This window comes from Corynebacterium sp. KPL4072 (genome assembly GCF_037908395.1).
Classification (GTDB): domain Bacteria; phylum Actinomycetota; class Actinomycetes; order Mycobacteriales; family Mycobacteriaceae; genus Corynebacterium; species Corynebacterium kefirresidentii.
Genome location: NZ_JBBMGE010000004.1, coordinates 113,510 through 170,866, shown reverse-complemented (window position 1 = coordinate 170,866; position 57,357 = coordinate 113,510). Strand labels below are relative to the sequence as shown.

Genomic DNA, 57,357 nt, shown 5'->3' with positions numbered 1-57,357 from the left:
TGCCAAATCGCCAGCGCATAACGCTTTTTCAGCCCATAAAGGCGGCATTAAAAATGCGGTGAATGACAGTGCTGTAGTTCAGCCGTCATCCACCGCGCTAACGCGAGAGGAGTTCTTAATCCCAGCGTTGACTGCAGCGCTTGCCGCAGCGTTACCTACTGCGCCGCCGGGACGTAGGGAGTCACCTCGCGTGCGGCACGCAGGCGGGCCAAGGTAGATTCCTTACCCAGCAGCTCCATGGACTCAAAGAGCGGTGGGGAAACCTGGGCACCAGAAATAGCTACGCGCAGCGCACCATAAGCCTTACGAGGCTTCAGCTCTAGGTCTTCAATAAGCGCCTGGGAAAGGGCCGCCTCGATATTCTCGGTCTTCCACTCGGCAACGCCTTCGAGGGTTTCAATACCTACCTCCAGAGGCTGCACGGCCTCTTCCTTGAGGTTCTTCTTCGCTGCCTTCTCATCGAGTTGAAGTTCCGCATCTGGGGTAACCAAGAAGCTCATGAGGCCATAAGCATCGGAAAGCGTCTTGATACGGGTCTGTACCAGATCTGCCGCGAAGGCAAATTTCTCGCCGTCATAGTCGGCCGGGAAGTCGGTGTATTCCGTCAGGTAGTTGCGCAGACGGAAGGCAAACTCTTCTGGTTCCAGCTGGCGGATATGGTCGGCATTGATAGCCTCGAGCTTCTTCTGATCAAAGCGGGCCGGATTCCCCAGCACATCGTGGACATCAAAGTTCTTCACCAAATCTTCCATGCTGAAAATATCCTGGTCTGCAGACAGCGACCACCCTAGCAGGGAGAGATAGTTAAGCATGCCCTCCGGGATAATGCCATTATCACGGTGGTTGAACAGGTTGGACTGCGGATCACGCTTAGAGAGCTTCTTATTACCCTCGCCCATCACGAACGGTAGGTGACCAAACTCTGGAGTGAACTCGGCAATGCCGATCTTCTGCAGGGCGTCGTAAAGCGCGAGCTGCCGCGGAGTAGAAGACAGCAGATCTTCACCGCGCAGCACATGGGTGATGCGCATTAGGGCATCATCCACCGGGTTAACCAGGGTGTAGAGCGGCGCACCGTTGGAACGAGCAACCACGTAATCCGGCTGGGTTTCAGACTTGAAGGTCATTTCCCCGCGGACCAAGTCAGTCCAGGTCCAGTCCTGATCCGGCATGCGTAGGCGCCACACCGGCTTGCGGCCTTCGGCCTCAAAAGCGTCGATCTGCTCCTGGGTGAGATCACGGTCAAAGTTGTCATAGCCCAACTTCGGGTCACGGCCAGCCGCCTTGTGGCGCTCCTCTACCTCTTGGGCGGTGGAATATGCCGGGTAGACAAAGCCACCTTCGATGAGCTTGTCTAGGACTTCCTTGTAGATGTCCATGCGCTGGGACTGACGGTAAGGCTCGTGCGGGCCACCAACATTGATGCCCTCATCCCAGCCCAGCCCGAGCCAGGTCAGGGAATCAATGATGGCCTGGTAGGACTCTTCAGAGTCACGGGCGGCATCGGTGTCCTCGATGCGAAATACCAGCTTTCCGCCGGTATGACGGGCGTAGGCCCAGTTGAATAGTGCGGTGCGCACCATGCCTACGTGCGGTGTGCCGGTTGGGGATGGACAGAATCTAACGCGTACTTCAGTCATGCCCACCATCGTAGTGGAGCCGCCGATTCCAGTCCGCACCAGCCCAGGCGCCCCTGAAACCTGCCCGGCGCGTAGCGGTTTGCAGTTTATTCCTACACGCAAATTGGGGTAATTGGAAACAGGTTTCACTACAAAACCACAGGTCAATGAAACTGACTTCCATTAGGGCTAACAGGTTATGGGAATCATTTTCTATAGTTTCTGGTGAACTTGTGAGAACTGTAGAAAGGCCTTCCCAACTGTGGCTTCCCCACGCACCCGTTTCCTTGCCACGCTGAGCACGTTGGCGCTAATCACTCCCGCCACGGCTGTCGCGGGCCCGGATGATGGCAAGCACATCGCTACCAATACCCACGTTGACTCCCCCAAGTCTTTCTGGGAGAACAACGATTTCGTCCTGAAATCCGAGTTTGGCGGTCAAGAGCCCCCGATAGCCGACACCGTTGCCTGGGTGGGCAAGGGCTACAGCGCCACGGATAACAGCAACCAGTATCTCTATACGCTTCCGGCAAACGGGACCCAAGACTACATTGGGGCACCTGGTACAACCTACTACACAGCGCCGCACCAAGTATCCGGCAATACTTCACCCATTTGGCTGGGCTTTGGCGCCGATACCTCCTTGCCCACGGACAAATTCCGTGACGGGGTCGCGTTCCTTGATTTGCTCAGCGTCGATGGCCCCGGCGAGGTAGAGCTTTTTACCAATAAAGATGATGAGGCCGGCACCCAGCTGCACCGCATGCTCGGTTCCTTCCCGGATTCGCCGCACTCTGCTTACCTTGTTGCCGGCACGCATACGCACAACTCCACGCTGTTTACCAAGCCCGGACGATACCGCCTGACCTACCGCACTAGTGCGCGCGGAAGGGACGGCCAGCTCATAGCCAATGAGCCACAGACCACCACCATCCAAGTGGGCGGGCAGAAACCCAAAGAAGAAAAGACGCCGAGCCTCAAGGAACGCTTCGCACAATCCGCAGCCGGTAACGCCGCTGCTGCAGGCTACAGCCTGCGCATGGCGCCGAAGTCCAATCCCGAAAAAGACGGTGATGACAAGCTCACCACCATCTCTTTCGATGCCAAGAACAAGGCGCAAGGCACCCTTACGCTGCTTATCGACGGCTACTTCCTCACCGACCTTCCCGTTAAGGATGGGCATGCTCAGTGGGACGAATACATGGGCCCCGACCCTTCCCAGGTGCAGGCTGTATTTACCTCAGAGGGTGATGCCCCACGCTGGATATCCCAACCTCTTGACTTCCAACCCGGTAAATCCAGCCACACCGATTCTTCTGCCGCCGCTGATACGTGGCAGGAAACCTCCCAGCCGCGCCAGCTTGCCCCCACCCAGGAAACCGAGCTAAAGGAACTGGGCTACACCATCCGCATGCGCAAGCAGGGCGATGGCGGCACCAAGATCGTGGTGGATACCGAAGATAAAAACTTCAACGGCCTACTCACCGGCGGGCTCTATGACACCAAAGGGGCGAAATACCCCACCGTGGATCTGGAAACCCCTATTACTAATGGCCACGGCGAGGTCTCCTTTGATGAGGGCGAGTACTTCAAGGGCTATTTTGCCAAGGTTGACCTCTTCCCCCATTCCACTCTGAAGGCCGGACATGCCAGCAGCGTAATCACCGAGTCCTTTGCTTTCGGCGAAAATTATGAAGTCAATGGGAAGTTTTCTACTTCCACTGACGAACCGGAGACTACTCCCGGCGAGCAAGGTACTCCGTCTTCAGCGCCGCAGCCAGGCACCGGAAAACCGCAAACCGGCAATGCACAATGCAGCGACAAGTACCTATTAGACCGTGGGCATGTAGATATCAAGGCCCAGCCTGCCGAGGGAGGCTTTGCAACCGTTCTGCGCGATGACACGGCGCAGGTAGACAAGAAATCTGTTGACCGCAAACTCGATGACGTTGTACTCGGTGTACACGATAATGCTCTTACCCCACGCAATAAGAAGCTCGAGGGCAAGGAGTTTGATTTTCTAGGAAAGCCCGGTGAGCGCTTCTATCACCTGCCGCAAACCCAGGACCAAAACATCATTTGGCCAGGCTATAACACCCAGGATCTGGACTATTCCTTAACCAAGGACAATGCCGTCAACCTCAACTTGAAGCCCACCTCCACGCCGGACGGCGCCGAGTGGGGCGCATTCATCGATGGCACCCATGGTAAGGGCTTTTCGGTCCTCGCCAATTCAGCGGCTAAAGACTACACCATCGAAACCAACTTTCCGGCCCATACCCATACGCACTGGGCCTTTTCCAAGCCTGGCTTGTACACCTTTGAGGCCACCTATACAGCCACGGGCACAGACGGCAAGGAGCTAAAGTCCGCGCCCCAAACCCTCACCTTTGCCGTGGGCGATAAGACGTTGGATTCCTGTTCCTTCCGCGCGCCGGGCACCACTGGGAGCGGAGAGCCCAGCGAAAGTCCAACGGATAGGCCTTCCGCGGAGCCTTCCCAGAAGCCTTCCACCCAACCATCCACCCCAGATACGCCGGACAAGCCAGCTCACCCCGGTAGGCCAGAAGAGCCGACAGGTTCCTCATTTAGCCCGTGGAGCCTGGTCCTCCCAGCGGTTCTCGTGGTGGTTTTCAAGGCCTTTTATAACTTCTTCCGCGATAACGAGGACCTCATCCGCAAACGCTTCGGCCTCAACTTCTAAGCCTCTTCTACCCCACCAACTAGACGGGAAACCACAATGCATCATTCACCCTCCTTTGCCCCTCGGCGCGTCCCGCTGCGGCGCCGATTCATTCACGTATTCGCCGCCGTCTTTGCCACAGCACTGGCCTTCTTCTCCCCCGCCGCGGCACTTGCCTTTGATGAGGTCTTCGACTCTGGCCACGTAGACGCCTTTTATGTCACGGCCCCAGATGGTCAGCTACACCTATCGATGAAGGAAGACATCACTGGATCGAGCGTTCCACGCTCTGGCGATGATGTGGTGCTCAAGGTTGTGGAGGACGCTTGGTCCGATGCCACCGAGGCCGTGCCGGAGATCGGCCAGCCCACCTATTTCCTGCCGCAGACCCAGGATCAACGCATCATTTGGCCGGGCTGGGATACCCAGCCTGCACGCGATGGCGGCTTTGACAACGTTGACCTAGAATTCGCCGAAGTTTCCGGCCCGGGTTCTGTTTATGTCTTTGAGACCAGCGGCTTTGGCGATGTGAAGACGGTGACCGATTCCGGCTCAATGGAGCTCACCAGCGGCGAGGTCATCAACCAGCCCAATCCTGCTCACCGGCACGTCAACTGGGCCTTTAGCGAGGCCGGCACGTACACCATGACGGTGCAAGCCCATTCCAACGGCGAATCCAGCAATGCTGTGACCTACACCTGGGAGGTGGGCGACGGCGGCGATGCATCCGCAGCCGATCGATCAGCTGATACCGGCGAGGTTAGCAATGACCAAGAAGCTACGAGCACCCCGCGTTCAGCAGACAAGGGCGGCGCTGCAGCCGCAGATAAATCCGGTGCAGCTACGGATAAAGAGTGCACCCCGGGTATGACGCCGCAAATCAAGGACGATACTGTCTCTCCTTCCCAGTGGCGCGATGCTGATGGCGCTACCTTTTATCTCTCCGATAAATCCAGCGTCGATCTGCCCCAAGAGGTAGGCCCAGTGCCAGCTGGTCAGGCGTGGATGATTGGTTCTACCCAGGTCGATGGCGTGCCGTGGCTCGGTGCTAATACCCAAAGTCCGACCATGCGCGAGAATATCCCTGGCGATGTCACCTGGGAGTTAGCAGGCTTCAAGGGCCCTGGCCCGATGATGGTCTACTCCCAGGGCGGACTGGGAAAGATTGTGGGCGATGAGTGGTTCCGAGGCAATGCCGATGCGGCGGAGGGCACCTATTCGATTGCCCCCAATACGCACGTGCACCCCAACTGGGTCTTTGGTGCGCAGGGCACCTATGACGTCACCATCCGCCAGGTGGCCAAGACCGATGAGGGCAAGCAAGTCGCCGGCGAAGCGACACTTCACTTCGTGGTCGGCGGCGACAAGCCGGCGGAAGCCTTTGACAACGGGCACTTCGACTTAGGCGCTGCGGTAAATCCGGAGGGCGGAGACTGCGGGGATGGTGCTGCGGCAGGTGGGGCGTCGGCAAGCGCTGGTGGCTCTACCACAAGCACCGGAACAAGCACTGGCCAGGCCGCGCAGGCCCCTAGCAAGGGCGGTTCTTTAACCAATACGGGGACTCCCATTGTTCCCTTTGGCATCGGAGCACTGGGCTTGGGCATGCTTTTCCTCGGCCTGGGCATTGCCCGCCTAGCTGTAGCTAAGGCAGCGGACTAATGGCGCGTGCGCTTTCCCATAGACGCAGGCTTCGGACCATAGGCGCGCTGCTGGGCTCCTGCCTGCTGGCCACTGGTTGTGCCCCCTCGGCCGCGTTGGATGCTGGAGACGGAGAGAAATTCACCGTGGTGGCCACCACCCCGATCCTCGCGGATCTCGCGCGCAACATTGCGGGAGAAGATGCCCGCGTACAAAGCCTTATCCCCAGTGGAAAAGATCCGCATACCTTTGAGCCAACGCTGCGCACGGTCCGCGATGTTGCCAATGCCGATTTGGCGCTGAGCAATGGCTACTTGCTGGAGCCGCAGTCTCTCATCGATACGCTGCACGAATCCACCGATGCCCCCGTGGTGGAAGTGGCCGATGCTGCCTCCACCCGCGGTGCCACTCTCGTGCCGCTGGTAGAAGATGTCTCGCTCGAGGCAATTTGGCTGGGCCTGCGTATCAGCGGCGCACAACAGCGCTCTTCTGGAGTGGATTTCCGCATGGTCTCTGCCGACGGACCAGGTAACGTCGCGGCCTATGTGGTCTCTACCTTCGGCACCCCGGAGGTCCTTTTTAACTCGGCCGATGGCATCGATGAAAAAGAAGACTCAGTGACCCTGCCGGCCAACGCCCACACGCACGTCTCTTGGGGGTTTTCCCAGCCAGGCATCTATCACCTCGGGTTCCAAGCAGAGGGCACCGACGTCCAACACCTCACTGTGGCCGTGGGAGTAAACCCACCTAAAGGCATGCAAGTGATAGATTCCGGACACCTGGATATTGCAGGTGACCTAGCCAAGCACAGCATTGACTTGCGCGATCAGGACAAGCGTTTCGACCCTGCCACCACCGTGGTGTCCATCCCCTCTTCAGTGCTGCAGCCCATTCCGCCTGATCCTGCCTACCGCTTCCTGGGCAGGCCGGGCGCGGATGCCTACCTATTGCCGCAGGCGGTCCTAGGTAAGCACATCCACGGCGAGGTGGACCCGCACCTATGGCACAACGTGGACAACGCCATCGCCTACGTCGATGTCATTGCCGAGGAAATGGCGCAAGCAGATCCTTCCCACGGGGCGTCCTACCGCCAACGGGCGGAGGCCTACACCCAGCGCTTGCGGAATACGGATACCTATGTTGACCGCGCCATTTCTTCTATCCCTAAAGAAAACCGGCACCTCGTGACGACCCACCACGGCTACGCCTATCTGGAGCAAGGATATGACATGTCGGTGGCCGGCTTCGTCACTCCCAATCCGGCCATCGAGCCTTCCCCACGCGAAGTCATTTCCTTGCGCCGCACGCTGGAGAACCTACATCTGCCAGCGGTGTTTGTAGAACCCGTGCAGCAGGCAGGCGCCGAGACATTGAAGCAGGCTGCCGCGGAGCAAGGCGTGGAGCTGTGCCCCATCTACGGCGACACGTTCGATGACACCGTCAGCTCCTACATCGAACTTATGAAATTTAACGCTGATTCCCTTCAGCGCTGCCTCACCCCCACCCCCACCGATGGAGATAAAAATGCTTAAATTCGCTACTCGTACCGCCACCCGCACCGCCGCCTGCGTCCTTACTGCAGGCCTGGCATTTTCTACCAGTCCTGCTTGGGCGGGCGACCTCGCCCAGGTAGTCGGTGCCGATGAACACGTTGCCCCACAAGGCCAGGAAAAGGTCATCGATACCGGTCACGTAGACGTTGGTGCCCTGCTTGATGGCACGGATTCTGAGCTTATGGCCCGCGATGATGCCGGCGATAAGCCAGTCTGGCGTCACCTGGATGACCTCGTGTTTTCCGTGGGCGATAAGGCACAACAAACCCTTCCCGATACAGATGACTTTGGCTTCGTTGGCGCTGAATCCGGCGATAAGGTCTGGGTAGTTCCCCAAACCGAACAAGTCGGTGTTCCCTGGCTGGGGTGGAATACCCAGGCGCCCTCACTTGTCGACGCCGCCGATCGTGGAGTCACCATGGAATTTCTCGGCCATTCCGGGCCAGGCGATTTCTCCCTCTTCCTGCAAAACGGCGGCTTCGAAGCGCCACAGCTCTTGTGGTCCACCGCGCAGAAGAGCGACGAGGACTTCTGGGTAGACCTCAATACCCACACCCACGCCAACTGGACGTTTACGGAGCCAGGCACCCATCAGGTAGGCATCAGGGTAAAGGGCAAGACCAAGGACGGTGCCGATTTCAGCACCGATGGCGTACTCACCTTCGCCGTGGGCGATGATGCCGACGTCCAAGCGGCCCAGGACACCACCTGGAATCCAGACGATGCCCAAGCCGCAGGCTCCTCTATTCCCACCTGGGTCTTTGTCCTCGCCGGTGTCGGCGCCGTAGTACTGCTACTGGCCCTGGGACTCGCCCTGCGTTCAGCCAAGCGGGGCGATAACCGTGGCTAAACCGCTTATTTCCGTTGCTGATCTCAACGTCTCGCTCTCGCACCGCAGCGTCATCACCGATGCCAACCTCACTGTCTGCCCGGGCGAATTCATCGGGCTCCTCGGGCCCAATGGTGCTGGTAAGACCACCCTCATGCGCGCGATTTTAGGGCTCATTCCTTCCTCCGGAACTCGCAGCATCTCCGGCACTGTGGGGTATGTTCCCCAGCGCCACGAGGTGGAATGGGGCTTTCCCATCAATGTCTATCGCACCGTTCTCAGCGGCCGCACCGGCCTAATCGGCTGGCTCAAGCGACCGCGCGCCACGGACCACGCCGCGGCGGCAGAGGCGCTTCGTTTGGTTCACATGGAAGAATTTTCCACCCGCCCCATCGAAGAACTCTCCGGTGGTCAACGCCAGCGCGTGCTCATCGCCCGGGCACTCGCCACACAACCACACGTGCTGCTGCTCGATGAGCCCTTTACCGGGCTAGATGCGCCCAATACCGAATCACTCCTCGAGCTTTTTGAAGAGCTTTCCCACCGCGGCACCTCCATCATTATGTCCACTCATAACCTTTCTGAAGCCGCACATTCCTGCCACCGCCTCATTCTTTTTAACGGCACCGTGGTAGCCGATGATTCCGCTTCGCGCCTTCTTCGCCAGACGGATCCGTGGACGCACACCTTTGGCGTGCGTGCCGGTTCGCCTTTGCTTTCTTCCATTGGAGTCTCCGCATGATAGAAATTTCCTTCCTCGATTTCCTGCGCGACCTGGTTAATCCCCACCTTGACTTCCTCGCTCGCGCGGTAGGCATCTCCTTGCTGGCGGCCATCGTGTGCGGCGTCATCGGCTGCTATGTCGTGCTGCGCGGCATGGCCTTTATTGGCGATGCCGTCTCCCACGCGGTATTTCCTGGCCTAGCCATTGCCTTCGCCCTGCAAGCCTCGGTGCTCGTGGGTGGTGCAGTCGCCGGTGCGGTTGTGGCCTTGCTCATCGCCGCCTTTTCGCAGCGTCGCCACGTACGAGCGGATTCCATCATCGGTATCTTCTTCGCCGCGGCCTTCGCCTTGGGCATGGTGATCATCTCGCGCACCGATGGCTATAGTGCCTCGTTGACAAGCTTCCTCTTCGGCTCACTCACCGGCGTATCCCGCACCGATATCATCATCGCGGCCTGCGTATGTGCCGTGGTTATCGCCATCGTTATAGCCTTTGGCCCCCAGCTCAACGCCACGTGCTTGGACCGGGAAACCGCTCGCGCGATGGGCTTGCCCGTCTTTGTGCTGGATATCATTTTGTACCTGTGCGTCACGGCCGCAGTGGTCATTTCCGTAAGCACGATCGGCAATATCTTGGTCCTCGCACTGCTTATCACTCCGGCCACGACGGCACGCCTACTTAGCGCAAACCTCACGACCATGATGTGGCTATCCGCCCTCATTGGCGCGCTATCTAGCTTCCTCGGTATCTACCTAGCATGGGCCATTGACCTGCCAGCCGGCGCCACCATCGTGCTCACCCTTACCGTAATTTTCTTGGGCGTTTGGGCCATCCACCCACTGCTCGGCGCCCGCAAGCACGCAGGTGCCTCGCTTTCCGACGCCCCACACCCCACCCCACGAAAGGAATCCGTCTCCTCATGAAACCTGTCTGCCGCACCGCGGTGGCCCTTGGCGCCGCCGGACTTATTAGCCTCGGCGCCCTTCCGGGAGCGGGAGTAGAACCCTTCGAGCCCGCCACCGCATATGCCGAAGAATCCACCGAGGAATGCTCTTCCAGCGACTTCGACCTCATCACCAAGGGCCACCAGGACATGGCGCTCAGTGGCGATTCCGGTGATCTCAGCTTCACGGTGAAAGATGATGACAAGGGCATCAAGCATGACTCTGAGTCCTTTGCCATTGAGGTATCTGATGACCTTAAACAACCGCTATCGGAGCTCGGTGATTCTTCCCTGCCCGATGAAGGTTGGATTCTGCCGCAAACGCAAGACCCCGATGCTCCTTGGCTAGGTTTTAATACCCAAGAGCTGTCTCAGGATCTCCTCGCCACTGGAGATACCGCTAACTTGAGCATGGCTATCGCACAGGGCCCCGAAGATGGCCGCATCCTGGCCTACCAGGTGAATCTTGGTGACCCCAAGGTGCTTATGGACACTGCCGATGGCTCTGCCTGGGACTACCCCGGCAACTCCCATTCCCACCCGGCCTTTGCCTTTACCGAGCCGGGTACTTACGCGGTGAGCTTTACCTTCGAGCTTCCCGACGGCTCCCGCCATCACCTCCATGCTGGCTTCCTCGTCGGCGAGCAGGCAGATGCGAAAGATCTATGCGGCGTGGACTATACCGATGCGGACGCTGCTACCGGCAACGGTGGCGACTCAAATAGCCGCCCCAAGCAACTGGAAAAAGACGTCAAAGACGTAGACAAAGCCATCGCCGGGCTAGACAAAGAACTCGACAATACCCTGCAGGAGGGCCAGAAATTCCTAGAAGGTGGCAAGCCACAAGAAGACAAGAAGGGTTCTGACGAGGACAGCGCGGGCAAGCGCCAGCAGCCCTCCCGCACCAAGGAAAAAGACGCTGGGAAGGATGGAGCGCCACATAAGACGCCGTCCACGGGTTCGGCTCACGCCTCTGGTACTACGCGAAAGTCTGGTGCTGGTTCTGGGGCTACGACCCACCATTCGGCTAGCCGTGTCAATGATTCTGCCTCCACTGCGAAATCCGGAAAAAGCGGAGGCGCTGGCACGGGCTCACACCGTTCTGCTTCCACCAGCGGTTCTTCCCACTCGACGGCCAAAAAGTCCACCGGCTCTCGGGACGCAAAGTCCGCAAAGCGTACCAAGGGCAAGGCCGCAGGCACCGCTGGTGCAGAGAGGGTGCCGGATGCCGGCGCTGCGGAAGGCAAAAACACTGGAAATGTACTGACTAATGCCGCTGCGTATACCGCCACCCTGGCTAAAAGCAGCTTCTGGGCGGGCCTTTTAGCCGGACTAGGCGCATTCGCTCTGGTGCTCGGAATCGGCCTGCTGGTCTATGTCCGGTTCTTCCGCAAGAAGAAGGCCCCAGCGCAGCAGCCGGCCGATGATGCCACGGCCCACTTGCCGCGCGTCGACTAGCGCAGTGCTAGTTATCGGCCAACCATAGAACGAGGCCCAGAGGATCTCTCCTCTGGGCCTCATCCGTGGCTAAGAGCCGCTGTTTTATACCCTGGTCTTGGACGAGAGGAAGTCCCAGACCACCTTTGGAGTATCTGGCTGCCAGAACCAGGTGTGGTCCTGCGGAACCTTGACCAGCTGTACGTCCTTCTGGCAACCATTGAAGTTCAGGCGTTCGGAACCGCCAGCCTCTGGAGTCGCCTGGAAGGTCATGTCGCATCGATTGCGTTTCAGGTAGCCGCCAAGCACCGTGCGCACCGGTAAGTAGCCAGCCTCGTGCCGGTCACCGCCTTCATAGGTCATCATCTTGTCATTGACGCCATGCATGATGAGGGTATTCATCGGCGCATCGGCACAGTTAACCTCGACCGGGTTATAAAAAGCACCCGAGACCATGGCTACAGCGGCGAAGGTATCTTGGGCGTGGCAGCCCAGCACTGAGGTAAAGCCGCCGCCATTGGACATACCCATGGCGTACACGCGGTTGCGGTCAACGTGGTAGTCTTTGTCCACAGAGTCAAGAATGCGTTTGATGAAGCGGATGTCCTCACCATCGCGCGTCTTGGCATAAGGTGCTGCCTCCCAAGCACGCTCAAAACCCTCCGGGTAGACGATGATTGCCTCGTTATTGGCTTCAGTGGTCTGCATGCGTGCGTAGCTGGAATAGTTTTCCGGGGAATCTCCCCATCCACCGAAGCCGAAAAGTACAGGCGCAGCCTTTTCCGGCGAATAGTTATTGGGAATGCGCAATAGATACCTGCGGGTCTTTCCCTCGTGCTCCATAGTGAGCGACTGTATGGAGCCCGGCTTAAATGGCGGGTTGGGGTTGATGCTGGTATCTACCATCGCTGGCCGCGGTGCCGGCTCCGGAAGTGATGATCCCTCAGGAGCAGGTGCCGGGTTGTTTTGGTCAGCACCTTTATCTGCTGGTGCCGGGGTGGATTCTTTCACGCCTTCTGGAACGAGGTGGGATCCATCTGGCTGCGGAATAACTGGCTTCGCGTTTTCGGGTGCCGGGCCCGGTGCTGGTGCCGGTGCTGGCTGTGGTGCGTTTGCTGGGGCCGGCGCAGGTGCAGGCGCTTCTTGCGCGTGGGCAGGAGACACGCTCAGCAGCGCCCCGCTAGCCAGCACACCAACAACAATCAGGTAAAGGAAATAGCGAAGAAAATTAGTAACATTAGCCACAAGGTTAAAACTAACCACATTTTTCACTAGAGACACTGTTTACACGCCCAGTGCACACTCAATTCTGTAAGAAAAGCCCAAGGCATTAAGCTATATTTTCATGCACGAAGACAGACCAAGCACCGCCCCCGATTTTTTGCTCTCACGGGCAACGGGGTCTGTCCGTACCCAAGGGGCGCGCCACACTTTTAATGACGCCGATGCGGCAATTTCCGCTCTCCGCAGCAAGGATGTAGAGATGGTCGTCGGTGCGATCCCCTTCGATTCGGACACCCCCGCGGCACTAACCGTACCGGAGGCCATCATCCGCGAAGAGGGCCCGCTGGAACCGCACGCTTATTATCGCAACCAGAGTTTAAGCTCCCGCGTAGTTGGCTTCGATCCAGAGCCTGAGGAACACCTTCGCCGCGTGGAGGCAGCCATCGGCACGATTGAAACCTCCAAACTAGAAAAGGTAGTTCTAGCCCGCGCGGTAGACATCGAATTCCCTGAAGCCATCGATCCGCGCCTCGTGGCGGCGCGCCTTATCGATCTCTCCGCCAACCGTGACGGGTTCATTGCTGATCTCTCTCCCGCTGGAAGGCCGGGCGCGATGCTTGTCGGCTCCTCCCCGGAGGTTCTAGTCAAGCGTCAAGGCTCGACTGTGTCAGCCTTTCCCTTGGCGGGTTCGTCTCCGCGCCGCGCCTTGGCGGCCGAGGATCACCTCGCAGGACAGGACCTCTTGCATTCTTCCAAGGATCTCCACGAACACGCTTTTGTGGTCGACCACCTGCGCCGGGCGCTCACCCCATTGTGCGAGCGACTAGATATTCCGGACGTCCCACAACTGATAAGCACAAATGAAATGTGGCACCTTGGCACGCCGATTTCCGGAACGCTCAAGGATAAAGACTTGACTGCGCTCGAGCTTGCCCTAGCGGTCCATCCCACACCGGCTATCTGTGGCACCCCGGCCGAAGCCGCCCAAGCCCTTATTGAGACTGCGGAGACTGACCGTGGTTTCTATGCCGGCGCGGTCGGCTGGTGCGATAGTTCAGGTGACGGCGAATATATGGTAGCCATTCGCTGCGCAGAGGTTGCCGGCGATGGACTCTCCGCACGCGCTTGGGCTGGTGGAGGCATCGTCGGCGATTCTGATGCCCAAGCGGAGTTGGAAGAAACCACCGCTAAGCTGCGCACCATTTTGAAGGCGCTAAGCCTCTAGCCCACGCGCTTGGCGACGAGCACGACGTCGGTGCGGTGGTGCGCACCTGCACTTTCAGCCAAGTGGCGCTCCCGGCGGGCTAGGGTGACAGTTTCCAATTCGCGCAGGTTGTGCGCCAACCATTCCGGCATCGCCAGTTCTGTGGACTCCATATCGTGGTGAACAAAAAGCAGTGTTCCCCCTGGAGCTACCAAGTGCTCAAGCTTTTCGACCTCTTCCGACGTTGCGCGTATCCCACCGTAGTGGACGCTTACCAAGTCAAAGGGCTCATGGCTAAAGCCACTAAACATAGCAACCTGTGCGGCAACGCCGAGGGCGCGAGTGCGGGCTACGGCCGTCGGGGCGAAGTCAATGCCCAACACATCCCAGCCGTGGTTTTTAAGCCAGAGCGCGTCCGCACCTTCTCCACACCCAACATCGAGGGCCGTGCCAGGCGCGAGCTCCGCAGCATAATCGACAAGGGTGGAGTTCGGTTTTCCCGACCATACTTGATCAGTGCTGCGGTACCGCTCCTCCATTTCCGCGGGAGTGGGAACGTAGGGGCGATGCTCGCTCTGGTGGGAGTTATGCACGGTCGATGGAATTGCGTAGGGTTCCCAGGCCTGGGATCTCGATTTCGATGGTATCCCCCGGGACCATCGGAGCGGTGCCGGCCGGTGAACCAGTAGTAATGACATCGCCGGGAAGCAAGGTATAGGCGGCGGAAATCTCTTCCAAGATGCCGCCCATCTTCACAATCATCTGGTCCGTATTGGAATCCTGCTTTTGTTCACGAGAGCCCTCGTGCGTCAGGTAGGCATTAATCTTCTGGTCATCCAGATTCAAGCTATCCAGATCCGTCTCAATCCATGGGCCGAGCGGGCAGAAAGTGTCGATCCCCTTGGCACGAGCCCATTGTCCGTCCTTGAACTGCAGGTCACGGGAGGAAACATCATTGCAAATGGTGTAGCCCAGTACGTGGTCTTGCCAGTTCTTGGCCTTGATATTCTTCGACGGTTTGGAAATGACTACGGCAAGCTCGCCCTCAAACTCTACATTGGTGGCATAGTCTGGGATCTTGATCGCGGCATCCGGGCCGATGACCGCGGTGGACGGCTTAATGAAGATGGTGGGCGGCAAGCTATCGGCAGACTTCTTGAAGACTTCCGCAACGTGGTCCGCATAGTTGCGGCCCAGCGCCACAACCTTGGTAGGCAGGGTCGGTGCCAAGAGGCGAACCTCGTTAAGCTTCCACTCGCGCCCGGTTGGCTCCGGCGGAGTGAAAGGCGTGCCAGCAATTTCTTTTGCTACTAGCTCTTGCATCGGGGCGTCTTTCGGCCCATCGATAATGGCGAAACAGATTCCTTCTGGGTGTGCAATTCGTCCTAAACGCATAGCGGTAATCCTACTCAATCGCTCCCTTTACATGTGTGCAAAGGTTACGGTGTTAATTAGTTAATTTGAGTAAATTGCGGTGTTCTTTCAAACGCCATTGCAAGCCCCTGGAAGAGGGGATGAAAGCAACCGTTCAGATCCGGGGGGGCGTCGGCAAGCGCATCGTGCAGGGCAGGTTTGCTCCTATGTAGCTAGGGCGCGCGAAATTCGGTCGCCGACGTCAGTGGTATTCACCGGCCCATCGCCGCGTTGGGCAACGTCTTGCGCCACCGCATCCTCTATCCGTTGCGCATTGGCTTCATCGCCTACGTGTCTAAGGAGCATGGCCGCCGACAAAATAGCAGCCGTCGGATCCGCAATCCCCTTCCCAGCGATATCCGGCGCAGAACCATGGACCGGCTCGAACATCGAGGGATTCGCTCCTGAAGCATCAATATTTCCGGAGGCAGCAAGGCCAATGCCACCCACTACGGCACCGGCAAGATCGGTAAGAATGTCTCCAAAAAGGTTATCGGTGACTATTACGTCATATCGCGCCGGATCCGTAACCATATAAATGGTCGCAGCATCAATATGTTGGTAATCCACCTGAACCTCTGGAAACTCAGCGGCGATGTCATCGACAGTGCGCTGCCACAGCCCACCCGCATTGACCAATACATTGTTTTTGTGCACCAAGGTCAGGTGCTTGCGGCGCTGCTCAGCCCGCGCAAAGGCATCGCGCACTACGCGCTCCACGCCAAAGCGGGTGTTTTGTGATACCTCACTGGCCACCTCATGCTCAGTGCCCTCGCGCAAGGTACCACCGTTTCCGCAGTACAGCCCCTCGGTGCCCTCGCGCACCACCACAAAATCAATGTCTCCAGGATCGGCCAACGGCGAAGAAGCAGTGGGATACAGCTTGGAAGGACGGAGGTTTACGTAGTGATCCAGCGCAAATCGCATCTTGAGCAATAGCCCTCGCTCCAATACGCCTGGAGGCACTTTACCCGGGGCACCAATAGCCCCTAATAAGATGGCATCGTGTTCGCGGAGACTAGCTAAATCCGCATCCGTGAGAAGCTCCCCGTTGCGTAGGTAGCGCCGGGCACCAAGGTCATACTCGGTGGTGTCAATATCGGAGCGAACGGCATGCAGCACCTTGAGAGCCTCAGCCGTTACCTCGGGCCCAATACCATCCCCACCAATTACCGCAAGTTTCATTATGTAGGATTCCTTTCTCATAGAGTGGATTTAACCAACTCTATCAAAAAGGACCCGCGCAGCGCAGGAAGTTACCTGTCACTACGCGGGATATGCTCCACGGATTCTGCACCAGCAGCTTTATGCGTCCATATCCAGCTGTTCACACTGCGCACCTAATGCCGCATTGACCTCAGCAATGAGAGACTCCGGAACCTCGGCTTCCACACGCAGAATAAGAACCGCATCAGATTCCTGCTTGCCATACGTAAGCGCCGCCGCCACGATATTGATTCCAGCAGCACCTAGCTTGGTACCCACCGTTCCCAACGCGCCCGGAGCATCTGCATAGCGGAAGAAAAGATTGCGACCAGTAGCGCGCATATCGACGCCGCGGCCGTTAATACGAATAAACTTCTCAGTTCCATCGATGCCAATAAGCGCACCGGTCAGCGAGGAAGTTTCTCCATCAGCACCGATAACTTTCACCTGCAAGGAGGAGCGGTGCCCCTTGGATTCCGCGTTGGTAGATACCTCCACCTCTACCCCACGGCTCTGCGCAATCTGCATGGCATTAACAAATGTCACCGGCTCCGATGTCACGCCACTAAACAGACCCCGGACAGCAGAAAGACCTAAAACTTCTACATCCTCGGTAGACAGCTCACCGCAAGCTTCTACTTCAACGGCAACGGGTGCCTGCCCCAGCAGACGTCCAGCCGTAAGTCCTAGCTTGCGCGCGAGATCCAGCCAGCCAGCAACTTCTTCTCCTACAGCACCACCGGAGACATTTACCGCATCCGGGACAAACTCACCAGCGAGAGCCTTGAGCACCGAAGCCGCCACATCGGTTCCTGCTCGGTCCTGGGCCTCTACAGTGGAGGCTCCCAAGTGTGGGGAAACGGTGACCTGCGGCAGCTTAAAGAGCGGAGAATCAGTACATGGTTCCGTAGCAAAGACATCGAAACCCGCGCCCCGGTGATGGCCCTGTTCGATAGACTCAGCCAAGGCCTCCTCATCCACCAATCCGCCGCGAGCCGCATTAATGAGAATCTGCCCCTTCTTCGCCTTATCCAAAAGCTCCTTATCAAACATTCCGGCAGTCTCTGGGGTCTTCGGAAGGTGAATGGTCACAAAATCGGAACGAGACATGAGCTCTTCCAATTCGACCAGTTCCACGCCCAGTGCCGCCGCACGAGCCGGGTTGGCATAGGGGTCGTGGGCAATGATGGTCGTTTCAAAAGACTTCAGACGCTGTGCGAAGAGCTGACCAATGTGTCCAAAACCAACAATACCGATGGTCTTTCCATATACCTCCACGCCCTTGAAAGAAGAACGCTTCCATTCCCCCTCGCGCAGCGACTGGTCGGCTGCTGGTACCTGACGCGCCGTCGCCAAGAGCAATGCAATGGCCTGTTCGCACGCCGAGTGAATATTAGACGTAGGTGCATTTACCACCATGACGCCCTTTTCCGTGGCCGCCGGAATATCAACGTTATCTAGGCCCACTCCTGCGCGGCCCACAATTTTTAGCTTTGGAGCTGCTTCTAAAACCTCTGCATCAACAGTAGTTGCAGAACGCACCAGCAAAGCCTCTGCATCCGGAACTGCGGCGAGCAACTCCGCACGGTTTGGACCGTCCACCCAACGAACCTCAACTGAATCCCCCAAGGCCGTAACTGTGGATTGAGCTAATTTATCGGCAATAAGGACTACCGGCTTCGACATATCTTCCTTCGCTTAAGTGTGATGCGGTGCACGCGGAATTCCCGCGTGTCAAGGAAGTGTAGTTCAGGAAGGAGCGCCCTGCTTGATTTTTGCCTTAAATTCTTTCACTCGACCGAATTCCGGTCCAAGGGCTACTAAGGCACCATCTTCAAGGCCTGCAACAGCGGCCATGCTGTGCTTATCCTCCAATGGATCAACAGTCGGCACTACCAACACCTTGCCGCCATAGGCTGCCGCCGTAATGACGTTCGCGATGGGACTATCTTTTGTCGCGATGATATTCGGCGCCATCTGGGCATCCCTGCGGGACTGTGCTGGGACAGGTTTCTTCTTTTTCCCATCAGCCTCAGGTTCGCCTTCATACGGCACCCATGCGGGCCGCAGCTCCACTTGGGGAGTCTTGTCCAATCGCGCAATATCTTTGACCATTTGCTCTGGGGAAGCTACCACCTTGGAGCCGTATTGGAATGCCGTAAACTCTCCCAGCGCTTTGTGCGTACCTGGATCCTTAATCACCTCGAAGTCCCCAGATGTTTGTGTCCACGGCACATCGCCGACAATCACCAAGCGTCGTACTCCCAGGTCCGTGAGTAGCTTATGGATTTCCAATCGCCTAGCGTCGTCATACTGCACCGCAGGCAAATGCTGGTTTACCGCCAACGTTGCTGCACGCAGAATAGATTTATCATCCGCGGTAAAAAGGACGAGCGAATCGGAATCTTCAAAAAATAGGCGGCTAGCCTCGATGCCTATGGGGTCATTGACAATGACGAATCTGCCGTCAAATTTCGGGTCAATCAGCCGGTTTTGGTTCTCCGCTTTGGCCTTATTGAGGTCAATTTCAGACTCATCCAAATCAGACAATCCCCGCCTGACCAGTTTGGTTTCAGTAACTGGCGTGCCACAGGCAGCTAATGCGAGCGATGCGACAAGCACTGTGGCAGTCAGGCGCACAGAATTAGCGATCAAAAGCTTGCGGGCCTTCCTCTCCACCAAACAGGTTTGCTTCATCCACATCACGGATGACAGGTTTACCTAAAGCATATTCCACGATGTCAAGGAACCGTTGACGACGGTCTGCTAGGAATTCTCGCGGCTGTGACGCCCGCAGGTAATTCAAATTCATATCGTGGGACGCTAGTACCTCATCAAATTGCCTGTCTTCCATGATGGACTTGGACTGAACGCGCGGCAGGTAGCGATCGGGAGCGAAGCCATCGAGTACTACCTCAGTTCGCTTGCCCATTGGGGTGTAGTTCATCACGGACTCCGCCAAAACGGGGTCCACTCCGTGGCGCTTGCACCAATTCAGCGGGAACACCGGGAAAAAGCCCGGCTTAAGCTCTTCAAATGTGCGCCTATTAAACGCCTTTCCTGTGCGCCAATCCTTTGCGCCGCGCGCCATAAGGAGGGCATAGAGACCATGCCATACACCGTCATTATCATCCACAGAGAGCAAACGGGATTCCCGGAAGGTGGCATCGGTGACAGTCTTCGGGGCCTCATCCGTTGCGCCCGCTACCCACTCGGTGACCTCATCCACGTCGCGAGCGGCGCGCAGCTGCACTGCAGACGAGCCATAAAGCTCGCCGAAGACGCCGCACCAGAACCATTGGTTCATGCGGTCCCACGATTGCTGGGTAGACAGCGCTCCCCCGCGTTTAGCCAGGCGGGCAATGATGACGGCTAGAGGAACAATCTGTTCATTAAACGGAACCTGATCCGTATTAAGGATGCATCGTTCCGCCAAAAACTCAGATACCTCACGGAAAGTAATGCGTAAATCATTGGCCGCCGCCTTATACTCCGTTAGGGACAGCTTTAAGATGTCCTCGCGCTGCCCACCAGCACGGCCCTTTTCTCCGGAGACTAAAAGCGATACTGCAGAAAGAAATTCTGTGCGCCCAATTCCGTCCAAAGCTGGGGACTTACGCAGATCCTTTTCCACTTCTTGCCAATCAGTGGCCAGGTGGAAAGTGGGATCCTCGGAAGCAAATACTGCGGTAAGTAGATCGAATACGTCCATTTGCAGGCCTGCCGAATTTGCCTGCGCGAAAATCGACCCGATGCCGGCTCGCTCTGTTTCTCGGGAAAGCCGAATCATCGGCAGGTCATAGCCGGACAATGGTCTAACGATGCGGTTATTAAACGCTGCTAGTTCCGCGCTGTATTCCTGTTTGGTCGCTGCAAGCTCAAAGAGCATGCCAACGCCATCTTCACTCAATAGTGAAGCAACAGGAATGCACATATTCTCTAGGGCGTCTTCCCGCGAAAGAATGTCCCCCTCAATCGTCGGTGCGAAGTGCGATCGAATTTTTCCTTTGTGATCGACTGCAAAGATGGCGTCATCCGGCATAATCTCGCCCCGCACGGCAGCTCGAATATCAATGAAGAAACGGCGATGAATTTTCTTCTTGCGGAAGTCAGTTGTGTCTACAAAGCCCTCGCCGTTGAAGCAGTGATACAGCGTGGTCAAACGCTGCTGTCCATCTAAAAGGAGCAAGCCGGGGTCGACGCCGGTATCCGGCGCGCCGGCGAGGGCGCGGGGGCGAAAGCGCATCTTTTCGTTTCGAGTATCAAGTGCCATAAGCGCCCCGATGGGATAGCCGCGCAGCACAGAAACAATGAGTGAACGGATGCGATCTTCGTCCCAGGCATAGCTGCGTTGGAAATCAGGTAGCTGGATGTCCCCGCGATTAATCCGTGCAAAGAGGTCTTTGAGATCATAACTTGGCGTCGTAAAGCCCATGCCCGACATCCTACCCCCAAGGATTAATTCTTTCCTGCCGATAATTCAGAAAAACCCACGGTGAACACCCCTAATTCACCGTGGGTTTGGCGCTATTCGCGCGGCCTTATGTGCTAGGCCGTAGCATCCAGTGGGTTCTTGACCCAGCTCATCAAATCGCGCAGCTTAGCGCCGGTCTTTTCAATCTCGTGCTTTGCAAATTCCTCGCGCAGGTCCTCCAATTCCTTGTTGCCGCCTTCAATATTGGCCAGCAGGCGCTTGGTGAAGGTGCCGTCCTGGATATCGGACAAGATGTCTTTCATGCGCTGCTTGGTATCGGCATTGATAACGCGAGGACCGGAAATGTAGCCGCCAAACTCTGCGGTATCAGATACCGAGTAGTTCATGTTGGCGACGCCGCCTTCAAACATCAGGTCCACAATCAGCTTCATCTCATGCAGAACCTCAAAGTAGGCCGTTTCTGGCTCGTATCCAGCCTCAGTCAGAACTTCAAAGCCGGTACGAATCAGGTATTCGACACCGCCGCACAAGACAGCCTGCTCTCCGAAGAGGTCAGTAACCGTCTCTGCTTCAAAGGTAGTTGGGATAACGCCGGCACGCGCACCACCGATGGCTGCGGCATAGGACAAGGTCAAATCATGGCCTTCACCCTTCGGATCCTGCTCAGTAGCAATGAGGCACGGAACTCCCTTGCCATCTACAAACTGTCGGCGAACCAAGTGACCAGGCCCCTTAGGAGCAACCATTCCAACGGTGACATTGGCCTGCGGCTCAATCAGCTTGAAGTGAATATTCAAACCGTGACCAAACAGCAGTGCATTGCCATCTTCCAGGTTAGGGGCGATTTCCTCTTCAAAGATCTGCTTCTGAGAGGTATCTGGCGCCAGCAGCATAATGACGTCCGCCCACTTAGCAGCCTCTGCCACGGTCTTAACCTCAAAGCCTGCTTCCTCCGCCTTGTCCGCCGACTTGGAACCCTCGCGCAGGCCGATAACAACCTCAACGCCGGAGTCACGCAGGTTTTGCGAGTGTGCATGACCTTGGGAACCGTAGCCGATGACGGCTACCTTGCGGTTTTGAATGATGGACAGATCCGCATCATCGTCATAAAAGGTCTCAATTGCCATGTCCTAATCCTCAATTCTGTAGTGATTGATAGTTCAATGAATCAACGTCCCACCCACCATTGTATCAGAGTGTGGGATTTAATGCCCACCTAGTGAGACATTAATTTCGGGGTGGAGCCAATGCTTTGGGCCCACGCCCTAAGGCCACGTCACCCGACTGCACCAGCTCGAGTACACCAAAAGGTTCTAATACATCCAGTAGCGCCGCCAGCTTTCCCGGGGCACCAGTCGCTTCTACTACCACGGATTCTTGCGCCACATCTACCACGCGAGCGCGGAAGATATTGACGGCATCGACAACCTGGGGCCGGTTGGTATTATTTGCAGCCACCTTGACCATCATCAGAGCTCGCGCCACGGTTGCGTCAGCCTCAAGCTCAACTATCTTGATGACCGGAACAATTTTATTGAGCTGCTTAGTTACCTGCTCCATAATTGTCTCGGATGCATCAACCACGATAGTCAGCCGGTTGATACCCGGATTTTCCGTTTGGGCGGAAACCAAGGAAATGATGCTATAACCGCGCCGCGAAAACATTCCGGTCACCCGCGACAGGATTCCCTCTACGTCTTCCACCAGGACCGACAAAGTATGCCGGGAAACGTCAGTGGGTGCCATGCCTACACCTCCTGGATGGTCTCGTCGATATCGGCAGGACTTTCTGCTGCCGATTCAGTTTCATCGAATAGCGGGCGCAAACCGCGGGCGTATTGAATCTCTTCGTTGGACGCCCCACCGCCAATCATCGGCCACACCTGGGCATCTTCTCCAACGATGAAGTCAATAACCACAGGGCGGTCGTTGATTGCGCGGGCCCGTTCAATCGCTGGCACCACTTCTTCCTCGCAGGTGACCCGGATGGCTTCACACCCCAGCGCTTCTGCCAAGCGGACAAAGTCCGGGGTATAGACATCACGCTCTCGCAGCTTTGTATGGGAGTAGTTCTCATTAAAGAACAAGTTTTGCCACTGGCGGACCATGCCTAGGTTGCCATTGTTAATAACGGCAACCTTGAATGGAAAGCCCTCCAAAGCTGCGGTGGTTAGCTCCTGATTGGTCATCTGGAAGCAGCCATCACCGTCAATCGCCCATACCTCTTTATCTGGGCATGCTGCTTTAGCGCCAAGGGCTGCCGGTACCGCGTAGCCCATGGTTCCAGCCCCGCCGGAGTTAATCCAGGAACGCGGCTGTTCAAAGTCAATAAACTGTGCCGACCACATCTGGTGCTGCCCCACTCCGGCACAATAAATTGCCTCGGGGCCTACGGTTTCACTGAGCTTCTCCAAGACAAATTGAGGATTTAGCTGCCCATCCGGAGTGGGATCATAACCACGGGGAAACCGCTCTTTGAGTCCGTCAAGGTAGTCCCGCCATGGACCTGTCTGCGGCAGATCCAGAGAGGAGTTTTTACGGTATTCCTTTAAAAGTCCCGCTAGTACTTTTTGCGCATCACCCACGATAGGCACGTCCACCTCGCGGATTTTGCCGATTTCAGCAGGATCGATATCCGCATGAATCACCTGAGCCTCAGGGGCAAAGGTTGAGGTATCCCCAGTTACTCGATCATCGAAGCGCGCGCCGATGGCAATGAGCAGATCCGCACGCTGCATCGCCGCGACCGCCGGAACGGTGCCGTGCATGCCCGGCATGCCCATATGCAGCGGATGAGACTCCGGAAAGGACCCCAAGGCCGTAAGTGTGGTCACGACTGGAATTCCGGTAAACTCCGCAAACGCACGCAGCTCCCGTGCCGCCTCCGCCTTGATGACACCACCTCCGGCATAAATAACCGGCTTTTCTGCTTGCGCGATGAGTTCAACCGCTTGCGCGATTTGACGGTGGTGTGGCTTGGTCGTTGGCTTATATCCGGGCAAATCGAATTCGGTTGGGAAAGAGTAGTCCAAGTGGCCATTTTGAACGTCTTTCGGAATATCCACTAGGACCGGTCCTGGGCGCCCTGTAGAAGCCAAATGGAATGCTGCAGCAATAGCAGCGGGAATCTGGCTAGGCTCCGTCACGATGTAGTTGTGCTTGGTGATCGGCATTGTCACACCACGGATATCGGCCTCCTGGAAGGCATCGGTTCCCAAAAGATTGCTTCCCACTTGGCCGGTGATAGCGACGATGGGGACGGAGTCCAGGTTGGCGTCGGCAAGCGCTGTCACCAAGTTAGTCGCACCCGGCCCCGAGGTGGCAATGCACACCCCCACCTTGCCAGAAGCCTGCGCATAGCCTTCCGCAGCATGTCCAGCTCCCTGTTCATGACGGGTGAGCACATGCCGCAGCTTGGTCGAGGTATGCAAAGCATCGTAGAGCGGAAGCACGGCACCGCCTGGAATGCCGAAGACAAGATCGGTTCCCAAATCTTCAAGAGTGCGGACAATGGCGTGGGCACCACTCATCCGCTCCGGAGCGTGGGCGCGTGAGGCTGCAGCCACCGAAGCGGGCGTGGGCGAAGTTGTCGTAACCACGGTTAATGTGCTCCTTGGATTGCTCTAATACTGGTCGTGATCATCATCGTTAACGCCTTTAGATATGAACAAAGCCCCCGCGGGCTGGTGTGTCTGCGGGGGCGAAAAGCGTCGACGTCATGAGCGCCGCGGTCACCGCCGCATTGGTACTACCTGAAGTCGAATAATGATCATGAGCATGACTATACACCGATAGGTATTACACTTCTGCCTATTACCCCCATTTGGGATCGGTTTCCCACATGGTGAGACATACCTGAAAATAGGTTAGCCCTCACCCACCTCTGTGAATTAGGCTTGCACACTATGACTCCACCACCTAAGGACAATAAACCTCATCAGTCCACCACCCAGGCAGAGGTTTTCAAGCCATCCCGTGACCACATCTTGGGCATCCTTATCCTGTCCACCATTGCGCTATTGAGCATTGGGTGGGCCCCCAAATACCTCGCATGGCTGTTTATCATCCCCGCCCTTGGGCTGTGGTGGGTCATAAAATCCCGCACCAAGGTCTCCGAATCCGGGATCGACATTTCCTATGCTTTCCGGAAAAAGGTCCAGATCCCTTGGGGCGATTTTTCCGGTATCGGGTTCCAACGCTCCCGCGCCTTTGCTCGTACGAGAAGCGGCGCGGAGCACAACCTGCCCGGTATCACCTTTAACTCGCTCCCACGCCTTTCGGAGGCCTCCCGCGGCCGCATCCCGGACGCCCTTACCCAGGGCCGTGAAGCGGCAGATGAAAAGGTGGTTATCGTCCACCGCGACGGCCAGCAAGTCCTGCTCAGCAAAGAAGAGTATGCGGACTACCTTGAGCGCCACCCCGAGCTCAAGCCCTCGGCCGAAAACTAAATACGCCACCGACGCTCCCCCCACATCCCTTGAAGGAATGGTGACTTTAAACCATGTTCCCGCTGCGCTCAAAAGTAACTACCGTCGGCCGCCAGGCCTCTGGCGCCCGGGCCCTGTGGCGCGCAACCGGCACCAAGGAAAATGACTTTGGTAAACCGATCGTGGCCATCGCCAACTCCTATACCCAATTCGTCCCCGGCCACGTGCACCTCAAAAACGTCGGCGATATTGTCGCCGATGCCGTACGTGAGGCCGGCGGAGTGCCCAAGGAATTCAACACCATCGCAGTCGATGATGGCATTGCCATGGGCCATAGCGGCATGCTGTACTCGCTTCCCTCCCGCGAAATCATCTCCGATTCCATCGAGTACATGGCCAATGCCCACACTGCCGACGCCCTGGTATGCATCTCCAACTGCGATAAAATCACCCCCGGCATGCTCAATGCTGCCCTGCGCTTGAATATCCCCACCATCTTTGTCTCTGGTGGGCCAATGGAGGCAGGAAAGGCGGTCGTTGTAGATGGCGTAGCCCACGCCCCAACCGACCTCATTACGGCCATTACGGCCTCCGCCAATGATGAGGTCTCGGATGAAGGACTAACCCAGGTCGAAGCATCTGCCTGCCCCACCTGTGGTTCCTGCTCCGGCATGTTTACCGCCAACTCTATGAACTGCCTGACCGAGGCCCTCGGCCTTGCACTGCCCGGCAACGGTACCACCTTGGCCACCCACACGGCCCGCCGCGGCCTATTCAAAAAGGCCGGCACCACCATCGTCGATATGTGCCGTCGCTATTACGGCGAAGAAGACGAATCCGTACTGCCGCGCAATATCGCTACCAAGGAAGCTTTCACTAACGCCATGGCCCTAGACATGGCCATGGGTGGCTCCACCAATACCATCCTGCACACCTTGGCGGCCGCGCAGGAAGGCGAGGTGGACTTCACCCTGGATGACATCAACGACATCTCCTACCGCGTACCCTGCCTGTCCAAGGTAGCGCCCAACGGGACCTACCACATTGAAGATGTTCACCGCGCCGGCGGCATTCCCGCCATCTTGGGCGAGCTTCGCCGCGCCGGGCACCTCAACCTCAAGGTACATACAGCGCTATATGACAACGCCGAACAGTGGCTCGATGACTGGGATATCCGCAACCCTCACGCCACCGATGAGGCCCGCGAACTCTACTACGCCGCCCCCGGCGGCGTGCGCACCACGGAGCCCTTCTCCCAATCCAACCGCTGGGACGAGCTCGATACCGACGCCGCCAATGGCTGCATCCACGACGCCGAGCATGCCTTTTCTTCCGATGGTGGCCTCGTTGTCCTGCGCGGCAACCTCGCTCCCGACGGGGCCATCGTCAAGGCAGCGGGCGTCGAAGAGGAGCTGTGGACCTTCTCCGGCCCTGCACGAGTCGTAGAGTCCCAGGAGGAAGCGGTATCTATCATCCTCAATAAGGAGGTTCAGCCGGGCGATGTCGTGGTCATCCGCTATGAAGGCCCGGCCGGTGGCCCTGGCATGCAAGAGATGCTCCACCCGACTTCCTTCCTCAAGGGCGCCGGTTTGGGCAAGGCATGTGCCTTGATTACCGACGGCCGCTTCTCCGGCGGTACTTCCGGCCTATCCATTGGCCACATCTCCCCCGAGGCTGCTCACCAAGGACTTATCGGGCTCATCGAAAACGGCGACACCATCTCTATTAATATCCACGAGCGCGAGCTCACCCTAGACGTGGATGAGGAAGTACTGAAGCGCCGCCGCGCCGCCCAAGAACAGCGCGAATCCCCTTGGACCCCAGTAAGCCGCAACCGCCCGATCACTAAGGCACTGCGTGCATATGCGGCAATGGCAACCTCAGCTGACCGCGGCGCGGTTCGCGTGGTTGACGGTTATGTGAATTAGCAGGAGATAGCTGCTAAATTGCTGTGCTTCGGTGGGGTGCGCGCCTTTTGCCTGCAAATCACATAAGATATCCTGCGATGAAATTCGCGCGTACCCCGTTATTCCGCTATGCCTTGGCCTTACTGGGGCTCATTCTTGGCGCTCGGAAGATCGTCCAAGATATCCACATTACGGACTTCCCCATCGATATGGTGGTCTACCGCGAAGGCGTCAAGGCCTTCCTTGAACACCGCTCTGTCTACAGCGAACCCATGCTGGCCGGCGATATTCAATTGCCCTTCATTTATCCACCCTTTGGCGCGCTGGTCATGGTTCCGCTAACGGCCTTCGACGGTATTGACCACGACATGGCAGGCGACATCATGGTCATTCTCTCTGACCTGCTCGTTCTCGTTTGCCTTTACTTTGTCTTCAAGGCCGTGCTGAAAAATCCGGAGTTCCTCCTGCCCGTCGCCGCCATTACTTGGGCAATTGTATTGCGCTTTGAGCCGGTTGACCTCAATAACGGCTTTGCCCAAATCAATATCGTGGTCATGACGCTCGTTGTCCTCGACCTCGTTCCGCGCCGGCGCTTCCTACCGCAAGGAATCCTGATCGGTCTGGCGGCCGCCATCAAAATAACCCCTCTGGCCATGCTGCTTTACTTCCTCGTGCGCAAGGAGTGGAAGCAGATTGCCACAGCGCTCCTTTCCGCTGTTGCGGCCACCCTCCTTGCCGCAGCCTTCCGCTGGGACGCGTTCGTGGAGTTCTTCAGTTCCAAATTGCTCGATATGGGCTCTGGCGGCGACTTCGGCGTGGGGACTGATTACCAGTCCAATAGCTCTATCAAGGGCGCCATTCAGCGCATGTATTCTTCTTCGGAGGCCATGGACGCTAATGGTCTGGCTATCAACATCGCGTGGATCGCCGCCTCCCTCGTGGTCATTGCATTCGCAGCGTGGCTTATTAAGCGCCTGTGCGAGGAGCATTTGCTTGTCGACGCCCAAATGGTCACCGCCCTCACTCTCCTCCTCATCTCCCCCGTTTCCTGGTCACACCACTGGGTCTGGCTCACGCTCATCATCCCAGTCTTTCTTTACCGCGCCTGGAGCTGGCTTTCTACGGGATGGGCCGCGGGCAGCCTTCTTACCGTTCTCGTTGCCTGGGCAGGCATGCTTCTGACTGTTCCACCCAAATGGTGGTGGGGCGACCAAGTCGATGTCCACGCCATGGAGCGCTACCAGAAGTTCTGGGTGGATGACTTCGTGTGGCTAACCATACTGACCGTCGCACTTTTCGTAGCCGCTTTCTATGCATCCCAGCGCAATAACCGGAACGCGAATACCGCTACTCCTGTCCCGCTAGCGTCTTAAGCGCTGCAAGGTGCGAATCGAATGCGGCCTTACCTTTAGTTGTGAGCATTACCCATACCGTGTCCTTGCCACGTGAGGATCCATACTCACGAAAGCGACTGACATACCCCTCTTTTTCCAGTGCGCTTAGCTGCTTAGACAGCGTGGCATCGGATTGATTCACCTTGTCCCGGATCGCCGCAAAGCGCATCTCCTTATTAATGGCACCTTCCACTGCCCCGGCAGCATTAAGTACCGCACAAATCTTAAATCGGTTAAGCGGGTGAATTACTGGATCAAGCTCACTCATCACCGCTCGCCTGCTTGTCGTCTCTATGGCCACGCGTGGACATATCCATTGCTCCCGAATTGAGAGCCCAAAACACACCCACGCCCCACAGCGTGAATACGGTGGCCGCAATCACCATGTGCCCTTCGAGAAAGGTCTGGAAAAACGTAGGGGCAAACATTAGAAAAAATCCGAGATAGTATTTCCAGTCCGGCTGCGGCTGGTCAAAAGGATTTTGTCTATAGCCTGCACGTACGTCACGCTTTTTAGCGCCTACCCAAAGGCCTACACCCACGCAGGCAACTATGACTCCGAGAGATAACCATAGCGGCATACCTTCCCCAAATTGGCTCAGGCCAAACCACAGTCCTGCTAACGCCGCAGCAAACAATACATTAAGCGCGGTCTTCCGCCCTGCGCTCTGGTCTTGCTCCATTTCTTCATTAAATGCCAGTGCCTCGTGCACGCTGTCTTCCATAGTTGTCGATTCCTTTCACTCTTGACTCTCCGTTGTTTTCCACTTTAGAAAGTATCATACTTTCCACTCGAGAAAGCAAGGGGCAAAGAAAATCCGCCGCGTGCGCGACGGATAATCTATTGGCGATTAGTTCAGCGGATTAACTCCCGCACCGAAGAACCAGAGTGCAACGAGAATCGCTACGCCGATAAGCACAAAGACCCAGGAGGTGCCCAGCGGGCGGCGTGCCCAGGAGCGCTTGAAGTCTAGGGAAATAAAGCCCGGGCCAGTAAACTGCAGGCCCACAGCGATAACGAAGAGGACCAAAGAAAGCCAGACGGAATCTGGCCAGCTAAAGACGTCCAAGCCGGCGCCGGCCTGCGCTAGTTCATGCACAGCGCTAAAGCCGGTCACTACCAATCCGAGCATGGCAGCCAGAGGCGTAATGAGACCCAGCAACAGGAATACACCAGCGATAAGCTGCATGGTCGGAACCGCAATGGATAGTGCGGTATCCCAGGCATAGTTAGCAAAGTCGCCCTCTAGACCGGACAAGCCCTGACTATCACCGAGCTCGAAAAAGGTCTTTGCACCGGCAATGATTAGGTAGGCGCTCAGTGCGATGCGAATGAAAAGCAGACCAAAGTCGATAGTGCCGCGGCGACCGTAGCGGTGATATCCTTCTTTTTCTTCTTGTTCCGCCTGCAGGCGGGCCTCGCGCTCCTCTGCGGTTTCAGTGCTGAGGGTGCTTTCCGCGGGGGTGTCGGCAGTAGCAAGTGCCGATTCCTCCTCGGCACTGCCCGGCGTGGCTTCCTCCGGTTGCGCGAATGCTACGGTCTCCTCGCTGGCGCCACTTTGCTGACGCGCGGCTTCATTCGCGCTGGAGTAGGACATAACCTCGGTTTCAGGGTGGTCCTGCTGCCTTTGGGAAGGCTTGATCTCCTGCGGCTCGGCGCGGCCGGCGCGCTCAAAAAGGCCCGGCTTCGAGTTCTTCTCGCTGGAAACGGAATCTTTGCTCGCGGGCTTGGCGTTGTAGGTAGGCACGTCCATATCCTCATCTAACGGTGTGGCTTTATCCGGCTGTTTATCGCTCATAGCTCCAATTTAAGGCACGGGCCTGCGCTTTTGTGGTACCCGCCACGGCGCGCCGTTGCAGCAAACTGACTAGAGTGCTTCCAAGCCGCTTGCGGCCTCAATCACCGAACGCGTAAGTTCACCCAAAACCTCCGATTCCAAACGCCAACGCTGCCAATAAAGGTCGATATCGAGCGGGGAGTCATCGAGAAGCACCAGCTCCTTAGTCTCCAAAAGCGGCAGTGCCTGGGCCTGGGGCAGCAATCCCCATCCTAGGCCGACGCGAACGGCCTCTAGGTAGCCCTCAGAGGAAGGAATCTGCGACACCCGGGCACGCACCACGGCCGAGTCAATAAAGCGCTCGCGCATCGCATCATCCAATACCTGATCGTTAGGCCCGTACCCCACCAAGGGCACAGTTTCCCAGGTCAGCCTACCGCTATGAAAGCTATCTGCAATATGCGGCGCCGCCACTGGGTAATAGCGCATAGTGCCCAAAAAGCTCGACTCGCAGCCCGAAACCGGCGTAGCTTCCCTCGTTACTGCACCCAGCACATCGCCACGCCGCAACATGGCTAAGGTGCGTGCTTCATCCTCAATCCGGATGCGCAAAGCTACGTCGCCCCGCCGTGCGGTATCGCTCAGGACCTTTGTAAACCATGTCGCCAGGGAATCCGAGTTCACGGCCACAGACAGCGGGACCCGGGCCAGGCGATGGCCTAGGCGGGCATCCGTTTCTGCCTGCACTAACGCCATGCGGCGGGCGGACTGGACAAGGATCTCGCCCGCTTCCGTGGCGGTTACCGGGGTGGCACGGCGAAGGAGTACTCGTCCGGTGCTCGACTCCAAGGCCTTGATACGCTGGCTCACCGCAGACGGCGATATACCGAGCACGGCCGCGGCAACGTCAAAGCTGCCTTCGTCCACGATCGCAAGCAAGGTTTCTAGGTGCACCGGGTTCATGAAGCTATTCTAAACCAACTGAAGAAGCATTAACTGGACTAATCCAACCTAAGAATTCACACTAGAAGGCATGTCCATCGTGCTTGCTGGTTTCTTTCTGGGATTATCGCTCATCGTGGCCGTCGGCCCGCAAAATGCCATGCTGCTTAAATTCGGCATCCGCCGCGACCATATTGGCCTCATCATTGCAGTCTGCGCGCTTTCCGACGTCATCCTGATTACCTCCGGCACAGCCGGCGTGGGCTACCTGGTAGAAAAGTTTCCCAACGCCCTGCAAGTCCTGAAATACGTTGGCGCGGCTTACCTGGCCTATTTTACTTTTACCTGCTTCCGCGATGCGTTAAAGACCAAGGGCGAGGCCATTGAGGTCGAATCCACACAGCCTAAGGTCCCGCAGGAAGTAGCCACCTTCGATGGTTCCACCTCACACAGCACGACGAAGACTAAAACTCGGGTGGAGATAAAGCGCTCCCCCTCCTGGGTTAAGCCACTATTGACCGCCCTGGCCTTAACGTGGCTGAACCCAGGCGCCTACGTAGACGTGGTGGTCATGCTTGGCAGCATCGCCAACCAATACGGCGAATCAGGGCGCTGGCTCTTCGCCGTGGGTGCTATCTGCGCCAGCTTCACTTGGTTCCCCTTCATCGGCTTTGGCGCCGCACGCTTTTCCCACGTGTTGTCCCGACCCACGGTATGGCGCTGGATCAACTTCGGTATCGGCGTCATCATGATTGGCCTAACGCTCAAGTTGCTCCTGCTCTAGGGGCCGGGTTCAAAGGGCCGCCTAATTGCCGCGAACGCGCGACGCGGTCGCACCGGCCCACCGGTTGATCCCGGCGTCATGGGCGACGTCGTCAATCGCGCCCAGCTCCTCCGCACTGAAGTCGAGGTTATCCAGTGCCCCCAGGTTGTGCTCGAGCTGCTCCACCGAAGAGGCGCCCAATAGCGCCGAGGTTAGCGTGCGGTCGCCTTGGTCGCGCAGTACCCACGAAATAGCCATCTGAGCCAAAGACTGCCCACGCTTGCGCGCAATATCGTTAAGAGCGCGAATCATGGACAGGTTCTCCTCATTAAGCCAATCCTTTTCCAAGGTCTTATCTTTTGCTGCGCGGGAATCTGCGGGAATGCCATCAATATAGCGATCCGTCAGCATGCCCTGTGCCAGCGGCCCGAAGCCGATGACTCCCAATCCGCTACGCCCAGTGACGTCAAGCAGCGACTCGCCGTCTTCGCCGGGACGTTCAATCCAGCGGTTGAGAATGGAATAGCTTGGCTGATGAATCAGCAATGGGCAGCCTTCCTCTTCCATAAATTGCACGGCCTCCGCGGTAAGCTCCGGCCCGTAAGAGGAAATGCCCACGTAGAGGGCCTTGCCGGAAGCTACGATATCGCGCAGTGCATAAAGGGTTTCTTCCAGCGGGGTATCTGGATCCGGGCGGTGGTGATAGAAGATATCCACGTAATCCAAGCCCATGCGCTCGAGAGACGCGTCCAAGGAGCTCACCAGGTACTTGCGGGAGCCACCAAAGCCGTAGGGGGAATCATTCATCACCCAGCCGGCCTTGGAAGAGATGATCATTTCATCACGGAAGGGACGGAAATCGCGAGCGAAGATGCGGCCGAAGTTGGCTTCGGCGGCGCCAGGTTCCGGGCCATAGTTATTAGCCAAATCGAAATGAGTAATCCCCCGGTCATACGCTGCGCGTAGAATCTCGCGCTGCGTGGCCAGGGGACGATCGTCTCCAAAGTTCTGCCATAGACCAAGGGAAATGGCCGGCAACTTCAGACCAGAGTTACCTACTCGGCGGTACTCCATCGAATCATAACGGTCAGATGCGGGTGCATAGAAACTCATGGCACCCATTGTCCGCTTAATTCTTCGGTTTGTCAGCCTGCGGACGCTCCTCATCTTCCTCGGGGTCGCCGGATGCACCGGTTTCTTCGACCCACTTTTCAATTTCTTCCGGGGTGCGGTCGGTTTCTACCGCATCACGCTCGGTGTAGTAAGAGTAATCGTGGCGCTTTTCTTCGTACTTTTCCTTGTCAAAGTCCACGTCATCGTCGCTGTCGAGTTTCTCGGTGACTTCCTCCACCAGCTCATCATAAAGGGCCTCGTTATCCATATTGGAGTCCTCGATGTGCTGGCCAATTTCATCATCGTAGCGCTCGGCGTCATATTCCTTGTCCGGGTGCAGCTTCAGGTGCATGAGGGCACGTACGCGCTCGCGACGCACTGCCTCGTCCTGGATCTGGGACTGGCTACGGAACCACGCAAAAACCAAGATGGCGACCATGAGGATTCCCATGTAGCCAATGATTGGGTAGATGTAGTTCATCAAGGTCTTAAAACCGGCAAAGGAAACAGCGAAACCAGCCAAGCAGCCGATGACGAAGATGACCGGGTAGCGCTTCTCATGGCCGGCAGACAGGCGCTTACCCAGCGCGTAGAACATGCCGATGGCGGTATTAAAGATCATCAAGTAAATGATGACCGCCATGACAGCGCCCAATGTGGGATTGACGTCATCGACCAGAGACAACATCGGAATATCTGAGCCTTGTGCCTTATCCGAGTTCATCAACAGGGAGAAACCGGCAAGCCCCATCATGACGGAGTAGATAACGCCGCCCACAACGCCGCCCCAGCCGGCCTCGCGCGGGCTAATATTATCGCCGCCGATAACCAGGGACATAGATACGGCTAGCATCAGAGCAAGGCCGTTGTAGTTCAGTGCGGAAATCAGCCAGTTGCCAATCGGAGTATCGATTTGGCTGGAGGCGTCCATGGCAGCACCGATATCGTCCGGCATGTTAAGGCCGGTGTAGATGGCTACGCCAATGACCGCAATGATGATGGTCGGTGTTACCGCACCAATAACCTTGGACACCTTATCCACGTCGAGCATGCCAACGATCAGGACCAAGACCAGCATGAGCGTGGAACCGATCCACGTCTTCCAGCCAAATTGCTGCTGCATATTAGAGCCAGCACCAGCCAACATCACAAAGCCAATGGCAAAGAGGGTGATGATGACCGCCACGTCCAGCAATTTGGAAACAATCGGGTGGGTGACATTACGGAAAACAGTATTGTGTTCCGATGCGTGGAAATAGCTTCCCAACTGCAAGAACACTGTACCTGCAAGGGTCATGATGAGTGCGGCGATAATGATGCCAGGAATACCCCAGGTACCAAAGGCAGTGAAGTACTGCACCACCTCTTGTCCCGTGGCAAAGCCTGCGCCGACCAACAAGCCCACGAAGGACATTGCAATGGCGATAATGTTTTTAGAAGACACAGTTGCCTAACTTTTGTAGCGAATATCTCTCGCATACTGGTGCGCGCGGCCCCTTGTCCCCCGCTCCCCAGCACGTGGGCTACGCAACACCGATATGCGTTCCTTAAGGAATGGTACGTAAGTGACCCGCCAAACACCTACTGATGCATACCGATGTTGTGCTAAATCACATATGGGGATTCAGCGAAATCAACCAAACGCCTTAGTCTTCGAAAGTTGCGGTATCAATCACAAAACGGAATTTCACATCGCCGGCTACCACGCGCTCATAGGCAGCATCGACATCGTTGACACCGATCTTCTCGATGACGGCTCCAATGCCGTGCTCCGCACAAAAGTCCAGCATCTCCTGGGTCTCGGCGATACCGCCGATATTATTTCCCGTCAGCACCTTGCCGCCGCCGACGAGGCTGCCCATGTGGATTCCCAGTTCCTCTGGCGGAAGGCCGACCACGGACATGATACCGCGCGGCTTAAGCAGCTGCAGGTAATCATCGAGAGAGTACTGGGCAGAAATGGTGGACAGGATGACATCGAATTCGCCGCGGTGGTTGGCAAAGAAGTCTTCGTCTTCACCGGTGGCCAAAATGTGCTTCGCACCAAGCTCGTAGGCTTCCTTCTCTTTGCGCAAGGAGCGGGAAATCACGGTCACTTCCGCACCCTTTGCCGCCGCGATTTGGACACCCATGTGGCCCAATCCGCCTAGGCCGACTACAGCGACCTTGTCACCTTCCTTGACCTGCCAGCGGGCCAGCGGCGAATAGGTGGTGATTCCCGCGCACAGCAGCGGGGCTGCTTCATCAAAGTCAATACCCTCGGGGATGGTGCACACGAAGCCTTCATTGACGACTACCTTCTGTGCATAGCCACCTTGGGTAATGGTGCCGTCTACGTCCTCGGAATTATAGGTTCCTACATTGCCGTTAAGGCAGTTCTGTTCCTGTCCATTGCGGCATTGCTCGCACTCGCCACAGGAGTTTACTAGGCAGCCCACGCCAACGCGGTCACCCACCTTGAACTTCGTGACCTTATCGCCCACGGCTTCTACAACACCGGCGATCTCATGGCCCACCGTCAGTGGGAAGTGGGCTTCGCCCCACTCGTTTTGAATGGTGTGGATATCGGAGTGGCAAATGCCTGCAGCTTTGATATCAATGACCACGTCATCCTCGCGCGGATCGCGGCGCTCGATTTCTACGACCTTAAAGGGTGCTTCAGGGTTTTCCTTTTGCAATACTTTGCTCTTAATTGGCATGCCCACAACCCTACGCTTACCCCTGCTAACCTCGCCTAACGAAAATAATCACCAATTTTGACAGGAAATGAGGGTACAAAAAAGCCAGCCACGCGTCCTGTTCGAGGAAGTGCGAGCGCGGCTGGCTTAACGTGGTGCTTAGTTCAGCTTCTCTGCGATGAGCTTATTGACCTGACCAGGATCGGCCTTTCCCTGGGTGGCCTTCATGACCGCACCCACAATGGCACCGGTTACCTTCTTATTGCCGGCACGGTACTTCTCCACGATGTCCGGGTTAGCTGCCAGCGCATCATCCACGGCCTTTTCAATGGCGCCATCGTCACGCACGACCTCCAAGCCGCGCTTTTCGACGACCTCATCGACGTCGCCTTCGCCCGCCAACACGCCATCTACCGCCTTACGCGCCAGCTTGGTAGTCAGCTTCCCTTCATTGACGAGCGCGATAACGCGCGCCACCTGCTGCGGGGTAATGGACAAACCTGCAAGGTCGGTATCCTTCTCGTTGGCCTTGCCTGCTAGATAGGAAACCCACCAAGAGCGCGCCTCGTCCGGCTTCGCGCCGGCCTCAACGGTATCCACGATGAGGTCGAGTGCGCCGGCGTTGACCAAGTCGCGCATCTCTTCATCCTTGATGCCCCACTCTTCCTGAATGCGCGCACGGCGAACCCATGGCAGCTCCGGAAGGGTCTGGCGCAGTTCTTCTACCCACTCGCGTGGGGCGATGACCGGTGGAAGATCCGGGTCATTGAAGTAACGGTAATCCTCCGCGGTCTCCTTCGGACGCCCCTTGGAGGTAGTGCCGTCGGTCTCTTGGTAGTGGCGGGTTTCCTGATCGATGGTGCCGCCATCTTCAAGTACCTGTGCCTGGCGCTGCATCTCGAAGCGAACCGCCTGTTCCACAGAACGCAGGGAGTTGATGTTCTTGGTCTCGGTACGGGTGCCGAATTCTTCCTGCCCCACTGGGCGCAGAGACAGGTTGGAGTCCACACGCATCGAGCCCTGATCCATACGGGCATCGGAAACGCCTAGGGCTGCCACAAGCTCACGCAGAGCGGAAACATAGGCCTTAGCCACCTCCGGTGCACGCTCGCCGGCGCCGACGATCGGCTTGGTGACAATTTCAATGAGAGGAATGCCCGCACGGTTGCAATCCACCAAGGAAGCCGTAGCACCGTGAATACGGCCGTCCACGCCGCCCAAGTGGGTCAGCTTGCCGGTGTCTTCCTCCATGTGCGCGCGCTCAATTTCCACCCGCCACTCGGTGCCGTCCTCCAGCACTACGTCCAGGTAGCCGTCGTAGGCAATCGGCTCGTCATACTGGGAAATCTGGTAGTTCTTTGGCTGGTCCGGGTAAAAATAATTCTTGCGGGCAAAGCGAGAGGACTCGGCAATGGAGCAATTAAGCGCCAAGCCAATCTTGATGGCGCCCTCCACGCCCTTGGAATTTACTACCGGCAGCGCACCGGGCAGACCCAGTGAAACCGGGTCAACGTTGGAGTTAGGCGCTGCGTTGAAGTTCGTAGGAGAGGTAGAAAACATCTTGGTTTCCGTATCCAGCTCTACGTGGACTTCCATGCCCATTACCGGCTCGAACTTTTCTAGGACCTCATCAAAGTCCATCAGGTCATACATCGCAGCAGTCATGCGTGCCATCATAATACGTCCATGCACCCGCGCGCTCACGCCCCTAAGCTGAATATTATGACTACACCACATAGCGTTGATGCTCAGCTTATCGATGCCCCTTTGATCAACATCGCAGTCTTTCGCACTGCCCCCACGCCCGAGGAGGTAAGCGAGCGTTTGACCACCACTTTTGCCGATCGCTTGGGAGACATCACTCCGGGCAAGAATCCCGGTAGCCTCATGGCCGAGCTCGATGATTCATTCTTATTGCACTACCAAGCCATCGATACCCCTCCCACCCGCGATAGTTATGGTCTCCACCCCATTTTGAGCGCGGACGCACGCGGTCTCGATTCTGCCACCGCACAAATCCTCGTCTCCGTACTTCCCCGGGATGCAGAAGACAACCGTGCCAAGCAGTTTCGTGAGGCTCGCCGCGAGCACCTAGAGCTGCTCTCTAAAGCCACCGCTGTGGTAGCCGAACACCCAGAATGCCTCATCGTCCACAACCCCAGAGGCAACGTATCTATCGCTCCGAATACGTTCCTCGAGGCCGTTCGGGACAACCTTGCCCCGATGCACATTGCGCCAGTATGGCTCACCCAAAAGGGAAACAAGATTCTGGGTTATACCGTGGGGCTAGTCCAAGCAGGTCACCCCGAAGTCCAGGCGACCACCGAATCGATGGATCCCACCGATCTCTATTACAAGCTGGCTAATATCGCAGACCACGTTCTCCAAGGCGCCACCGTCAAGGACGGCGACACCTTAAGCTTCGAAGAAGGTCAGCCGCCCCTGACCGCACAGGAAGAACCCTGGTTTGTAGACGAGTCTCTTCCAGCGGTCACGATTGGTTTCTAGCTAGTACTCTCCTTCCTACGGGAATCCACATAGCGGCAGATGGCAGCCAGCACCGCACCGGAAAGGTTGTGCCACACGGAAAAGACGGCTCCTGGCAGAGCAGCCAATGGGTTCATATACGTCGATGCCAAGGAGGTGGCCAAGCCGGAGTTTTGCATGCCCACCTCGACGGCCATCGTGCGCCGAGCAGCGACTGGCTGCTTGGTTATCAATCCGGCTAGGTAGCCCAGACCGTAGCCACACCCGTTGTGGATAATCACGGCGGCAAAGACCAGCGCACCGGCGCTGGCGATGGTGTCGTGCGCTCCGCCCACCACGATGCACACGATGGCGGAAATCGCCGCAACCGAAATCCAAGGCAATGCCGAGTTAATCCTTGCCACCACCCGCGGCGCCAGCATGCCTATGAGGATGCCGGCGACGACAGGAATGAGCACCACCTTCACAATGGACCATGCCATAGACGAAGCGGAAACCGGCATATACTCCCCTGCCAGCCACAAGGTCAGCAACGGGGTAAACACCGGTGCCAATAGGGTGGAAATCGAGGTCATGGTCACCGACAGGGCTACATCGCCACGCGCTAAATAGGACACCACATTAGAGCTCGTTCCACCGGGAGCGCAGCCTACAAGAATGACCCCGGCCGCTACCGCTTCTGGGAGGTCCATGATTGCTACCACCGCCAATGCCACCAGCGGCATGATGACAAACTGCGCAACTACTCCGATGAGCACGGGAAGCGGCCGGCGGGCCACCAAGGCAAAGTCCACCGGCTTGAGGGTAAGGCCCATACCAAACATGACAATGCCCAGCAGCGGGGTGACCTGCGGGGCAAAGGATGCCGCGGTATTCGGTGCAAAGTATCCAATCACGCCGCCGATAATCACGAGCACCGGAAAGCCTAGCGCTGCGATAAATGCTTGGCGGTCTTGAGCTGCGGAGGGCACAGTAGCCGCCGCCATCCGATTATCTGTCATGCTATCGATACTCATAGACAAAAGAATACGCTCCCACCCAGTGGGAGCGCTATCCTAATATTCGAAATGTGCGTGGTCTCTACCCAAAGAGCGCTTGTGCATTGCGGTAACGCGATTCCGGCACTGTCTTAAGGGTTCCCACGGCCTCCTCCAACGGAACTAGATCAATATCCTCGCCATGGAGAGCTACACACATACCTGACTTGCCTTCATGGGTAGCACGGGCTGCGTGCACGCCGTATCGAGTTGCCAGAACGCGGTCATAGGCAGTCGGTGTACCGCCGCGCTGGATGTGTCCCAGCACCGTCGTTCGCACGTCATATCCAGTGCGCGCCTTGATCTCATCGCCAATAACCTGGCCAATACCGTTGAAAGTCTGGTGTCCGAATTGATCCACGCCGCCGGCTTCGAAGTCCATCGTCTCCTCCTTGGGGAGGGCGCCTTCTGCAACGCAAATAATGCCGTATTTTTCACCCATTTGGAAGCGGCGCTCCATCGCCTTGGTGATTTCTGCGATATCGAAGGGCTCCTCGGGCACCACCGTGTAATGCGCGCCACCAGCCATGCCCGCGTGCAAGGCAATCCACCCCACATGGCGGCCCATTACCTCCACAATCAGAATACGGTTATGAGATTCCGCGGTGGTATGTAAGCGGTCAATAGCATCGGTAGCTACAGATACTGCGGTATCAAAACCAAAGGTGTAGTCGGTGGCATTGACGTCGTTGTCAATGGTCTTTGGAACACCTACTACCGGCACCCCATTATCGGATAGCCACTTTGCCCCCTTGAGGGTGCCCTCGCCTCCGATGGCAATGAGGGCATCCACTTCGGCGTCGGCCATATTGGATTTAATCTGATCAAGACCCGCCTTAAACTTATCCGGATGCAGACGGCCAGTGCCTAGGATGGTGCCGCCGCGCAACAAAATGCGGTCGATTTCTGCATCATCATAGAGATCGCGACGGCGGTCCTCCATCAAGCCCACCCAACCGTCTTCATAACCTACGACGGTATCTCCAAATTCATTGGATGCGGTACGCACAACCGCACGAATTACAGCATTGAGGCCGGGGCAATCGCCACCGGACGTTAAAACACCTAGACGCATACCTACCAATCTAGCGCGCTATTTTTAGCCCTGCAGAGTGTCCCGAAAGCAGAGAGCAGAAACCAAGCCCACCACCAGCGCAACTACGATGACAAGGAGCGAATTAATAAGTGCCACTGCTGGGTCACCTGTTTGCATAACGGCAGACACTAAGGCGACGCCCACTACGGATCCCACTTGGCGGGAGGTGTTATACACACCGGATGCAGCACCCATGAGCTCCGGCGAAATATCGCGCAAGGTGGTAGCTGCGTTGGAACCCCAGATGAAGGACTGCCCCACGCCAAGGCCTGCAATGGGCAGCCCGAGCACCCACGGCAAGGCGTCTACATGCATCACCCACCATGCCGCAAGCAGAGAAAGAATAAGGAGGGAAAATCCCACCACTCCAAGAATTCGAGGATTCACATAATCCGCCATAATTCCCGCGAGCGGAGATATCAGTAGAGAAACCAGAGCCATTGGCGCCACGATAATGCCAGCCTCGCCTGCCGGAATGCCCTGCATGGTCTGCAGCCACAACATGATGGGTAGCATCACTGCAGCCGCCATAAACCCCATGGCAATAATGCCCACCGAGCCGGCAAGGTAATTGCGGTCGCGAAAGAGCGTCAGCGGCACCAGCGGGCTCGCCCCGCGGGCATCGGCGGTAGCCTGCAACCGAATAAAACCTGCGCTAGCGATTGCTCCGGCGAGCAGAATAAGCCAAATGGTCCAGCCCCACCCCAGTACTGGTCCCTGTTGGATGCCAAAGACAATCGCCGCCAACGCGATCAGAGAAACAACGGCCGATGGCGCATCGATGGACTGCGCGGTAGTAGGCAACTCGGGCACCCACAACAGCGCCAGCACGATGGCCAGCACCACGAAAGGAATGTGTACCCAAAAGGCGGCCTGCCAACCGAAGTTTCCCACTAAGAAGCCTCCGGCGAGTGGACCGACAAGTGCTGCAATCGAGCCGATTACACCCCACACGCCCAACGCACGTCCACGGCGCTCGCGTGCGAAGATTCGGTTGATGACGGACATACTTTGCGGCATCTGGAGAGATGCCCCTACGCCTTGCACGGCACGCGCGGCAATGAGTACTTCTACTTGGGGAGCTATGGCACAAACCATCGCACCGACCCCGAAGATAGCCACGCCCAGACAAAACATCCGGCGTTGGCCCAAAACGTCGCCCAGACGGCCGGCGAAGAGCAACGGCACCACTGCAGCCAATAAATAGGACGCGGATACCCACATGGCCTGGTTTACACCCGCGTCTAGATCACGTTGCAGGTTCGGCAGCGCGACCGCCACCATGGATTGGTCCAGAAGAGACACAAAGAATCCCAGGGACAGTGCAAACATGGCGCGCCATGCTTGGCGCTCAGGCGGCAAGTGCGTCTCCACAGTCATAGCCATAAAGTCTAGCGGGGCCAGAAGTATCGGCCTAGACTGGCCGCATGTCCATGATTGATATCAAAAAGCCCCAAGACGTATCTACCGCCACTACTGTCACCCTCGGCCTTATCGGCGGGTGGGTGACCGCCCGCGAGACCGGAATCCGCCCGCTCGGCGGCGTTATCCTCGGCGCCGCTGGCGTGTGGGCAGGCCGCTCTTGGGCAAAGAAAACCACTCCGGCTACCACTGCTGACCTGTGTGCACTCTACGTGGGCGCATTCGGCGCCTCCCACCCGTTGGCGAAGAAAATTGGCGCCTGGCCAGCCGTCCTTAGCGTGACCGCGGCCTCGGCGGGCGCAGCCTATGCGCTTTCCGACGCCAAGTAATCCCCCCCACACACACAAAATGCGCACCATGCCCGAAGACATGGTGCGCATTTTTAGTTTTAGTGTGCTGCGAGTTTTTACTTGGCAACACTAAACTCGGCCGCAGCTTCCTCGCTGCCCAAGGCTACGGTGCCGCCAGGGAGGTTAAAGAAGGAAGGCTTGGACTCAAGGAGGCCGAGCAGGGCGTCGGAAAGCTGCTGCGTATGCTCATCGCACGCCGCGCGGGTGGAGTTAAACTCGCCGACGCTGATGGTGCCATCCGCAGCCACCTTGTAGGTGGTGGTGTAAGTATTGCAGCCATCATTCATCACCAAGGAGTGGTCCTTGGCAAATTCGACGCTAAACTTTCCTTCTTCCTTAATGGAGTGGAGAGTTCCAGTGATGGTCTGCCCCTCGATGTGAGGCTCCAGCTTCTCCGCGCCCTTCGGCAGCGGGGCAATAAGCCCAGAGTTGGTCGGCGCGGTCATGCTGAACCCCGGATCGATGGAGGGCACCTGCGCGGCATTGGCAACGCCCACGCCCATGAGTGCAGCGGCGGACAGCGAAAAAATTGCGGTCTTCTTGAAATGCATACCCGATAATTTTACCCCCGCCGAATATAAATTCAACGGGGGCAGATAAACCTTTATGGAATTGCCAGGGACCCCACAGGAAGTCGCTTATTTATTGCGGCCAGCTTCATAGGCAGCGCCGACCTTGTACAGGCGGTCATCTTGGAAGGCTGGCGCCATGATCTGCAGACCGGTGGGCAAATTGGTATCGCTTGCCATACCGGATGGCACAGACATGCCGCACAGGCCAGCCAGGTTCAGCGGCAGAGTGCACAGGTCAAAGTTGTACATTGCCATCGGATCCTCGGCCTTCTCCCCCAGCTTAAACGCGGTAGTCGGGGTGGTCGGGGAAACAATTACGTCAACCTGCTCGAAGGCGCGAGCAAAGTCCTGGGCAATGAGCGTACGCACGCGCTGCGCCTGCAGATAGTAGGCATCGTAGTAGCCCACGGACAGTGCATAAGTACCCAGCATGATGCGGCGCTTGACCTCTGGGCCAAAGCCTTCTGCACGAGACTGGGACATGACCTGCTCGGCAGAGTGGGAGCCGTCATCTCCCGCACGCAGGCCGTAGCGCATGCCATCGAAACGCGCCAGGTTAGAGGACACCTCGCACGGCATGATCAGGTAGTACGCAGCCAGTGCGTCATCGAAGTGCGGGCAATCTACCTCGACAATCTCCGCACCCTGCTCGCGCAACTGCTCAACGGCGGCATGGTAGTTCTCCATCACGCCTTCCTGCCAGCCATCGCGCTCAAATTGCTTAATCAGGCCGACCTTGACTCCAGAGAGGTCCCCCTTAGCACCCTCGCGTACAGCGGCGACAACCGGCGCTACCGGCTTATCAACGGAAGTAGCATCGAAAGCATCGTGGCCAGCGATGACCTCGTGCAGGAGCGCGGTATCGAGGACAGTGCGGCCGCACGGGCCCGCTTGGTCGAGGGACGAGGCAGCAGCGATAAGACCGTAGCGGGACACGGTGCCGTAGGTCGGCTTTACGCCAACGGTGTTGGTCAGTGCAGCTGGCTGGCGGATGGAACCACCGGTATCGGTACCGATGCCAAGCGGCGCCTGACCGGATGCAAGCGCAGCAGCGGTACCACCGCCGGAGCCGCCTGGGGTGCGCTCCGTGTCATAAGGGTTATGCGCTGGGCCAAAAGCAGAGTTCTCATTGGAAGAACCCATAGCAAACTCATCCAGGTTGGTCTTGCCCAGGATGGGGATTCCAGCCTCGCGCAGGCGCTTGGTCACGGTAGCGTCATAGGGAGAAACGTAGCCCTCCAGCATCTTGGAAGCAGCGGTTGTCGGCGCATCGGTGGTAACCAGCAGGTCCTTAAGCGCCAGCGGCACGCCGGCCAGACCAGAAGCAGGCTCTTCACCGGCATCGAGTGCCTTATCCACGGCGTCGGCAGCCGCGAGGGCTTCTTCCGCGCCCACATGCAGGAAGGAGTTAAGCTCCTCGTTGGTCGCCGCAATACGGTCTAGGAATGCCTGGGTTACCTCGCGGGAAGTAATTTCACGGGCGTGAATCTTCTCCGCCAGCTCGGCAGCAGTCAGGGAGGTCAGGCCCTCCGCGGGAACGGTCAGGTTAGACATTTATTCTCCTCCCAGGATCTGTGGCACAACGAAGCGCTCTTCTTCTACGGCCGGTGCTTGGTCCAAGGCCTGTTCTGCAGTAAGGGTGCGCACAATAACGTCCTCGCGCATCGGGGCGTCCACGGAGTGCGGGTGGCTCATCGGCTCCACGCCCTCGGTATCAACGTTTCCCACCGCGGAAACCGAATCAACAATTTCATCAATCTGCGTTGCGAACTGGGCTAGCTCTTCCTCACTCAGGGCCAGGCGGGAAAGCTTGGCGAGGTGGGCTACCTCATCACGCGAAATCTCAGACACGCGAACTCCATCCTTTTTCTGCATAATTGACACGCGGGTGAAAAATATTCACCGTCAGCATGTACTATGTGAATTGCTAACGACCCATGGTACTGCACCGACCACGACGGTTGCCGCGTCACCCCAAATTTGCGTTGCTTGAAGCCCGCATTGTGACGCACGTATCATGTCTGGGACTACAAACTACCGAAAGCGTGCAAGACCATGTCCTTTTTGATCCGCGTACTGCTCCCCGATGCTCCTGGCAGCTTGGGCCAGCTTGCCGACGCCTTTGGACTCGTCGATGGCAATATCCAATCGGTCGATATCGTAGAAAACTTTCCCGATGGAACAGTCATGGATGACATTGTCATTGAGTTGCCGCAAGGCACCATGGCCGATGTCCTCATTACCGCCGCCTCCTCTGTCGAGGGCGTGGAGGTCGACTCCATCCGCCCATTCAGCGGCCGCGTAGACCGCCGCGGGCAAATCGAGCTCCTTGCACGAGTTGCCCATGCCACGAATGTCACTGCCGCAATGGAAGAGGTAGTAGCCGCGATCCCAAGGGCTCTAACCTCCACGTGGTGCATCGTCATCGACAATAACGAGCCCATCCACCGCGTAGCTTCTTCCAATGCCGCCCCCGAAGATGATGGAACCGTACCTCACGATATTGAGGTGGAAAGCGCCCGCGTGCTCAGCCCTGATCGTGATGAATGGATCCCGGAAAGTTGGTCGCTACTCGATTCCGCCTTGGCCGCTGCCCCGCTCGGCGATACCGGCCTAGTTATAGCCATGGGCCGCACCGGCGGCCCTGACTACCTAGCCTCCGAGGTGGAGCACCTAGGTCACATCGGCACCATCTTGGGCAGCTTCCTCAAGTAGCCGGACCGATTTAGGCTTCACCTGTTTCTAGTAGCTGCTGGAATTCCGCTTCATTGAGAATCGGGATTTCCAGCTCACGGGCCTTGTCCTCCTTGGAGCCCGCGTTCTCACCGGCCACCACATAGGAGGTCTTCTTCGAGACCGAACCGGTAGCCTTTCCCCCGCGAGAAACAATAGCTTCTTTCGCGGAATCACGGGTGAAGTTCTCCAAGCTGCCGGTCACCACGATGGTCAGACCCTCTAGAGTCTGCTCCTGGTGGTCTTCCACCGCTACCTCCATAGCCACCCCTGCGGCAGCCCATTTGTCCACGATAGTGCGGTGCCAGTCCACTTCGAACCAATCATGGAAAGATTGTGCGATGGTCATACCCACGCCATCGACTTCTGCCAGCTCCTCCGTTTTGGCTGCGCGTAGCTTTTCCATGGATCCATAGCGGGAGGCCAGCGCCCGAGCGGCAATTGGCCCCACGTGACGAATAGACAGCGCGACCAGGACGCGCCAGAAGTCACGGCCTTTGACCTCATCCAGATTCTTTAACAAGTTCTGTCCGGCCGTATTGACCTTGACATTTCCTTCTTTTTTGGTGCGCTTGTCCTTTGTATCCTTCTTCGCCGTGTAGACGTCCGAGGCCAGGAGCTTTTCCTCGGTGAGCTCGAAAAGCTCTGATTCGTCGACGAGAATGCCATTTTCAATTAAGTCCATTGCCCCCTTCTCGCCCAGGGCCTCAATGTCCAGTGCCTTGCGCGAGGCCAAATACTCCAAGCGCGCGGAAAGCTGTGCTGGGCACGATTGGGTATTGGGGCACCGCCAATCCGCGTCGCCGTCTTTTTGTGGGGCCAACTTCGTGCCGCATGCCGGGCAGTTCTCCGGGAAGGCCCACTCATACTCGCTACCATCGCGCTGCTCGCGCACTGGTCCGAGCACCTCCGGGATAATCTCGCCCGCCTTGCGAATGATGACGGTATCCCCGATAAGCACGCCCTTGCGCTTTACCTCGGACTGATTATGCAAGGTAGCCATGGACACTGTGGAACCGGAGACAAAGACCGGCTCCATAATGGCAAACGGGGTCACTCGCCCGGTACGCCCAACACCCACCTCAATGCCCTTAAGCTTTGTAGTCACCTCTTCCGGTGGATACTTATAGGCAATGGCCCAGCGCGGGGCGCGGGAAGTCGCACCCAGTGCGCGCTGCGAGCCCAAATCATCTACCTTGACGACGAGTCCATCCATCTCAAAGATGGCATCGTGGCGGTGTTCTGCCCAATGTGCCACCTCGTCCTGGACCTGCTCAGCCGAGTAAACCTGCTTGGTATATGGGGAAACGGGCAGCCCCCAAGCCGCAATTGCCTTATAGGCATCATGTTGGGAGGTGGGTGAAAATCCCTCGCGCGCGCCTAGGCCGTGACACACCATTTTCAGGCGGCGCTTTTTCACCTCGGCGGGATCCTTCATACGCAGTCCACCTGCCGCGGCATTGCGCGGATTAGCAAACTTTTCCTTGCCATCGGCCGCGCGCTCCTCATTGATTTCTTCAAAATCCTCGGGGCGCATATAGACTTCGCCGCGAATCTCGATCAGCTCTGGGACCGGGTATTCATCTGTCCCCTTGAGCTCATGCGGAATGTCTTCAATCACGCGTGCATTAGCAGTGATGTCTTCGCCCACCGTGCCATCGCCACGGGTCGCGGCGGTGGTCAGGCGCCCATTGCGATAGACCAAATCGATAGACAAGCCATCAATCTTGAGCTCAGTGAGATAAGTCTTTGCTGGGGTTCTTTCGAGCCAATCCTGCATCTCGCCAGCGCTAAAGACATTGTCCAAGCTCATCATGCGCTCAAGGTGTTCAATATCCTCACCGGCGCTCGGTGCAGCACCCACCTGCTGGGTAGGTGAATCAGGCACGGCAAGCTCAGGATGTTCTTCTTCGAGTGCAAGAAGGCGTTGGAAGAGGGCATCAAAGTCGGCGTCGGGAATAGCCGGCTCACCGTTGTAGTACAGGTTGCGGTGGCGGCGCACTTCCTGCGCAAGGTCATTCCATTCACGGTGCAGATCAACTGGATTAGTCACGCTGCTCAAGTGTAGCTATCCCTCGTGTCGGGGCTAGCTACTAAGGTATTGATCATGACTTTCGACGCCTCCCACATGCTCGCCTTCGACCTTGAGACCACCTCGGCCAATCCCAAAGAAGCCCGCATCGTCACCTCTGCCTTAGTCCGCATTGATGGCCGCGATGTACAAAAGGTGGAGCACCTCGCCGATCCCGGAATCGAGATCCCGGAGGAAGCGACCAACGTGCATGGCATCACTACCGAAAAGGCCCGCGCCGAGGGCCGACCGCACGAAGAGGTTCTGAAAGATACAGTCGAGGCCATCAAGGCCGCCTGGGAGGATGGTCTAACGCTCATTGTCTACAACGCTGCTTTTGATCTCACCGTGCTGCGGAGCCTCACCGGCGATTTCACGGTCACCGGCCCAGTCTATGACCCCTATGTAATCGACCGCGTCAGTGATAAGTGGCGCAAGGGCAAGCGCACCCTTGGCGCCGTGTGCGAGCACTACGGCGTCGAGTTGGGCAACGCCCACGAAGCTACTGCCGACGCCCTCGCAGCCGCCCGCGTCGCTTGGAAACAGGTACGCCAGCACTACCCCAACTTGGCGCAGATGGATGAAAACGAGCTCATGGAATTCCAGGCGGTCAAGTGGTACGAGGATCGGACTGCATTTAAGAAATACCTAGAGGGCAAGGGCCGCGATGCCTCGGATGTCTCGACTGCATGGCCTCTAATTTCCTAAAACCATTGCAACAGTTCTAGATTTTTGGAATTCTAGAACTATGGAATCCTTAAAATCGAGAGTCTTGGCCCTCGAAGAACGCGTCGCCAAGCTCGAAAGCCCCACAACAACCCCAGTAGAAGCTTCCGCTGACGAGTCCTCGATGTGGCTCGCGGACGCCCTCGAGCCCTCCCAAGAGCTCCCCGAGGGATCCGTGATTTTTGGCGGCAACCTCACTATCGGCCAGAGCTCTTATGCCTACCAATGGCAGCGACCAGCTGAAGCAGTGACACATGGCGACTGGTCCGAGAACCTCGACCGCCTCGCCGCATTAGCTCACCCTGTTCGTGGCGACATCCTGCGCCGGCTTCTCACCGCCCCGGCCACCGCCACTGAACTTGTCGATGAAGAAATAGTTACGTCCACCGGTACCGCCTACCACCACCTCAGCGCCCTCACCGGTGCTGGCTGGACCACCAAGACAGGCGGAAGATACGCAATTCGACCTGCCCGAGTGGTTCCCCTCCTGACCATCATTACCGCAAGCGAGGCCCACTAATGCGCAAATTAGCCCTGGCCACCATTGTGGCCGCGATATCGGCCGCCTTCTTGCTCATCGTTGGACCCCAGCGAATCTCGATGGCTACTACCGCAACCGGCGATTCAGAACTCTCCACATACCTACGGGAGCACCCAGAGCCTGGCTTCCACAACCTCGCTGCCTTCACACTTGTACAGGGAAAGACCGCCTTCGCCGGACTTGGCGCCGATGAGCACACCGAGGTGGAAATCGGCTCTGTAACCAAGATGTTCACGGGGGAAATTGCCCACCAACTAGTAGAAGAGGGAAAGATTCGGCTCGACACCACGGTGGGCGAAGTTCTCGAGGTCGGCGACTCACCCGTCTCCGATGTCACAGTTCAGGAGCTGCTCGAGCACACCTCGGGGCTTCCACGGTTAGCGAATGGCAGCTTTTTCTCCTCCGTATTCGGGAGCGTCACTGGCGCTAACCCCTACGCGGGAGAAACCAACCGAAACATCTTAGATACAGCGATCGAAGCAAAGCTTGAAGATCGTGGTACAGAAACCTATTCCAACTTGGGATACGCCCTGCTCGGAATCCTTTTGGAAAGGGTCACTGATACGCCCTATGAACAGCTGCTCCACGAGAGAATCTTTAAGCCAGCTGGGATGACGGAAACTTACCTCATGACACCAGGGGCCGTCCCCGAAAATGCTCCACGCGGACTCACCTCCACCGGCCGAAAGGCTGAGCCTTGGGAAATGGACGGCTGCTTTGCTGCCGCTGGAGCCATTAGGTCCACTGCGAGTGATATGGCAGCTTTCACTGAGTGGTTTATCAAAAATGGCGACACCGCTTTCGGCTGGCAAGAGGACGAAGATAACCACACCTTCTGGCACAACGGTGGCACCTACGGATACTCGACAATGCTCATCATTGATCCGAGGAGTGGTCGCGCAGCCTTCGCTAATAATGATTCTCCGGCGGGAACCGAAGATCTCGCCCAAGCACTGTTCGACCAGCTTTAAGGAACCACAATGCTTTTATCCATAGCCATCGCCGCCATTATTGCCTCCGAACTCTGGAGCGCATGGAAAGCTCTAAAGAAACCAAACTCCACCATTTCGCTGGTTGCAACGCTAATAATTACTGTTATCACCGTGATATTTATTGGTTACGCAATGCCGTGGTACAGAATCCTGAATTATGGCTGGTGGTACGCTCTCGTAACCGCTTGCTCCCTTCATATAGGTTGCGTCGCCTGGCGTATCTACACGCTCGACAAAGAGAAGTCTCCCAATTCTCCTAACTCTCCAAGTATGACTGAAAGTCTCCCAAATCTCCGACAAAACGGGTTACACTAGACGCATGGACAACCCATTCCGCCCGACATTCGGCGCCCCTCCCCTATTCTGGGTCGGCCGCGGCGTCGTGCTCGATAGTTTCCGCACTGCCCTCGATGGTTCAGCAGGCAATGCCTCCCGTTCCATGGTGCTAAGCGGCGCTAGGGGCATCGGCAAAACGGTCCTTATCAACGAGTTGGAGGACATCGCCGAGGCCCGAGGGTGGGTAACGCTACGCGCCTCAGGGCGCTCCACCATGGTCGAGGAACTGGTCAATACCACCATCCCCAGGCTGCTTGAACAACTCTCTCCGAGCGACAAGAAGAAGGTCAGCCGCATCGGCATCGGCGGCGTGGGATCAATCGGCTTCGACCATCAAAAGGAAGATCGCTTCACCCCCACGCTGAATACTCGACTGCGTGAGCTTTCCGCAGAGCTAAAAGGCACCGGAATCCTGCTTACCATCGACGAGGTGCAAGACGCCGATGTCGAAGAGCTCACCACCATCGCAGTGGCCTACCAAGACCTGGTGCGCGATGAAATTGATATCGCTTTGGTAGCCGCCGGCCTTCCCCAAGGGGTCAACCACCTATTGGATTTGCCCGGGGTGACGTTTCTGCGCCGGGCTCAGAAGTTCGTCTTAGGACCGCTGTCTCCGGCCAATTCGCAGCAGGCTCTAGAGCACACAGCGTCCGGCTCGGGGTTAGAGTTTAGCCCCGAGGCGACTAGGGACGCCGCGGCGCTTACCCGCGGCTACCCGTACCTCGTGCAATTGGTTGGCTCGCTGGCATGGGAGCGCAGTCGCCAGAATCAAGAAAGTGGCATTTCTCAGGAGACGATTGCTTCGATAGCTCCAGATGCGATTTCAATTATGGGAGCGCAGGTGCACCAGCCTGCGACGTTGACCTTGCCACCGGCGCAGCGGGAGTTTTTGGAAGCAATGGCCGCAGTCGAAGTGGATGGCATCGCCACCATTGCCGACATAGCAGGACACATGGACCGCACTGTACGATCTTTGTCCGCCACTCGCCAGCGGCTTATCGACGCCGACCTGATCGAACCCACCGCACACGGTAAACTGCGCTACGTCATCCCCTATATGGGTGAATACTTCACTACCACGGATAGCCGCGGGCGTGTCGATTAAAGATCGCCGGCGTCGCGGATGAGGATGCCCGCCACCTCAGCGGCAAAGGAGTAGCTGGGCGCGGCCTTTTCCACCGGCCACGGGAAGATATCAACCTGCTCTGGAATTCGCTCCCGCGACAGTCCCATGCGGTCAAAGTGCTGTGCAATAGCAATAGCTTCCGTGCGAGCATCTTGCCCTGCCACGCCCAATCCGACGCGAGCGCCGCCATCAATCAACTGCCCCAAGCCATCGAGATGCTCGGGCGAGGCTAGACCAGCAAAATCGAGCAGCACCGTCTTCGCCGCCACTTCCCATATGGGTTTGCGAAGCCGTAGGTAGTCCGCGCCAAACTCCGCCAGTGTCGCATTGACCTGGTCTGCGGAAACAGCCCTAATCGTATCGAAGTCGGTGGTCCCTGGAAGGGAGCCCGAAAGGACGTCGGCAAGCAGGGGCTCGTCCAGCTGCACTCGCACTTCTGCCCCAAAGCGCTGTGCCACCTGTGCCTTGTGTTCCTGAATTCCGGCCAATAGTGCACCACACAGGTCCCGGAAAGCGCCCGAATCAGTAATCGCGCGGTGCCCGTTTCCTAGCTCCACAGCGGCCGCCAAACTCCACGGTCCTACCGCTTGGACCTTGATACGGGGAACTGACTCGCCCCACACCTCCTGAATCTCGTCCACGTCCCGGCTCATCTGGTCGACAATCCGGTGCGAGATGAGCTGCGGCCGATCGCTGAGCACCCATGAGCGCGGTCCGCGGTCAATGGAGACTGCTTCCAACAAACCCGCTGTGCGTCCAATGGCCCCAGCATAAATCCCGCGGTCCGGCAACTGCGGAAGGTGCGGGAGACCACCGGTCTCACCCATCACGATGTCTGCCGCCTCACTCATGGAGTATCCCGGCATAGGGCCTAAGCCAAAAGCATCCATATTCACCTCGGCGCTAGTATTATTTCTCAGAATTATCTATCCGATACGCGACGTATCACTTCGAAAGGAACCTTACTATGGGCGTGGAAAAATACTCCGGCTGGACCTTCTACAACGAATGCGAAATTCCCCAGGACATTTCCACCGTCTTGGCCGAACAGGAATATCCAGTGTGCGCTTTTAAGACAGTCCGCGATGCCGCCGTATTTACCAATAGGCGCCTCATCATCCGCGACGCGCAAGGTCTTACAGGCAAAAAGGTAGAGATGTACTCCCTGCCCTATTCCTCCATCAACATGTGGTCCACGGAAAACGCAGGAAAGCTCCTTGACTTCAACGCGGAGCTGCAGCTGTGGACTAGGGCTGGCGAATTCAAAATCAACATTGGCCCAAATATCGATGTCCGTGCCCTAGACCGCCTCATTGCCAACTGCGTGCTTAATTAGTTCCGCAGATCGTGCCGGAGCCGATGACGATGTCTCCCAGCTCATCCGGCGAAGGCAAATACAGCACCGCCGCCTGGCCACGAGCCACGCCGGAAAGCGGCTCCTTAAGCTCAAGGCGCATCTCATCCGCAGCGCGGTCGACGTGCGCGACACAAGGCACCACGGAACCATGCGCACGCACCTGAACCTCGCACTCGAAGTCCCCATCCATGCCTGGGTGGAGGTACTTCAGGCGGTCAGCGTGAATCGAGGTCACGGCCAAGTCCTCGCGGGCACCGACGGTCACCGTGCCCGTAGAAGCATCGATGTCGGTGACGTAGCGGGGACGGCCGTCGGCAGCCGGCGCCTTGATGTCTAGGCCCTTTCGCTGACCGATGGTGTAGTTCCATGCACCATCGTGCTCTTTAAGCTCCGTGCCCTCCTGATCCACGATCAGGCCAGGGCGAAGCCCGATGCGAGCGCCCAAAAATGCCTGAGTGTTGCCGTCGGGAATGAAGCAAATATCATAGGAATCCGGCTTCTTCGCGGTGGAAAAGCCATGCGCCGCGGCCTCTTCACGGATCTGCGGCTTAGGAGTATCGCCAATGGGGAAAAAGCAGTGCTCCAGCTCTTCGGCCGAGATGACACCCAAGACATAAGACTGGTCCTTATTCTCATCCAAAGAACGGCGCATGTAGCCGTTTTCGTCAATGGTGGCATAGTGACCCGTCGCCACAGCATCGAAGCCAAGCGCCATGCCCTTTTGTAGCAGTGCCCGGAACTTAATCTTCTCGTTGCAGCGCAAGCAAGGATTAGGTGTCTCGCCGCGAGCATAGGAATCCACGAAGTCCGTGATGACTTCTTCTCTAAATTCCTCCGAAAAATCCCACACATAGAAGGGGATGCCCAACTTATCGCAGATGCGGCGAGCATCGGCTGAATCCTCCAGCGAGCAGCAACCGCGCGCTTTCTCTCTGGTTTGCTGCGCGTCCTTGTGCAGGGCGAGGTGAACGCCAATCACCTCATGGCCAGCTTCTACCGCCCGGGCGGCGGCAACAGATGAGTCCACGCCGCCGGACATGGCAACCAATACTCGCATCTCGCTCCCCAATTCACCTTGACTACAGGCCCGAAAGTCTACTCCCTAGCCCCAACGCGGTTTAAATCGAATCCATTCCCTAAGCTTGTGTCACATGGGAAGAAAGCGAGCCTCCACCGAACAAGGAATCACCGGCACCTACGAAATCTCGACCGGAACAGCCGAGGTTGTGGCGGATGAATTCCGCGATGGAGCCTATATCCTCAACGTTAACGGCGTGCCGAGTAGCCACATCGTGCTGGGCGAGCCAGAAGAATTGGAGTTCGAATACATGCGCTGGATTGCAGCGGCCGTCGAACACCTCAATACTCGGCCAGCGAATAAGCTGCGTGTCACCCACCTAGGTGGCGCAGGCTGCTCCCTTCCACGCTATTTTGCCAGCAAGCTCCCGGGTAGCCGCCACACGGTGGTCGAACTCGACGCCAAACTGGGGGAATTGGTGCGTACGCTTTTCGACGTCCCCCGTTCCCCTACCGTGAAGATCCGCGCCGGCGAAGCACGCAAAGAAACCGAGGGGTTCCTGCCCGCCAGCCGCGACATCATCATCCGTGATGTATTTGCTGGCGATAAGACTCCGGCTAGCCTCACCACCGTGGAGTTCTTCCAGGCTGCAAAGCAGGCACTAGAGCCAGGTGGACTCTATATTGCCAATTGCGGAGACCATTCTGATCTGCAGCTAGCAAAAAGCGAACTGGCCGGACTAAGCAAGGTTTTTGACCACCTCGCGGTCATCGCGGACCCACCAATGCTTAAAGGCCGGCGCTACGGAAACATCATCCTTATAGCCTCGGATACAGAAATGCCAGCCGAGGGCTCCATTGAAGCCGCTCAGCTGGCTAAGGCACTCCTTGGCGGGGCGGTGCCTGCCCACTACAAGGACGAGGCGTGGACCCGCGCGTTTTTCGCTGGTGCTACTGCAGCACGCGATTAAGTAGCGTGGCTACTTGGCCCGCATCGAAATCGGGAACATCAGCGCCAGCCTTCTTGGCCGCGTTCTTAGCCTCCGAAACTTCGGACTCGGAGACATTGCCAGACTTAACGTTGTTCACGTGACCGGCATTGTCCAACAGGATTGCTAGGTCACTGACAGAGAAGTTCCCCTTTGCCATATCACCCAGATCTTCTACTGGGAGGACATCCTTGTCCTGCAAGGTCTTCACGAAGCCTGCTAGACCTTGCGCTGCTTGGGGGTCAAGGCCGGACTTTTCGGCGGCGTCGACAAGCTGTGGTACCGCAATCAGTCCTGCTGCGAGGGCTAGGATAGCGCCGATAAGCGGCGTGCTGTCCGAGCTTAGGTCAACGCCATCGCCCACCACGAGCTGTTCGAGCGCGCCGCCGACATCCACATAATTTCCATCGCTAAAGGACTGCAGCTGCTGCTTGGAACCATTAAAAAGGTTCATATCAACGTCGGTAGGAATTCCAGCCACCTTGCCGGAGCCAGAACGCTGCCAGAAGGATAGCTTCTTCCAGCCACCCACGGCCTCGGGCGCCTGATCCTGATAGGCCGCAAGCCACAACGGCATATCCGAGAACTTCTGGGAGTTATTCATCTGCCCCATCCAGAAGTACTTGTAGGTGTAGATCATGGGAGTGCGGCCGGTAAGGCGCTTGAGCTCGCTGGTAAATTCTTCGATCCACTGCTCCAACTGGGCCGCGGATTTACCTTCATCCACCTCGATATCGAGTGCGGGAGGCAATGTCTGATCTGGCGCCAGCGCAATCTGCGCGGCAAAGTTCGCCGCTTGCGTTTTGGCGTCAGTCGATGGACGAGCGTAGTGATATGCGCCTGTCTTAAGGCCGGCAGCGTGGGCGGCCTGAACATCTTCGACGTAGTGCGGATTTACCCAATCCCCACCCTCAGTTGCTTTTACAAATGCAAAAGACTGACCGTCAGTACGTACCTTAGACCAATCGATGGGCGTACCGCCCGGGTGCTGGTGTGCCGCAACGTCCACGCCCTTAGGGGCGCCAAAGCTCACCGCCTGGGCAACAGCGGTACCACTAATAGCTAGTGCAGCCACGGTAACTACCGCAGTAATACTCTTTCGGAGTGCCTTCTTTGAAGTCATGCGCGTGAGTCTAACAATGGTTTCACTCTATCAACATCTTTAACACGCGCCACTTGAGATAATTTTCTTTTCTTCTATTCCTGTCACCGTAGGCAATTTCACCATTTAGAACATACTTTTGCCTCCCCTCTTGTGGCGGGCGCACCCACGGCGTAAGATAGACACCGTGAAGATTAGTTCAGCAGTTCTAATATTCGGGGGAAATAATTTTGGAAGCCTATTACATAGTCAATGATCCTAAAGATCCATTAGCAGCTAAAGCTACCGAAACCAGAAAGCAAGATTACCTTTTCTGGAAAGACGCCAAACCAGACTTAGAAGACGATTTCGACATTTCTTGCCATACCCTTGCCACCCGTACGGGATTGAGTGAGCGGCGCACGCGCGATATAACCATGGCGATCTACCGGCTGGCTGAGTTACCTCTAACAATGGCCCTGCAGGAAACCTACTACTTCCTGGATTTTTCTCGCCTCATTACTATCGACGCCGTACTTAGCAAGCTCGGTGATGTCCCTGCGGAAACCCTCGAGAGGATAGACCAAGAACTATCTCGTTATTTGACCCCCTCGAAGCCGGGACAGGTACTACCCTCCAACACGAATTTACGGCGAAAACTCAATGGCCTCATTGCTATTGAAAACCCATCCACCGAAGAAAACAAAGAGGCTCCCACGAAGAATAACTCCTATTTCACCTACTCCAGCTTCGGTGGCAAAGCCGGGCTAGCAGTTGAATTTGACGAAACTACCCTTATAGCTATCGACGAACACATCAGCATAGCCGCCGAGGAACATGGCCTTTCCAAGGCAGAAGCACTGGCCAAATTGATTCTGGGTGAAATTGAGTCTCGGACTAAGGTAGTTCTGCATATGTATCGCGCCCATGATCAGGAGTCTGCACCCGCGTTTATCCGGGGATTCGGATGGGTAAGCCCAGAGACCGCGGATAACCTGCGCCCCGCTCAGACGCGAGACATGGACTTAGCCAAAGAAATGGAAAGCGAAAGCTACGTTACTCCCCCGCTCATAGGCGCCTATGTGGAAGGCCGCGATGGGGTGTGCCGCTGGCCGGGGTGCTACCGCCCTGCGGAAAGCTGCCAGAAAGAGCACCGCATTGACCATGCTCGAGGAGGGAAAACTGCAGGGAGCAATTTGGCTTCACTATGCCAGCACCACCATAACGTCAAGACTGGCGGCGGTGCTTTTTATATCATGGATCCACACACTGGGGACATTGTGTGGCTGTTTGATGATGGGCGCTGGGAATATGACGAGCCCCAAGGACCGCTAGCACCCAAGAACAAGAACTGGGCGCTAACGGTGGGCCAAGCTATCGCCGCCCGACGGGCAGCGGCGAAGGAAAGGAATGAAAGCTAGACGGATCGGGCTCGGGAGATTACCTCGGGAAGATGAGCCAACACGTAATCGACATCTTCTTCCAAAGTAAGCCGGCCTAGCGTAAAGCGCAAG

52 protein-coding genes (1 of these 52 running past the window's edge) are annotated in these 57,357 nt (G+C 57.2%); 22 read left to right on the top strand and 30 right to left on the bottom strand.

Going from position 1 to position 57,357, the window contains the following annotated elements; translation table 11 throughout:
- Window positions 1–155: 155 nt before the first annotated feature.
- Window positions 156–1,649 (bottom strand): glutamate--tRNA ligase, encoded by a 1,494-nt coding sequence (gene gltX / locus WMP97_RS05780; RefSeq protein WP_023021686.1) that lies wholly within the window; start codon window positions 1,647–1,649, stop codon window positions 156–158.
- 232 nt (window positions 1,650–1,881) lie between these two features.
- Between gltX and WMP97_RS05775 the strand changes: the two genes are divergently transcribed.
- Genes WMP97_RS05775 through WMP97_RS05745 form a run of 7 tightly spaced genes read left to right on the top strand, consistent with a single transcriptional unit; the run spans window position 1,882 to window position 11,447 of the window.
- On the top strand, window positions 1,882–4,323 hold the full coding sequence (locus WMP97_RS05775; protein ID WP_340440010.1) for a choice-of-anchor M domain-containing protein: 2,442 nt from the start codon (window positions 1,882–1,884) through the stop codon (window positions 4,321–4,323).
- Window positions 4,324–4,359: 36 nt separating this feature from the next.
- On the top strand, window positions 4,360–5,961 hold the full coding sequence (locus tag WMP97_RS05770) for a choice-of-anchor M domain-containing protein (RefSeq protein WP_340440009.1): 1,602 nt from the start codon (window positions 4,360–4,362) through the stop codon (window positions 5,959–5,961).
- Complete coding sequence (locus WMP97_RS05765) at window positions 5,961–7,472, top strand: anchored repeat ABC transporter, substrate-binding protein (RefSeq protein WP_340440008.1); 1,512 nt, start codon at window positions 5,961–5,963, stop codon at window positions 7,470–7,472. The genes WMP97_RS05770 and WMP97_RS05765 overlap by 1 nt, the downstream gene beginning before the upstream one ends.
- Window positions 7,465–8,343 carry a choice-of-anchor M domain-containing protein gene (locus WMP97_RS05760; protein ID WP_340440007.1) on the top strand — a complete coding sequence of 293 codons (879 nt, stop codon included), beginning with the start codon at window positions 7,465–7,467 and terminating at the stop codon, window positions 8,341–8,343. The genes WMP97_RS05765 and WMP97_RS05760 overlap by 8 nt, the downstream gene beginning before the upstream one ends.
- Window positions 8,336–9,064, top strand: coding sequence for an anchored repeat-type ABC transporter ATP-binding subunit (locus WMP97_RS05755; RefSeq protein ID WP_284835775.1), 729 nt, complete (start codon window positions 8,336–8,338; stop codon window positions 9,062–9,064). The genes WMP97_RS05760 and WMP97_RS05755 overlap by 8 nt, the downstream gene beginning before the upstream one ends.
- Window positions 9,061–9,969 (top strand): anchored repeat-type ABC transporter permease subunit, encoded by a 909-nt coding sequence (locus WMP97_RS05750; RefSeq protein WP_340440006.1) that lies wholly within the window; start codon window positions 9,061–9,063, stop codon window positions 9,967–9,969. Before WMP97_RS05755 ends, WMP97_RS05750 begins: the two co-directional genes overlap by 4 nt.
- The gene (locus tag WMP97_RS05745; protein ID WP_340440005.1) at window positions 9,966–11,447 is read left to right on the top strand and encodes a choice-of-anchor M domain-containing protein; all 1,482 of its coding nucleotides are present in this window, start codon (window positions 9,966–9,968) and stop codon (window positions 11,445–11,447) included. Before WMP97_RS05750 ends, WMP97_RS05745 begins: the two co-directional genes overlap by 4 nt.
- An 84-nt stretch (window positions 11,448–11,531) precedes the next feature.
- Here WMP97_RS05745 and WMP97_RS05740 read toward each other — a convergent pair whose 3' ends face one another.
- Complete coding sequence (locus WMP97_RS05740; RefSeq protein ID WP_232212591.1) at window positions 11,532–12,671, bottom strand: alpha/beta hydrolase family esterase; 1,140 nt, start codon at window positions 12,669–12,671, stop codon at window positions 11,532–11,534.
- A gap of 100 nt (window positions 12,672–12,771) precedes the next feature.
- Between WMP97_RS05740 and WMP97_RS05735 the strand changes: the two genes are divergently transcribed.
- Complete coding sequence (locus WMP97_RS05735; protein ID WP_023021695.1) at window positions 12,772–13,875, top strand: isochorismate synthase; 1,104 nt, start codon at window positions 12,772–12,774, stop codon at window positions 13,873–13,875.
- Here WMP97_RS05735 and WMP97_RS05730 read toward each other — a convergent pair.
- The 9 genes from WMP97_RS05730 to WMP97_RS05690 all read right to left on the bottom strand — a co-directional run bounded on the left by WMP97_RS05730 (window position 13,872) and on the right by WMP97_RS05690 (window position 24,507).
- Complete coding sequence (locus tag WMP97_RS05730; protein ID WP_051138344.1) at window positions 13,872–14,393, bottom strand: class I SAM-dependent methyltransferase; 522 nt, start codon at window positions 14,391–14,393, stop codon at window positions 13,872–13,874. The genes WMP97_RS05735 and WMP97_RS05730 overlap by 4 nt on opposite strands.
- Window positions 14,394–14,439: 46 nt before the next feature.
- Window positions 14,440–15,249 (bottom strand): fumarylacetoacetate hydrolase family protein, encoded by an 810-nt coding sequence (locus tag WMP97_RS05725; RefSeq protein ID WP_340440004.1) that lies wholly within the window; start codon window positions 15,247–15,249, stop codon window positions 14,440–14,442.
- Window positions 15,250–15,432: 183 nt separating this feature from the next.
- The gene (locus tag WMP97_RS05720; RefSeq protein ID WP_239205640.1) at window positions 15,433–16,452 is read right to left on the bottom strand and encodes a 3-isopropylmalate dehydrogenase; all 1,020 of its coding nucleotides are present in this window, start codon (window positions 16,450–16,452) and stop codon (window positions 15,433–15,435) included.
- A 120-nt stretch (window positions 16,453–16,572) separates the two neighbouring features.
- The gene (serA, locus tag WMP97_RS05715; protein ID WP_316331101.1) at window positions 16,573–18,159 is read right to left on the bottom strand and encodes a phosphoglycerate dehydrogenase; all 1,587 of its coding nucleotides are present in this window, start codon (window positions 18,157–18,159) and stop codon (window positions 16,573–16,575) included.
- Between the two features lie 63 nt (window positions 18,160–18,222).
- Window positions 18,223–19,023, bottom strand: coding sequence for a hypothetical protein (locus tag WMP97_RS05710; RefSeq protein WP_239208429.1), 801 nt, complete (start codon window positions 19,021–19,023; stop codon window positions 18,223–18,225).
- A 94-nt stretch (window positions 19,024–19,117) separates the two neighbouring features.
- Window positions 19,118–20,908 carry a GmrSD restriction endonuclease domain-containing protein gene (locus WMP97_RS05705; RefSeq protein WP_239205646.1) on the bottom strand — a complete coding sequence of 597 codons (1,791 nt, stop codon included), beginning with the start codon at window positions 20,906–20,908 and terminating at the stop codon, window positions 19,118–19,120.
- Window positions 20,909–21,021: 113 nt separating this feature from the next.
- On the bottom strand, window positions 21,022–22,035 hold the full coding sequence (gene ilvC / locus WMP97_RS05700; protein WP_340440003.1) for a ketol-acid reductoisomerase: 1,014 nt from the start codon (window positions 22,033–22,035) through the stop codon (window positions 21,022–21,024).
- 100 nt (window positions 22,036–22,135) lie between these two features.
- Entirely contained in the window at window positions 22,136–22,654 is a 519-nt protein-coding gene (ilvN, locus tag WMP97_RS05695; RefSeq protein ID WP_340440002.1) for an acetolactate synthase small subunit, read from the bottom strand.
- A 2-nt stretch (window positions 22,655–22,656) separates the two neighbouring features.
- Window positions 22,657–24,507 carry an acetolactate synthase large subunit gene (locus WMP97_RS05690; protein WP_248098887.1) on the bottom strand — a complete coding sequence of 617 codons (1,851 nt, stop codon included), beginning with the start codon at window positions 24,505–24,507 and terminating at the stop codon, window positions 22,657–22,659.
- A 306-nt stretch (window positions 24,508–24,813) separates the two neighbouring features.
- On the opposite strand from WMP97_RS05690, the gene WMP97_RS05685 reads away from it, so the two are divergent.
- From WMP97_RS05685 to WMP97_RS05675, 3 genes are all read left to right on the top strand, one after another.
- On the top strand, window positions 24,814–25,356 hold the full coding sequence (locus WMP97_RS05685; protein ID WP_340440001.1) for a PH domain-containing protein: 543 nt from the start codon (window positions 24,814–24,816) through the stop codon (window positions 25,354–25,356).
- Between the two features lie 53 nt (window positions 25,357–25,409).
- Window positions 25,410–27,263 carry a dihydroxy-acid dehydratase gene (gene ilvD / locus WMP97_RS05680; RefSeq protein WP_340440000.1) on the top strand — a complete coding sequence of 618 codons (1,854 nt, stop codon included), beginning with the start codon at window positions 25,410–25,412 and terminating at the stop codon, window positions 27,261–27,263.
- A gap of 77 nt (window positions 27,264–27,340) precedes the next feature.
- Window positions 27,341–28,615 (top strand): glycosyltransferase family 87 protein, encoded by a 1,275-nt coding sequence (locus tag WMP97_RS05675; RefSeq protein ID WP_340439999.1) that lies wholly within the window; start codon window positions 27,341–27,343, stop codon window positions 28,613–28,615.
- Here WMP97_RS05675 and WMP97_RS05670 read toward each other — a convergent pair.
- The 4 genes from WMP97_RS05670 to WMP97_RS05655 all read right to left on the bottom strand — a co-directional run bounded on the left by WMP97_RS05670 (window position 28,590) and on the right by WMP97_RS05655 (window position 31,377).
- Entirely contained in the window at window positions 28,590–28,904 is a 315-nt protein-coding gene (locus WMP97_RS05670) for a transcriptional regulator (protein ID WP_200287647.1), read from the bottom strand. The genes WMP97_RS05675 and WMP97_RS05670 overlap by 26 nt on opposite strands.
- Window positions 28,897–29,361: a hypothetical protein gene (locus WMP97_RS05665; RefSeq protein WP_239205658.1), complete on the bottom strand. Its 465-nt coding sequence runs from the start codon at window positions 29,359–29,361 to the stop codon at window positions 28,897–28,899. The genes WMP97_RS05670 and WMP97_RS05665 overlap by 8 nt, the downstream gene beginning before the upstream one ends.
- Before the next feature lie 126 nt (window positions 29,362–29,487).
- Window positions 29,488–30,435: a DoxX family protein gene (locus WMP97_RS05660; RefSeq protein WP_340439998.1), complete on the bottom strand. Its 948-nt coding sequence runs from the start codon at window positions 30,433–30,435 to the stop codon at window positions 29,488–29,490.
- 69 nt (window positions 30,436–30,504) lie between these two features.
- Complete coding sequence (locus WMP97_RS05655) at window positions 30,505–31,377, bottom strand: LysR family transcriptional regulator ArgP (RefSeq protein WP_239205662.1); 873 nt, start codon at window positions 31,375–31,377, stop codon at window positions 30,505–30,507.
- 70 nt (window positions 31,378–31,447) lie between these two features.
- On the opposite strand from WMP97_RS05655, the gene WMP97_RS05650 reads away from it, so the two are divergent.
- Window positions 31,448–32,140: a LysE/ArgO family amino acid transporter gene (locus WMP97_RS05650; RefSeq protein WP_239205664.1), complete on the top strand. Its 693-nt coding sequence runs from the start codon at window positions 31,448–31,450 to the stop codon at window positions 32,138–32,140.
- Window positions 32,141–32,161: 21 nt separating this feature from the next.
- On the opposite strand, the gene WMP97_RS05645 is transcribed toward WMP97_RS05650, so the two are convergent.
- The 4 genes from WMP97_RS05645 to gatB form a co-directional block, all read right to left on the bottom strand.
- Complete coding sequence (locus tag WMP97_RS05645) at window positions 32,162–33,232, bottom strand: aldo/keto reductase (protein ID WP_445293082.1); 1,071 nt, start codon at window positions 33,230–33,232, stop codon at window positions 32,162–32,164.
- A gap of 16 nt (window positions 33,233–33,248) precedes the next feature.
- The gene (locus WMP97_RS05640) at window positions 33,249–34,676 is read right to left on the bottom strand and encodes a YkvI family membrane protein (RefSeq protein ID WP_340439996.1); all 1,428 of its coding nucleotides are present in this window, start codon (window positions 34,674–34,676) and stop codon (window positions 33,249–33,251) included.
- Between the two features lie 202 nt (window positions 34,677–34,878).
- The gene (locus tag WMP97_RS05635) at window positions 34,879–35,931 is read right to left on the bottom strand and encodes an NAD(P)-dependent alcohol dehydrogenase (protein WP_340439995.1); all 1,053 of its coding nucleotides are present in this window, start codon (window positions 35,929–35,931) and stop codon (window positions 34,879–34,881) included.
- 138 nt (window positions 35,932–36,069) lie between these two features.
- Window positions 36,070–37,575: an Asp-tRNA(Asn)/Glu-tRNA(Gln) amidotransferase subunit GatB gene (gene gatB, locus WMP97_RS05630; protein ID WP_340439994.1), complete on the bottom strand. Its 1,506-nt coding sequence runs from the start codon at window positions 37,573–37,575 to the stop codon at window positions 36,070–36,072.
- 57 nt (window positions 37,576–37,632) lie between these two features.
- Between gatB and WMP97_RS05625 the strand changes: the two genes are divergently transcribed.
- The gene (locus WMP97_RS05625) at window positions 37,633–38,418 is read left to right on the top strand and encodes a DUF4261 domain-containing protein (RefSeq protein WP_340439993.1); all 786 of its coding nucleotides are present in this window, start codon (window positions 37,633–37,635) and stop codon (window positions 38,416–38,418) included.
- Here WMP97_RS05625 and WMP97_RS05620 read toward each other — a convergent pair.
- The 3 genes from WMP97_RS05620 to WMP97_RS05610 all read right to left on the bottom strand — a co-directional run bounded on the left by WMP97_RS05620 (window position 38,415) and on the right by WMP97_RS05610 (window position 41,910).
- Window positions 38,415–39,398, bottom strand: coding sequence for a bile acid:sodium symporter family protein (locus WMP97_RS05620; protein ID WP_445293061.1), 984 nt, complete (start codon window positions 39,396–39,398; stop codon window positions 38,415–38,417). The genes WMP97_RS05625 and WMP97_RS05620 overlap by 4 nt on opposite strands.
- A 79-nt stretch (window positions 39,399–39,477) precedes the next feature.
- Window positions 39,478–40,509: an ATP-dependent 6-phosphofructokinase gene (locus WMP97_RS05615; protein WP_340439991.1), complete on the bottom strand. Its 1,032-nt coding sequence runs from the start codon at window positions 40,507–40,509 to the stop codon at window positions 39,478–39,480.
- Between the two features lie 24 nt (window positions 40,510–40,533).
- Window positions 40,534–41,910: a DHA2 family efflux MFS transporter permease subunit gene (locus WMP97_RS05610; protein WP_034656450.1), complete on the bottom strand. Its 1,377-nt coding sequence runs from the start codon at window positions 41,908–41,910 to the stop codon at window positions 40,534–40,536.
- A gap of 47 nt (window positions 41,911–41,957) precedes the next feature.
- On the opposite strand from WMP97_RS05610, the gene WMP97_RS05605 reads away from it, so the two are divergent.
- Window positions 41,958–42,281, top strand: coding sequence for a hypothetical protein (locus WMP97_RS05605; protein WP_340439990.1), 324 nt, complete (start codon window positions 41,958–41,960; stop codon window positions 42,279–42,281).
- A 77-nt stretch (window positions 42,282–42,358) separates the two neighbouring features.
- Here WMP97_RS05605 and WMP97_RS05600 read toward each other — a convergent pair whose 3' ends face one another.
- From WMP97_RS05600 to gatC, 3 genes are all read right to left on the bottom strand, one after another.
- Window positions 42,359–42,853, bottom strand: coding sequence for an META domain-containing protein (locus WMP97_RS05600; protein ID WP_239208881.1), 495 nt, complete (start codon window positions 42,851–42,853; stop codon window positions 42,359–42,361).
- A gap of 87 nt (window positions 42,854–42,940) precedes the next feature.
- Window positions 42,941–44,428: an Asp-tRNA(Asn)/Glu-tRNA(Gln) amidotransferase subunit GatA gene (gene gatA, locus WMP97_RS05595; protein ID WP_340439989.1), complete on the bottom strand. Its 1,488-nt coding sequence runs from the start codon at window positions 44,426–44,428 to the stop codon at window positions 42,941–42,943.
- The gene (gatC, locus tag WMP97_RS05590) at window positions 44,429–44,725 is read right to left on the bottom strand and encodes an Asp-tRNA(Asn)/Glu-tRNA(Gln) amidotransferase subunit GatC (protein ID WP_034656449.1); all 297 of its coding nucleotides are present in this window, start codon (window positions 44,723–44,725) and stop codon (window positions 44,429–44,431) included.
- A gap of 204 nt (window positions 44,726–44,929) precedes the next feature.
- On the opposite strand from gatC, the gene WMP97_RS05585 reads away from it, so the two are divergent.
- Complete coding sequence (locus WMP97_RS05585; protein WP_023021725.1) at window positions 44,930–45,589, top strand: hypothetical protein; 660 nt, start codon at window positions 44,930–44,932, stop codon at window positions 45,587–45,589.
- A gap of 10 nt (window positions 45,590–45,599) precedes the next feature.
- Here the strand turns inward: WMP97_RS05585 and ligA are convergent, their stop codons facing one another.
- Window positions 45,600–47,669, bottom strand: a complete 2,070-nt coding sequence (ligA, locus tag WMP97_RS05580) for an NAD-dependent DNA ligase LigA (RefSeq protein WP_445293081.1) — start codon at window positions 47,667–47,669, stop codon at window positions 45,600–45,602.
- Between the two features lie 45 nt (window positions 47,670–47,714).
- Here ligA and WMP97_RS05575 point away from each other — a divergent pair, with 45 nt between their 5' ends.
- The 4 genes from WMP97_RS05575 to WMP97_RS05560 all read left to right on the top strand — a co-directional run bounded on the left by WMP97_RS05575 (window position 47,715) and on the right by WMP97_RS05560 (window position 51,378).
- The gene (locus WMP97_RS05575) at window positions 47,715–48,386 is read left to right on the top strand and encodes a 3'-5' exonuclease (RefSeq protein ID WP_340439987.1); all 672 of its coding nucleotides are present in this window, start codon (window positions 47,715–47,717) and stop codon (window positions 48,384–48,386) included.
- A 40-nt stretch (window positions 48,387–48,426) separates the two neighbouring features.
- Window positions 48,427–48,924, top strand: a complete 498-nt coding sequence (locus WMP97_RS05570) for an ArsR/SmtB family transcription factor (RefSeq protein ID WP_316360022.1) — start codon at window positions 48,427–48,429, stop codon at window positions 48,922–48,924.
- A complete protein-coding gene (locus WMP97_RS05565; RefSeq protein ID WP_316360020.1) occupies window positions 48,924–49,916 on the top strand; it encodes a serine hydrolase domain-containing protein in 993 nt (330 codons plus the stop codon). Before WMP97_RS05570 ends, WMP97_RS05565 begins: the two co-directional genes overlap by 1 nt.
- A gap of 340 nt (window positions 49,917–50,256) precedes the next feature.
- A complete protein-coding gene (locus tag WMP97_RS05560; protein ID WP_340439985.1) occupies window positions 50,257–51,378 on the top strand; it encodes an AAA family ATPase in 1,122 nt (373 codons plus the stop codon).
- Here WMP97_RS05560 and WMP97_RS05555 read toward each other — a convergent pair.
- Window positions 51,375–52,289 carry a methionine synthase gene (locus WMP97_RS05555; protein WP_340439984.1) on the bottom strand — a complete coding sequence of 305 codons (915 nt, stop codon included), beginning with the start codon at window positions 52,287–52,289 and terminating at the stop codon, window positions 51,375–51,377. The genes WMP97_RS05560 and WMP97_RS05555 overlap by 4 nt on opposite strands.
- Before the next feature lie 77 nt (window positions 52,290–52,366).
- On the opposite strand from WMP97_RS05555, the gene WMP97_RS05550 reads away from it, so the two are divergent.
- Window positions 52,367–52,735, top strand: coding sequence for a PH domain-containing protein (locus tag WMP97_RS05550; protein ID WP_086588761.1), 369 nt, complete (start codon window positions 52,367–52,369; stop codon window positions 52,733–52,735).
- Here WMP97_RS05550 and mnmA read toward each other — a convergent pair.
- A complete protein-coding gene (gene mnmA, locus WMP97_RS05545; protein ID WP_340439983.1) occupies window positions 52,728–53,813 on the bottom strand; it encodes a tRNA 2-thiouridine(34) synthase MnmA in 1,086 nt (361 codons plus the stop codon). The two genes, WMP97_RS05550 and mnmA, sit on opposite strands and share 8 nt — an antisense overlap.
- Window positions 53,814–53,907: 94 nt before the next feature.
- Here mnmA and WMP97_RS05540 point away from each other — a divergent pair, with 94 nt between their 5' ends.
- On the top strand, window positions 53,908–54,744 hold the full coding sequence (locus tag WMP97_RS05540; protein WP_239205686.1) for a spermidine synthase: 837 nt from the start codon (window positions 53,908–53,910) through the stop codon (window positions 54,742–54,744).
- On the opposite strand, the gene WMP97_RS05535 is transcribed toward WMP97_RS05540, so the two are convergent.
- Window positions 54,725–55,885, bottom strand: coding sequence for a glycoside hydrolase family 25 protein (locus tag WMP97_RS05535; protein WP_340439982.1), 1,161 nt, complete (start codon window positions 55,883–55,885; stop codon window positions 54,725–54,727). The genes WMP97_RS05540 and WMP97_RS05535 overlap by 20 nt on opposite strands.
- Window positions 55,886–56,316: 431 nt before the next feature.
- On the opposite strand from WMP97_RS05535, the gene WMP97_RS05530 reads away from it, so the two are divergent.
- Window positions 56,317–57,264 carry an HNH endonuclease signature motif containing protein gene (locus WMP97_RS05530; RefSeq protein ID WP_340439981.1) on the top strand — a complete coding sequence of 316 codons (948 nt, stop codon included), beginning with the start codon at window positions 56,317–56,319 and terminating at the stop codon, window positions 57,262–57,264.
- Here WMP97_RS05530 and WMP97_RS05525 read toward each other — a convergent pair.
- A protein-coding gene (locus WMP97_RS05525) for a cysteine desulfurase family protein (RefSeq protein WP_340439980.1) crosses the window boundary here: on the bottom strand, window positions 57,261–57,357 show its end. It continues 1,019 nt past the right edge of the window; 97 of the gene's 1,116 nt are visible here — the last part of the coding sequence; its start codon lies off the right edge, out of view; it ends in the stop codon at window positions 57,261–57,263. The two genes, WMP97_RS05530 and WMP97_RS05525, sit on opposite strands and share 4 nt — an antisense overlap.

Excerpts from the sequence above, each read along its gene's own strand:
- gltX (WP_023021686.1), bottom strand. The coding sequence starts at position 1,649 with ATGGTGGGCATGACTGAAGTACGCGTTAGATTCTGTCCATCCCCAACC.
- WMP97_RS05770 (WP_340440009.1), top strand. The coding sequence starts at position 4,360 with ATGCATCATTCACCCTCCTTTGCCCCTCGGCGCGTCCCGCTGCGGCGC.
- WMP97_RS05765 (WP_340440008.1), top strand. The coding sequence starts at position 5,961 with ATGGCGCGTGCGCTTTCCCATAGACGCAGGCTTCGGACCATAGGCGCG.
- WMP97_RS05760 (WP_340440007.1), top strand. The coding sequence starts at position 7,465 with ATGCTTAAATTCGCTACTCGTACCGCCACCCGCACCGCCGCCTGCGTC.
- WMP97_RS05750 (WP_340440006.1), top strand. The coding sequence starts at position 9,061 with ATGATAGAAATTTCCTTCCTCGATTTCCTGCGCGACCTGGTTAATCCC.
- WMP97_RS05745 (WP_340440005.1), top strand. The coding sequence starts at position 9,966 with ATGAAACCTGTCTGCCGCACCGCGGTGGCCCTTGGCGCCGCCGGACTT.
- WMP97_RS05735 (WP_023021695.1), top strand. The coding sequence starts at position 12,772 with ATGCACGAAGACAGACCAAGCACCGCCCCCGATTTTTTGCTCTCACGG.
- WMP97_RS05730 (WP_051138344.1), bottom strand. The coding sequence starts at position 14,393 with ATGGAGGAGCGGTACCGCAGCACTGATCAAGTATGGTCGGGAAAACCG.
- WMP97_RS05725 (WP_340440004.1), bottom strand. The coding sequence starts at position 15,249 with ATGCGTTTAGGACGAATTGCACACCCAGAAGGAATCTGTTTCGCCATT.
- WMP97_RS05720 (WP_239205640.1), bottom strand. The coding sequence starts at position 16,452 with ATGAAACTTGCGGTAATTGGTGGGGATGGTATTGGGCCCGAGGTAACG.
- serA (WP_316331101.1), bottom strand. The coding sequence starts at position 18,159 with ATGTCGAAGCCGGTAGTCCTTATTGCCGATAAATTAGCTCAATCCACA.
- WMP97_RS05705 (WP_239205646.1), bottom strand. The coding sequence starts at position 20,908 with ATGGGCTTTACGACGCCAAGTTATGATCTCAAAGACCTCTTTGCACGG.
- ilvC (WP_340440003.1), bottom strand. The coding sequence starts at position 22,035 with ATGGCAATTGAGACCTTTTATGACGATGATGCGGATCTGTCCATCATT.
- ilvN (WP_340440002.1), bottom strand. The coding sequence starts at position 22,654 with ATGGCACCCACTGACGTTTCCCGGCATACTTTGTCGGTCCTGGTGGAA.
- WMP97_RS05685 (WP_340440001.1), top strand. The coding sequence starts at position 24,814 with ATGACTCCACCACCTAAGGACAATAAACCTCATCAGTCCACCACCCAG.
- ilvD (WP_340440000.1), top strand. The coding sequence starts at position 25,410 with ATGTTCCCGCTGCGCTCAAAAGTAACTACCGTCGGCCGCCAGGCCTCT.
- WMP97_RS05675 (WP_340439999.1), top strand. The coding sequence starts at position 27,341 with ATGAAATTCGCGCGTACCCCGTTATTCCGCTATGCCTTGGCCTTACTG.
- WMP97_RS05670 (WP_200287647.1), bottom strand. The coding sequence starts at position 28,904 with ATGAGTGAGCTTGATCCAGTAATTCACCCGCTTAACCGATTTAAGATT.
- WMP97_RS05665 (WP_239205658.1), bottom strand. The coding sequence starts at position 29,361 with ATGGAAGACAGCGTGCACGAGGCACTGGCATTTAATGAAGAAATGGAG.
- WMP97_RS05660 (WP_340439998.1), bottom strand. The coding sequence starts at position 30,435 with ATGAGCGATAAACAGCCGGATAAAGCCACACCGTTAGATGAGGATATG.
- WMP97_RS05655 (WP_239205662.1), bottom strand. The coding sequence starts at position 31,377 with ATGAACCCGGTGCACCTAGAAACCTTGCTTGCGATCGTGGACGAAGGC.
- WMP97_RS05650 (WP_239205664.1), top strand. The coding sequence starts at position 31,448 with ATGTCCATCGTGCTTGCTGGTTTCTTTCTGGGATTATCGCTCATCGTG.
- WMP97_RS05645 (WP_445293082.1), bottom strand. The coding sequence starts at position 33,232 with ATGAGTTTCTATGCACCCGCATCTGACCGTTATGATTCGATGGAGTAC.
- WMP97_RS05635 (WP_340439995.1), bottom strand. The coding sequence starts at position 35,931 with ATGCCAATTAAGAGCAAAGTATTGCAAAAGGAAAACCCTGAAGCACCC.
- gatB (WP_340439994.1), bottom strand. The coding sequence starts at position 37,575 with ATGACTGCTGCGATGTATGACCTGATGGACTTTGATGAGGTCCTAGAA.
- WMP97_RS05625 (WP_340439993.1), top strand. The coding sequence starts at position 37,633 with ATGACTACACCACATAGCGTTGATGCTCAGCTTATCGATGCCCCTTTG.
- WMP97_RS05620 (WP_445293061.1), bottom strand. The coding sequence starts at position 39,398 with ATGACAGATAATCGGATGGCGGCGGCTACTGTGCCCTCCGCAGCTCAA.
- WMP97_RS05615 (WP_340439991.1), bottom strand. The coding sequence starts at position 40,509 with ATGCGTCTAGGTGTTTTAACGTCCGGTGGCGATTGCCCCGGCCTCAAT.
- WMP97_RS05610 (WP_034656450.1), bottom strand. The coding sequence starts at position 41,910 with ATGACTGTGGAGACGCACTTGCCGCCTGAGCGCCAAGCATGGCGCGCC.
- WMP97_RS05605 (WP_340439990.1), top strand. The coding sequence starts at position 41,958 with ATGTCCATGATTGATATCAAAAAGCCCCAAGACGTATCTACCGCCACT.
- WMP97_RS05600 (WP_239208881.1), bottom strand. The coding sequence starts at position 42,853 with ATGCATTTCAAGAAGACCGCAATTTTTTCGCTGTCCGCCGCTGCACTC.
- gatA (WP_340439989.1), bottom strand. The coding sequence starts at position 44,428 with ATGTCTAACCTGACCGTTCCCGCGGAGGGCCTGACCTCCCTGACTGCT.
- WMP97_RS05585 (WP_023021725.1), top strand. The coding sequence starts at position 44,930 with ATGTCCTTTTTGATCCGCGTACTGCTCCCCGATGCTCCTGGCAGCTTG.
- WMP97_RS05575 (WP_340439987.1), top strand. The coding sequence starts at position 47,715 with ATGACTTTCGACGCCTCCCACATGCTCGCCTTCGACCTTGAGACCACC.
- WMP97_RS05570 (WP_316360022.1), top strand. The coding sequence starts at position 48,427 with ATGGAATCCTTAAAATCGAGAGTCTTGGCCCTCGAAGAACGCGTCGCC.
- WMP97_RS05565 (WP_316360020.1), top strand. The coding sequence starts at position 48,924 with ATGCGCAAATTAGCCCTGGCCACCATTGTGGCCGCGATATCGGCCGCC.
- WMP97_RS05560 (WP_340439985.1), top strand. The coding sequence starts at position 50,257 with ATGGACAACCCATTCCGCCCGACATTCGGCGCCCCTCCCCTATTCTGG.
- WMP97_RS05555 (WP_340439984.1), bottom strand. The coding sequence starts at position 52,289 with ATGGATGCTTTTGGCTTAGGCCCTATGCCGGGATACTCCATGAGTGAG.
- WMP97_RS05550 (WP_086588761.1), top strand. The coding sequence starts at position 52,367 with ATGGGCGTGGAAAAATACTCCGGCTGGACCTTCTACAACGAATGCGAA.
- mnmA (WP_340439983.1), bottom strand. The coding sequence starts at position 53,813 with ATGCGAGTATTGGTTGCCATGTCCGGCGGCGTGGACTCATCTGTTGCC.
- WMP97_RS05540 (WP_239205686.1), top strand. The coding sequence starts at position 53,908 with ATGGGAAGAAAGCGAGCCTCCACCGAACAAGGAATCACCGGCACCTAC.
- WMP97_RS05535 (WP_340439982.1), bottom strand. The coding sequence starts at position 55,885 with ATGACTTCAAAGAAGGCACTCCGAAAGAGTATTACTGCGGTAGTTACC.
- WMP97_RS05530 (WP_340439981.1), top strand. The coding sequence starts at position 56,317 with ATGGCCCTGCAGGAAACCTACTACTTCCTGGATTTTTCTCGCCTCATT.